49 protein-coding genes and 1 pseudogene (2 of these 50 cut by a window edge) are annotated in these 57,671 nt (G+C 58.9%); 30 read left to right on the forward strand and 20 right to left on the reverse strand.

Going from position 1 to position 57,671, the window contains the following annotated elements; translation table 11 throughout:
• A protein-coding gene (locus GNX18_RS09780) for a xanthine dehydrogenase family protein molybdopterin-binding subunit (protein WP_166217501.1) crosses the window boundary here: on the reverse strand, window positions 1-368 show its 5' portion. 2,446 nt of this gene lie to the left of the window's left edge; 368 of the gene's 2,814 nt are visible here — the first part of the coding sequence; its start codon is at window positions 366-368; the stop codon falls past the left edge of the window.
• 352 nt (window positions 369-720) lie between these two features.
• Between GNX18_RS09780 and GNX18_RS09785 the strand changes: the two genes are divergently transcribed.
• The 15 genes from GNX18_RS09785 to GNX18_RS09855 all read left to right on the forward strand — a co-directional run bounded on the left by GNX18_RS09785 (window position 721) and on the right by GNX18_RS09855 (window position 20,293).
• A complete protein-coding gene (locus tag GNX18_RS09785; RefSeq protein ID WP_166217504.1) occupies window positions 721-924 on the forward strand; it encodes a hypothetical protein in 204 nt (67 codons plus the stop codon).
• A 30-nt stretch (window positions 925-954) separates the two neighbouring features.
• Window positions 955-1,545 (forward strand): ANTAR domain-containing response regulator, encoded by a 591-nt coding sequence (locus GNX18_RS09790; protein WP_166217507.1) that lies wholly within the window; start codon window positions 955-957, stop codon window positions 1,543-1,545.
• A gap of 58 nt (window positions 1,546-1,603) precedes the next feature.
• On the forward strand, window positions 1,604-2,656 hold the full coding sequence (locus GNX18_RS09795; protein WP_166217510.1) for a CmpA/NrtA family ABC transporter substrate-binding protein: 1,053 nt from the start codon (window positions 1,604-1,606) through the stop codon (window positions 2,654-2,656).
• Between the two features lie 491 nt (window positions 2,657-3,147).
• Complete coding sequence (locus GNX18_RS09800; RefSeq protein ID WP_166217513.1) at window positions 3,148-4,626, forward strand: NarK family nitrate/nitrite MFS transporter; 1,479 nt, start codon at window positions 3,148-3,150, stop codon at window positions 4,624-4,626.
• A 169-nt stretch (window positions 4,627-4,795) separates the two neighbouring features.
• Entirely contained in the window at window positions 4,796-6,274 is a 1,479-nt protein-coding gene (locus tag GNX18_RS09805) for a NarK family nitrate/nitrite MFS transporter (RefSeq protein ID WP_166217516.1), read from the forward strand.
• 133 nt (window positions 6,275-6,407) lie between these two features.
• Window positions 6,408-8,156, forward strand: a complete 1,749-nt coding sequence (locus GNX18_RS09810) for a bifunctional protein-serine/threonine kinase/phosphatase (RefSeq protein WP_166217519.1) — start codon at window positions 6,408-6,410, stop codon at window positions 8,154-8,156.
• 448 nt (window positions 8,157-8,604) lie between these two features.
• On the forward strand, window positions 8,605-11,133 hold the full coding sequence (gene nirB / locus GNX18_RS09815) for a nitrite reductase large subunit NirB (protein WP_166217522.1): 2,529 nt from the start codon (window positions 8,605-8,607) through the stop codon (window positions 11,131-11,133).
• Between the two features lie 292 nt (window positions 11,134-11,425).
• Window positions 11,426-11,782 carry a nitrite reductase small subunit NirD gene (gene nirD / locus GNX18_RS09820; RefSeq protein WP_166217525.1) on the forward strand — a complete coding sequence of 119 codons (357 nt, stop codon included), beginning with the start codon at window positions 11,426-11,428 and terminating at the stop codon, window positions 11,780-11,782.
• A gap of 27 nt (window positions 11,783-11,809) precedes the next feature.
• Window positions 11,810-14,512, forward strand: a complete 2,703-nt coding sequence (locus GNX18_RS09825) for a nitrate reductase (RefSeq protein WP_166217528.1) — start codon at window positions 11,810-11,812, stop codon at window positions 14,510-14,512.
• A gap of 317 nt (window positions 14,513-14,829) precedes the next feature.
• The gene (gene glp, locus GNX18_RS09830; RefSeq protein WP_166217531.1) at window positions 14,830-16,083 is read left to right on the forward strand and encodes a gephyrin-like molybdotransferase Glp; all 1,254 of its coding nucleotides are present in this window, start codon (window positions 14,830-14,832) and stop codon (window positions 16,081-16,083) included.
• 203 nt (window positions 16,084-16,286) lie between these two features.
• Complete coding sequence (locus tag GNX18_RS09835; RefSeq protein WP_138233734.1) at window positions 16,287-16,580, forward strand: antibiotic biosynthesis monooxygenase; 294 nt, start codon at window positions 16,287-16,289, stop codon at window positions 16,578-16,580.
• 231 nt (window positions 16,581-16,811) lie between these two features.
• Window positions 16,812-17,498, forward strand: a complete 687-nt coding sequence (gene trmH / locus GNX18_RS09840; RefSeq protein WP_166217534.1) for a tRNA (guanosine(18)-2'-O)-methyltransferase TrmH — start codon at window positions 16,812-16,814, stop codon at window positions 17,496-17,498.
• A 232-nt stretch (window positions 17,499-17,730) separates the two neighbouring features.
• A complete protein-coding gene (locus GNX18_RS09845; protein WP_166217537.1) occupies window positions 17,731-18,459 on the forward strand; it encodes a dienelactone hydrolase family protein in 729 nt (242 codons plus the stop codon).
• Between the two features lie 105 nt (window positions 18,460-18,564).
• The gene (locus GNX18_RS09850) at window positions 18,565-19,512 is read left to right on the forward strand and encodes an ABC transporter ATP-binding protein (RefSeq protein WP_138233731.1); all 948 of its coding nucleotides are present in this window, start codon (window positions 18,565-18,567) and stop codon (window positions 19,510-19,512) included.
• 19 nt (window positions 19,513-19,531) lie between these two features.
• Window positions 19,532-20,293: an ABC transporter permease gene (locus GNX18_RS09855; RefSeq protein WP_138233908.1), complete on the forward strand. Its 762-nt coding sequence runs from the start codon at window positions 19,532-19,534 to the stop codon at window positions 20,291-20,293.
• Window positions 20,294-20,467: 174 nt separating this feature from the next.
• On the opposite strand, the gene GNX18_RS09860 is transcribed toward GNX18_RS09855, so the two are convergent.
• Complete coding sequence (locus tag GNX18_RS09860; RefSeq protein WP_138233730.1) at window positions 20,468-21,112, reverse strand: TetR/AcrR family transcriptional regulator; 645 nt, start codon at window positions 21,110-21,112, stop codon at window positions 20,468-20,470.
• Between the two features lie 230 nt (window positions 21,113-21,342).
• Here GNX18_RS09860 and GNX18_RS09865 point away from each other — a divergent pair, with 230 nt between their 5' ends.
• Window positions 21,343-22,500 (forward strand): efflux RND transporter periplasmic adaptor subunit, encoded by a 1,158-nt coding sequence (locus tag GNX18_RS09865; RefSeq protein WP_166217540.1) that lies wholly within the window; start codon window positions 21,343-21,345, stop codon window positions 22,498-22,500.
• Between the two features lie 73 nt (window positions 22,501-22,573).
• Window positions 22,574-25,615: an efflux RND transporter permease subunit gene (locus GNX18_RS09870; protein WP_166217543.1), complete on the forward strand. Its 3,042-nt coding sequence runs from the start codon at window positions 22,574-22,576 to the stop codon at window positions 25,613-25,615.
• Between the two features lie 100 nt (window positions 25,616-25,715).
• Here the strand turns inward: GNX18_RS09870 and GNX18_RS09875 are convergent, their stop codons facing one another.
• The 5 genes from GNX18_RS09875 to GNX18_RS09895 form a co-directional block, all read right to left on the reverse strand.
• Complete coding sequence (locus GNX18_RS09875; protein WP_166217546.1) at window positions 25,716-26,528, reverse strand: glycerophosphodiester phosphodiesterase; 813 nt, start codon at window positions 26,526-26,528, stop codon at window positions 25,716-25,718.
• A gap of 11 nt (window positions 26,529-26,539) precedes the next feature.
• Window positions 26,540-27,928: a hypothetical protein gene (locus GNX18_RS09880; protein WP_166217549.1), complete on the reverse strand. Its 1,389-nt coding sequence runs from the start codon at window positions 27,926-27,928 to the stop codon at window positions 26,540-26,542.
• 215 nt (window positions 27,929-28,143) lie between these two features.
• Complete coding sequence (locus tag GNX18_RS09885; protein WP_166217552.1) at window positions 28,144-29,268, reverse strand: ABC transporter permease; 1,125 nt, start codon at window positions 29,266-29,268, stop codon at window positions 28,144-28,146.
• A complete protein-coding gene (locus GNX18_RS09890; RefSeq protein WP_205828109.1) occupies window positions 29,265-30,236 on the reverse strand; it encodes an ABC transporter ATP-binding protein in 972 nt (323 codons plus the stop codon). The genes GNX18_RS09885 and GNX18_RS09890 overlap by 4 nt, the downstream gene beginning before the upstream one ends.
• Window positions 30,237-30,238: 2 nt before the next feature.
• On the reverse strand, window positions 30,239-31,369 hold the full coding sequence (locus tag GNX18_RS09895) for an HlyD family secretion protein (RefSeq protein WP_138233724.1): 1,131 nt from the start codon (window positions 31,367-31,369) through the stop codon (window positions 30,239-30,241).
• A 481-nt stretch (window positions 31,370-31,850) separates the two neighbouring features.
• Between GNX18_RS09895 and GNX18_RS09900 the strand changes: the two genes are divergently transcribed.
• The 7 genes from GNX18_RS09900 to GNX18_RS09930 all read left to right on the forward strand — a co-directional run bounded on the left by GNX18_RS09900 (window position 31,851) and on the right by GNX18_RS09930 (window position 37,219).
• Window positions 31,851-32,444 (forward strand): response regulator transcription factor, encoded by a 594-nt coding sequence (locus GNX18_RS09900; RefSeq protein ID WP_138233723.1) that lies wholly within the window; start codon window positions 31,851-31,853, stop codon window positions 32,442-32,444.
• A gap of 2 nt (window positions 32,445-32,446) precedes the next feature.
• Entirely contained in the window at window positions 32,447-32,893 is a 447-nt protein-coding gene (locus tag GNX18_RS09905; RefSeq protein ID WP_240914329.1) for a curli production assembly/transport protein CsgE, read from the forward strand.
• Entirely contained in the window at window positions 32,893-33,312 is a 420-nt protein-coding gene (locus GNX18_RS09910; protein ID WP_240914330.1) for a curli assembly protein CsgF, read from the forward strand. Before GNX18_RS09905 ends, GNX18_RS09910 begins: the two co-directional genes overlap by 1 nt.
• A gap of 124 nt (window positions 33,313-33,436) precedes the next feature.
• Window positions 33,437-34,300 (forward strand): CsgG/HfaB family protein, encoded by an 864-nt coding sequence (locus tag GNX18_RS09915; protein ID WP_138233722.1) that lies wholly within the window; start codon window positions 33,437-33,439, stop codon window positions 34,298-34,300.
• Window positions 34,301-34,322: 22 nt separating this feature from the next.
• Window positions 34,323-34,877, forward strand: coding sequence for a hypothetical protein (locus GNX18_RS09920; protein WP_166217555.1), 555 nt, complete (start codon window positions 34,323-34,325; stop codon window positions 34,875-34,877).
• A 40-nt stretch (window positions 34,878-34,917) separates the two neighbouring features.
• Window positions 34,918-35,811, forward strand: a complete 894-nt coding sequence (locus tag GNX18_RS09925) for a hypothetical protein (RefSeq protein WP_138233720.1) — start codon at window positions 34,918-34,920, stop codon at window positions 35,809-35,811.
• A 520-nt stretch (window positions 35,812-36,331) separates the two neighbouring features.
• Window positions 36,332-37,219 carry a hypothetical protein gene (locus tag GNX18_RS09930; protein ID WP_138233719.1) on the forward strand — a complete coding sequence of 296 codons (888 nt, stop codon included), beginning with the start codon at window positions 36,332-36,334 and terminating at the stop codon, window positions 37,217-37,219.
• 204 nt (window positions 37,220-37,423) lie between these two features.
• Here the strand turns inward: GNX18_RS09930 and greA are convergent, their stop codons facing one another.
• From greA to dapB, 7 genes and pseudogenes are all read right to left on the reverse strand, one after another.
• Window positions 37,424-37,900 carry a transcription elongation factor GreA gene (greA, locus tag GNX18_RS09935; RefSeq protein ID WP_138233718.1) on the reverse strand — a complete coding sequence of 159 codons (477 nt, stop codon included), beginning with the start codon at window positions 37,898-37,900 and terminating at the stop codon, window positions 37,424-37,426.
• A gap of 114 nt (window positions 37,901-38,014) precedes the next feature.
• Window positions 38,015-41,245, reverse strand: coding sequence for a carbamoyl-phosphate synthase large subunit (gene carB / locus GNX18_RS09940; RefSeq protein WP_138233717.1), 3,231 nt, complete (start codon window positions 41,243-41,245; stop codon window positions 38,015-38,017).
• Between the two features lie 121 nt (window positions 41,246-41,366).
• Complete coding sequence (gene carA / locus GNX18_RS09945) at window positions 41,367-42,503, reverse strand: glutamine-hydrolyzing carbamoyl-phosphate synthase small subunit (protein WP_166220532.1); 1,137 nt, start codon at window positions 42,501-42,503, stop codon at window positions 41,367-41,369.
• A gap of 583 nt (window positions 42,504-43,086) precedes the next feature.
• Complete coding sequence (locus GNX18_RS09950) at window positions 43,087-43,653, reverse strand: YfiR family protein (protein WP_240914331.1); 567 nt, start codon at window positions 43,651-43,653, stop codon at window positions 43,087-43,089.
• 221 nt (window positions 43,654-43,874) lie between these two features.
• Window positions 43,875-44,795: a 30S ribosomal protein S6--L-glutamate ligase gene (gene rimK, locus GNX18_RS09955; protein ID WP_240914358.1), complete on the reverse strand. Its 921-nt coding sequence runs from the start codon at window positions 44,793-44,795 to the stop codon at window positions 43,875-43,877.
• An 84-nt stretch (window positions 44,796-44,879) separates the two neighbouring features.
• Window positions 44,880-45,344: pseudogene (locus GNX18_RS19630) on the reverse strand (ATP-dependent zinc protease); the annotation flags it as partial.
• Window positions 45,301-46,110: a 4-hydroxy-tetrahydrodipicolinate reductase gene (gene dapB / locus GNX18_RS09960; RefSeq protein WP_138233715.1), complete on the reverse strand. Its 810-nt coding sequence runs from the start codon at window positions 46,108-46,110 to the stop codon at window positions 45,301-45,303. The gene dapB and the pseudogene GNX18_RS19630, both read right to left, overlap by 44 nt.
• Window positions 46,111-46,294: 184 nt before the next feature.
• On the opposite strand from dapB, the gene GNX18_RS09965 reads away from it, so the two are divergent.
• Window positions 46,295-46,738: a hypothetical protein gene (locus tag GNX18_RS09965; protein WP_166217557.1), complete on the forward strand. Its 444-nt coding sequence runs from the start codon at window positions 46,295-46,297 to the stop codon at window positions 46,736-46,738.
• Between the two features lie 83 nt (window positions 46,739-46,821).
• Here GNX18_RS09965 and dnaJ read toward each other — a convergent pair whose 3' ends face one another.
• The 3 genes from dnaJ to grpE form a co-directional block, all read right to left on the reverse strand.
• Window positions 46,822-47,940, reverse strand: coding sequence for a molecular chaperone DnaJ (gene dnaJ / locus GNX18_RS09970; protein ID WP_138233713.1), 1,119 nt, complete (start codon window positions 47,938-47,940; stop codon window positions 46,822-46,824).
• 167 nt (window positions 47,941-48,107) lie between these two features.
• On the reverse strand, window positions 48,108-50,051 hold the full coding sequence (dnaK, locus tag GNX18_RS09975; protein WP_166217560.1) for a molecular chaperone DnaK: 1,944 nt from the start codon (window positions 50,049-50,051) through the stop codon (window positions 48,108-48,110).
• A gap of 187 nt (window positions 50,052-50,238) precedes the next feature.
• Entirely contained in the window at window positions 50,239-50,844 is a 606-nt protein-coding gene (gene grpE, locus GNX18_RS09980) for a nucleotide exchange factor GrpE (protein ID WP_166217563.1), read from the reverse strand.
• Window positions 50,845-51,162: 318 nt separating this feature from the next.
• Here grpE and recN point away from each other — a divergent pair, with 318 nt between their 5' ends.
• A complete protein-coding gene (gene recN, locus GNX18_RS09985; RefSeq protein WP_166217566.1) occupies window positions 51,163-52,815 on the forward strand; it encodes a DNA repair protein RecN in 1,653 nt (550 codons plus the stop codon).
• Between the two features lie 173 nt (window positions 52,816-52,988).
• Window positions 52,989-53,582: a 1-acyl-sn-glycerol-3-phosphate acyltransferase gene (locus tag GNX18_RS09990; protein ID WP_166217569.1), complete on the forward strand. Its 594-nt coding sequence runs from the start codon at window positions 52,989-52,991 to the stop codon at window positions 53,580-53,582.
• Window positions 53,583-53,666: 84 nt separating this feature from the next.
• On the opposite strand, the gene fur is transcribed toward GNX18_RS09990, so the two are convergent.
• Window positions 53,667-54,077, reverse strand: coding sequence for a ferric iron uptake transcriptional regulator (fur, locus tag GNX18_RS09995; RefSeq protein ID WP_138233708.1), 411 nt, complete (start codon window positions 54,075-54,077; stop codon window positions 53,667-53,669).
• A 363-nt stretch (window positions 54,078-54,440) separates the two neighbouring features.
• On the opposite strand from fur, the gene GNX18_RS10000 reads away from it, so the two are divergent.
• Window positions 54,441-54,785, forward strand: coding sequence for an outer membrane protein assembly factor BamE (locus tag GNX18_RS10000; RefSeq protein WP_138233707.1), 345 nt, complete (start codon window positions 54,441-54,443; stop codon window positions 54,783-54,785).
• A 30-nt stretch (window positions 54,786-54,815) separates the two neighbouring features.
• Here GNX18_RS10000 and GNX18_RS10005 read toward each other — a convergent pair whose 3' ends face one another.
• Both GNX18_RS10005 and GNX18_RS10010 read right to left on the reverse strand, forming a co-directional pair.
• Window positions 54,816-55,142, reverse strand: a complete 327-nt coding sequence (locus tag GNX18_RS10005; protein ID WP_138233706.1) for an RnfH family protein — start codon at window positions 55,140-55,142, stop codon at window positions 54,816-54,818.
• Window positions 55,139-55,594, reverse strand: a complete 456-nt coding sequence (locus GNX18_RS10010; protein ID WP_166217572.1) for a type II toxin-antitoxin system RatA family toxin — start codon at window positions 55,592-55,594, stop codon at window positions 55,139-55,141. Before GNX18_RS10010 ends, GNX18_RS10005 begins: the two co-directional genes overlap by 4 nt.
• A gap of 255 nt (window positions 55,595-55,849) precedes the next feature.
• On the opposite strand from GNX18_RS10010, the gene GNX18_RS10015 reads away from it, so the two are divergent.
• Window positions 55,850-57,268 carry a sodium-dependent transporter gene (locus GNX18_RS10015; protein WP_166217574.1) on the forward strand — a complete coding sequence of 473 codons (1,419 nt, stop codon included), beginning with the start codon at window positions 55,850-55,852 and terminating at the stop codon, window positions 57,266-57,268.
• A gap of 46 nt (window positions 57,269-57,314) precedes the next feature.
• Window positions 57,315-57,671, forward strand: partial view of an SsrA-binding protein SmpB gene (gene smpB, locus GNX18_RS10020; protein ID WP_166217577.1) — the 5' portion only. Its footprint extends 123 nt past the window's final position; only the first 357 of its 480 coding nucleotides appear in the window; the start codon lies at window positions 57,315-57,317; its stop codon lies beyond the right edge, outside the window.

Genomic DNA, 57,671 nt, shown 5'->3' on the forward strand with positions numbered 1-57,671 from the left:
AGCGTCTCCGCGGTTACTTTCGCATAGGGTTGAGCCTCCGCGGGCAACTGGGTCCAGTCCACACCATCGAAGCGTCGTTCCACCCGGTTGCAACGCAGCACCAAAGCGTAGTGTTGCTGCGGTTTCCACCCTGGCATGTCCCGGGCGCGGAAGTCCCGGCCAAAAATTTTCTGACCGGTCACTTTGGCTACGCCGTCTGTGCGGAATGCGGGATCGGAGCCTGCTCCCCGCCAATTCAACACGTCTCTCGCTGTTTCAGGATTTTGAGCCTTCCCCTTCTGCCACAGCACCGGCGCAGCGAATACCGTAATACCCGCAACAGTGCACAGCTTAATGAAATTGCGCCGATTGGTGTTGAATCCTTCCATACTGCTCCTGGATTTATAGCGCGGCCATGGCGCGCAGATGCAAACGCTTACTCGCAAACGCCACATGTTGAGTTCATGCTGCTGGTTCCGGGCTCATGTCACGACTGCGCATTTCTACCCAGAGCCCACAAACTAATAGCCCTTTGTACTGAAAAGTGCCACACCATCGGCACAGGTTTCCCTCGGAATAAATCAAACAGCATTTCCAGCCACAACACTCATCGCGAGCACCAAAAGTGAGCACGCCAACAGCGCGCGCACCTTCCGCGAGCAAAAACGCAACCCCGGTTGGCGGAAAAGCCTGCAACTCGGGTGACAGGCAGGTTTCCGGTCGCACGACCGGACGGGGTTCATGACGTTAATATTGGCAGCGCAGTCGTCTCTGGCATCAAGATTGCAGAACCTGCATAAACTCTATAGGGATCGCGACAGCCTGGACTACGGCAGGGAGCTGGACGTGGCCGCGACCTATTACATAACTGAAAACATTGATCTGCGGGCCAGGCACACCAGGCGCGATGCTGACGAGTACAGCTGCGCTACTGACAGGTTCTGACTGCAGTTCGAACTGAAGTTCTGACAAGCGATGACGACGACCCCCATCAGTATCCTGTTGGTCGACGACCAGCCTGAACGTGCCGCCATGGTGGCCGGACAGCTGTCCGCCGCCGGCTACAATCTGCTGGCACAACTCACCAGTGCCGAGGGCCTGTTGTTCCAGGTGGAAAAACACCGCCCGGATATTGTCCTGATCGACATCGAATCCCCCGACCGCGACATTCTCGAAAGTCTCGCGGTAATCAATCAGCACAACCCGACCCCGGTGGCGATGTTCTCCGTGCGCGGCGGCGCCGAATTCATCAGCAGCGCGGTAGAAGCCGGGGTCAGCGCCTATATGGTGGACGGCCTCTCCGCCGAGCGGGTGGCACCGGCGATTGAAATTGCCATGGCACAATTCCGCAGCTACCAGCAACTGCGCCAATCCCTGGCGCGTACCCAGCAACAGTTGGATGAGCGCAAGATCATTGAGCGCGCCAAGGGCTTGCTGATGGCGCGCAAGAACATCAGCGAACAAGCCGCCCATCAGACCCTGCGCACCCTGGCGATGAACAGCAACTCCACCATGCGCAATGTGGCGGAGCAGATCGTCACGCATCTGCAGCGGCCTGTGAAATAGACAGTAAATACGCCGCTGAACCGCCGGCCCAACCCATAAAGAATTCGAGAGAACCACTGTGAGCAGTCTGCAAGTCGAAAAGCCCAACCTGAAACTTCTTTACCTGCGCCTGACCGATAGTGCCCCGCTGATCATTGCCAGTGAGCTGGGATTTTTTGCGCGCTACGGGCTCAAGGTCGAGCTGCAACGGGAAACTTCCTGGGCCACCCTGCGCGACAAACTGATTGGCGGTGCCGCCGATGCAGCCTCCATCCTCGCGCCCATGCCGCTGACCCTGAAACAGACCCTGCCCCAGTGCGATGAACAACTGTTGAGCGGCCTGATTCTGAGCTGCAACGGCAATGCCATCACTCTTTCGCAAAGCCTTTACGCGCAGCTCGAACAGACCTCCGGCGACGCCGGTGCCGCGCTCAAATCGCATATAGCCAACCGCGCCAGCGGTGAGAAGCCACTCACTTTTGCCAGTGTTTATCCATTTGCCAGCCATACCCTGCAACTGCGTCACTGGCTGTCTGCCGCCGGTATCGACCCCGACGGGGATGTGCGCATTGTGGTGTTGCCGCCGGAGCAGATGGTGGACCACCTGCGCCGCGGCGATATCGACGGCTACTGCGTAGGTGAACCCTGGAACACGCTGGCGGTGCAGGAGGGGATCGGCGTAATCGCCACGCCCGGTAACAGTCTGATGCCGGCGATGCCGGAAAAAGTGCTGGCCGTCACCCAAAGCTGGCACGAAGCCCATCCCGCCACGCACCTGGCGCTGCGCGCCGCGCTGCTGGAGGCGTGCAGCTGGCTCGGCGAGCACAGTCAACGCCGGGATGCGGTGGGCATTCTCGCGCGCCCTGAGTATCTCGACCTGCCGGAGTCTGCTATTGCCGCCTCTCTGAACGACGAGCTGCTCACACAGCGCGGGCGGGCACCGGGTAAAAACCCGGGCTGGCACCTGTTCGCGCACCCGCAGAGCGACCACGGCCGCCCTACGGAAAAGAAAGGCCGCGAACTGCTATCACTGTGCAACGACATTGCACCCGTCGACAGCGGTGCCGCGGAAGTGTTCTGCTCCGACCTGTATCAGCAAACCCTGGACTTTGTCCGCCACAGCCAACGGTAAAATAAGCCCCACCTTCCTGAAGCCGGCTGCCCGACAAAACTATCCAGCAAACCGAGGAGCGCCCGCCTCAGGTGCAAATTCTTGCACCCCGGTGCACAAAACAGCCCAAAACAGGGCGCTTCGCGCGCGCAGACACCTTCCCTTGCACCCGGAACTAGCGTCAGATTTCCCCTATTCGCCCCAAAAAATCACATTTTTCCGCCCCGGATTTTGACTTTGCCCTGAGCTGGCACAGAAATTGAATTCTTTTAATGCGAGAGTGACAGATTCCTGTGCAACAGTGATGACACCCGCTCTCCGCCGGCGCAGAAAGGGAGTGGCAGCAGACCACCTGAAATAAAAATTCCGGCGAAAAACTGAATACACGGACATCGAAGTCCACTGGCACGGCCCGTCTGTGCCTGTGGACTTTTTTTATGCCTGATCGCTTTTATGTAGAGCAGGCCGGTGTTCACAAATAGTGATGTGCGATAAGAGAGTCACGCGAAGTAATGTCCCATAGCAGTCCATCCGAACGCCTGAATCTGTTGTCCTTCAGTGGCAACGTCAAAGTACTGCACCTGTCCTGGCTGGCCTTTTTCCTGTGCTTCTTTGCCTGGTTCAGCCACGCACCGCTGCTGATGGCCATTGCCGACAGCCTGGCGCTGACTCCGGATCAGGTAAAAACCCTGCTGATCCTGAACGTGGCGCTGACCATTCCCGCGCGCATGATTATCGGCATGCTCACAGACAAGTACGGCCCGCGCCTCACCTTCTCCGCGCTGCTGGCCATCGGCAGTATTCCCTGTTTTGTATTTGCAGTAGCCGACAGCTTCGCCCAAGCGGCGATTGCCCGCTTTTTCATGGGCTTTATCGGTGCAGGTTTCGTGATCGGCATCCGTATGGTGTCCGAGTGGTTTCCCGCCCGTCACCTCGGCACGGCCGAAGGTGTGTACGGCGGCTGGGGCAACTTCGGCTCCGCCGCCGGCGCCATCTGCCTGCCGACAATTGCGCTGATGTTTGGCGGTGAAGACGGTTGGCGCTACGCCATCGGCCTCACCGGTGTCATCGCGCTGCTGTACAGCGCGATCTATTACAACAGCGTTACCGACACGCCCAAAGGCGCCACTTATTTCAAGCCGAAAAAAATCGGTGCGATGGAAGTGACCAGCAGTGGCGATTTTCTGCTGCTGATGTTGATGAAGTTGCCCATGTACGGCGCCCTGGCGCTGCTGACCTGGAAGCTGTCACCGGCGGAGGCCGGGCTGCTCAATCAATTCTGGACCTGGACGATTTACACATTCCTCGCCGCGCTGTATCTGCTCGAACTAAAAAAAACCTGGAGCATCAACCGCGAGGTATTCAGCGCACCGCCCGCGCCCATCCACCGGTACAAATTCAAACAGGTGGCAATCCTGAACCTGCTGTATTTCGCCACCTTCGGCTCCGAGCTCGCGGTCATTTCCATGCTGCCGCTGTTCTTCTTCGAAACCTTCTCCCTCGATCCGGTAAAGGCCGGACTGGTGGCCTCCGCCTACTCCTTTATGAACCTGGTCTCGCGTCCCACGGGCGGCATGCTGAGCGATAAATACGGGCGCAAGCTGGTGCTGATGATTCTTGTCGCCGGCCTCGCCGGCGGCTACCTGCTGATGGCGCAGATTGGCGAGAGCTGGCCACTGTATCTTGCGGTGGGTGCGGCCATGCTGTGCAGCTTTTTTGTGCAGGCTGGTGCCGGTGCCGTGTTTGCGGTGGTGCCACTGATCAAGCGCCGCCTGACCGGCCAGATTGCCGGCATGACCGGGGCCTACGGCAATGTGGGCGCGGTGTTTTTTCTAACGGTGCTGACGCTGGTGGATTACCACACCTTTTTCCTGGTGATCGCCGGTACCGCCGTTTTCAGTTTTCTGATTCTGTTGCTCATGGAAGAGCCGGAAGGCCATATGGTTGAAGTCATGCCCGACGGCAGCGTCTCCCTGATCGACGTGGCCTGACTTTTCCCCCGTCATTCCCGCGCAGAAACGTCATGCCGGACTTGATCCGCTACGGGAATCCAGCGCCGCAATTTCTGGATCCCCGCTTGCGCGGGGATGAGGAGGTAGTGTTTTGGAAGACGGCAGCAACAGAACAGATAAAAGTTTTATTTAAAAATGGGATACAACCATGTCTTCCGATTCTTTGAATCTGTTTTCCTTCACGGGAAAAATCCGGGTGCTGCACCTGACCTGGATTGCGTTCTTTATTACGTTCTTCGCCTGGTTCAACCACGCACCGCTGCTGATGGCGATTGCCGACAGTCTGTCGCTCACGTCCGAGCAGGTGAAAACGCTGCTGATCCTGAACGTAGCGCTGACGATTCCGGCGCGGGTGATCATCGGCATGCTGACCGACAAATACGGTCCGCGCCTGACCTATTCGCTGCTGCTGGCCATCGGCAGTGTACCTTGCTTTATTTTTGCGCTGGCCGACAGCTTTACTGCGGCGGCCATCGGCCGTTTTCTGCTGGGCTTTATCGGCGCCGGATTCGTGGTGGGTATCCGCATGGTGTCCGAGTGGTTCCCGGCCAAACAGCTGGGCACGGCCGAGGGCATCTATGGCGGCTGGGGCAACTTTGGTTCTGCCGCGGCGGCCATGACCCTGCCCACGATTGCACTGCTGGTCGGCGGTGACTCTCCAGGACAAGAGGGTTGGCGCTATGCCATCGGCATCACTGGCGTCATTGCGCTGGTATACAGCGTGATCTACTACCGCTCGGTGACCGATACCCCGAAGGGTGGTACCTATTTCAAACCGAAAAAAATCGGCGGCATGGAGGTTTCCAGCCCATCCGATTTCGTGCTGCTGCTGATCATGAAGGTGCCGATGTATGCGGCGCTGGCGCTGCTGACCTGGAAGCTCTCCCCCCAGGGCGTGAGTATGCTGTCGCAGCCGGTGGCGATCGCGATCTATGTGGCGCTGGCGGCGCTGTATGTGTTTGATGCGAAAAAGTGCTACGAAATCAACCGCGAAATTTTCGTGAAACTGCCGGAGCCGATCCATCGCTATCAGTTCAAACAGGTGGCGGTGCTGAACATTCTTTACTTTGCCACTTTCGGCTCGGAGCTGGCGGTGGTTTCGATGTTGCCGCTGTTTTTCTCGGAGACGTTTACGCTGGATCCGGTGAAGGCGGGTCTGCTGGCTTCGGCTTATGCGTTTATGAATCTGATGTCGCGCCCGGCGGGTGGACTGATCAGTGATCGCTTCGGGCGCAAGAGTACGCTGCTGATTCTGACGGCGGGGCTGGCGCTGGGTTATCTGACGATGAGCATGATCGACGCACAATGGCCGCTGTATCTGGCGGTGGCAGCGGCGATGGCGTGCTCTTTCTTTGTGCAGTCTGGTGAAGGTGCGGTGTTTGCGGTGGTGCCGCTGATCAAACGTCGCCTGACGGGTCAAATTGCGGGGATGACAGGGGCTTACGGGAATGTAGGCGCGGTGTTTTACCTGACTGTTTTGAGTATGGTTTCTTACCAGACGTTTTTCCTGGTGATTGCGGGCACAGCGGTACTGGGATTTGTTACGCTGCTGTTCCTGGAGGAACCGGAAGGCCAGATGGCAGAAGTCATGCCTGACGGCAGTGTTTCACTGATCGACGTGGCCTGATCCACTGGATTTGTTGTGATCCGGCTCAACTACGCGCTCTACAAAAGTCGTCATGCCGGACTTGATCCGGCATCCAGCTTCGTAGCTATGGATTCCGGGTCAGGCCCGGAATGACGAAAGAAGGCCAACCACTTTGAACACCACCTGCGAAACCATCACTGTGCCTGATTCCGATATTGCGGCATCCAATTCCGAAAAACTGGAATTTGCCACCGCCACCGAGTGCGGCCAGCGCGCGTACAACGACGATGCGGTAGCGGTGTATCGGGCGAGCGGGAGTGAGTTGCGGTATCGCGGTTCGCTGGCGGCGATTGCGGATGGGGTGGGGAGTGCGGAGGCCGGGGGGGCGGCGGCGCGGGCGGCGGTGAGTGGGTTTATTTCCGACTATTACAGTACGCCGGATTCCTGGTCGGTGAAGCAGGCGGCGGCGCGGGTGTTGCACGCATTGAATGGTTGGCTGTATCGCCAGAGTGGTGGTGCGGATGAGATTCAACGCGGGTGGCTGACGACGTTTTCGGCGGTGGTATTGAAAGGGTCGACGGCGCATCTGATCCATATCGGGGATTCGCGGATTTACCGTCTGCGCAACGGGAATCTGGAATGTTTGACGCGGGATCACAGTCGCACGCTGGGGCCGGACAAGACGTTTCTGAGTCGCGCGCTGGGGATGGATGCGCATATCGAGGTGGATTACCGGCAGGAGCCGCTGGAAGCGGGCGACTTGTTCTGTGTGACGACCGACGGCATCCACGATTTTTTGCCGCTGCCGCAGTTCGCGACGTTGCTGGAGCAACATCAGTTGGAGGCGGCGCAGCCGCTGATTGCGGCGGCGCTGGATAACGGCAGCAAGGACAATTTGAGCCTGGCGCTGTGCCGGGTGAATGTGCTGGAAGCACTGGAATCCGACGATCTGATGCTGACTGCCGGCCAGCTGCCCTTCCCACCTCCACTGCAGCCGGGCAACAGGATCGATGGCTATGAGGTGCTGCAGGAACTGCACGCGAGCAGTCGCAGTTATCTGTATCTGGTGCGGGATCTGGACAGCGGCATCCTGTGCGCACTGAAGGCGCCATCGGAAAATTTCATTGACGACCCGGCCTATATCGAGCGCTTTATCGCCGAGGAGTGGACCGGGCGCCGGCTGGATCACCCGGCCATCGTCAAGGTGTTTCCGCCGAAGAAGGAGCGCCGGTTTCTCTATCACGTGATGGAGTATGTGGATGGACAGAATTTGCGGCAGTGGATGCAGCTGCACCCGAAGCCGCCACTGGATCAGGTGCGCAATCTGGTAGAGCAGCTGGTCAGCGCGCTGCGCAGGCTGCAGAGGCTGGAGATCGTACATGGTGATCTGAAGCCGGAAAACATCATGGTGGACTCCTCTGGGCGCCTGAAGCTGATCGACCTGGGTGGTGCCAATGCAGAGGGACTGCAGGAACTTCTGCGCTATCAGGACAGCGCACCGCCCGGCAGCAAGAATTACTGCGCGCCGGAGTATTTTGTGGGCGACGGCGCCAGCCATCGCTCGGATATTTTCTCCCTCGGGGTCATCGCCTACGAAATGCTTACCGGCGAGTACCCGTATAAAGAGCGCTTCGGCAGTAACCACTACCAGCTGAAGAATTACGCGGGCATGCGCTACATCAGTGCGCGCCAGCACCGTGACGATATTCCCGACTGGATCGACGGCGCACTGCGCAAGGCCTGCTCACCAGACCCGAAAAGCCGCTACCCGGCACTGTCGGAATTTGTGCACGATCTCAGCACGCCCAATGTGCGCTTCGCCAGTGTGGAGAAACCGCCCTTGATAGAGCGCAATCCGCTGTTGTTCTGGCAGACGGTGGCGGTGCTGGCGATTCTCTCGCACCTGCTGTATTTCTTGTGATCCAAATTTCGGCGCGCGCAAATCCACTCTGAAACTAAAGAGTGACGAGGCGGCACCCTGTAAGAGCCAGCCTGCTGGCGAACAACCGCGCTGCCAATAAGCATCATCGCTTCGCCAGCAAGGCTGGCTCCTACAATAATCGCGACCCGTAGGTTGGGCAATCAACCCAAAGGCCCCGCATTGGTGCGCAACCGGCCGTCGCGCACCAAGTTGCACCACCCCGACATGCAAAATCGCCAATAACCCGCACAAACCCTGTGGTTTCCTCACCACCTGCGCCATCTCAACAAGTTGGCACAGAGATTGAATACCTTTAGTCACAATCCGAAACTTTTCAGCAAGGCAACGGCGCCTGACACTCTTCGACAGAAGAGGGGCAGCCGTGCGACCCGATCCCACCAAGCTCCCTCCCTCCTGCCGAAGCACTCAGGTTAAAACGGCAGAGATTATGGTTAAGCAAAAAATCGTCGTCATCGGCAACGGCATGGTGGGTCACCACTTCCTGGAACAACTGGCGAACCGCCCCGAGCGTGCAATGTTCGACGTGCTGGTGTTCTGCGCCGAACCCCGCCCCGCCTACGACCGGGTACACCTGTCCGAATACTTCGGCGGCCGCTCCGCGGATGACCTGGCCATGGGCAAGGTGGAACAGTACCGCGAATGGGGTTACGACCTGCGTCTGAACGACACCGCGGTGAGCATCGATCGCGAAAATAAAATCGTCACCTCCGCCAGCGGTGCGTCCGAAGCCTACGATCATCTGATACTGGCCACCGGCTCCTATCCCTTTGTCCCACCAATCCCAGGTCACGAGCACGAAAAATGCTTCGTTTACCGCACCCTGGAAGACCTCGACAAGATCCAGGCCGCCGCCAAAAACGGCAAGGTCGGCGTGGTGGTGGGCGGTGGCCTTTTGGGCCTCGAAGCCGCCAACGCCCTGAAGCAGCTGGGCCTGGAAGCCCACGTGGTGGAATTTGCCCCCGGCCTGATGTCCGTGCAGCTGGATGAAGGCGGTTCGAAACTGCTGCGGGAAAAAATCGAGGAGCTGGGCGTTACCGTACACACCAGCACCGCCACCGAACTGATTGAGGAAGTGGATGGCGGTCGCCTGCGCATGCAGTTCAAGGGTGATGAAGAACTCATCACCGACCTGATCGTGTTCTCCGCCGGTATCCGCCCGGAAGACAACCTGGCACGCTCCGCCGGTATTACACTCGGCGAGCGCGGCGGAATCGTGATCGACAACCACTGCCGCACCTCCGACAAGAATATTTTTGCCATCGGCGAGTGTGCCCTGTTCGACAACCGCATCTTCGGCCTGGTCGCACCGGGTTACTCCATGGCGCGCACCACGGTATCCCTGCTGTGCGGCGAGGCAGCCGAGTTCAACGGCGCCGACATGAGCACCAAGCTGAAGCTGCTGGGTGTGGAAGTGGGCTCTATCGGCGATGCCCACGGCCGCACCGAAGGTTCCGCCGCGATCACCTTTGTGGACGAGCAGACCGGTGTGTACAAACGCATGATCACCGACCGCGCGGGCAAGAAACTGCGCGGCGCAGTGCTGGTGGGCGACACCGGGGATTACGACACTCTGCTGCAATACCACCTGAACGATATGGATCTGCCGGAACACCCGGAGCAACTGATCCTGCCGGCGCTGGACGGGGCCAAACCGACCCTCGGCGCGGGCGCACTGCCGGACACCGCGACCATCTGTTCCTGCCACAACGTGAGCAAGGGCGACATCATCGGTGCAGTGCAGGGCGGCTGCTGCTCCGTGGGCGAAGTGAAAGACTGCACCAAGGCGGGCACCGGCTGTGGCGGCTGTTCCGCCCTGCTGAAAAATGTGGTGGACGCAGAGCTGGCTGCGCTGGGTGTGGAGGTCAACAACGACCTGTGCCCGCACTTCCCCTATACCCGCCAGCAGATTTTCCACATGGTGCAGGTGGAGGAGATCAAGACCTTCGACGAGCTGCTGCACAAGCACGGCCGCGGCAAGGGTTGTGAAATCTGCAAGCCCACCGCCGGCTCCATTTTCGCGTCGCTGTGGAATGAACATATCCACAAGAAACCGCATGTGGGCCTGCAGGATACCAACGATACCTTTATGGCGAATATGCAGAAGAACGGTACCTATTCCGTTGTTCCGCGTATTGCCGGCGGCGAGATCACGCCGGACAAGCTGATCGTGCTGGGCCAGGTAGCGAAGAAATACGACCTGTACACCAAGATTACCGGCGGCCAGCGTATCGATCTGTTCGGTGCGCGTCTGGAGGAGCTGCCGGAGATCTGGCGCGAGCTGACGGATGCGGGCTTTGAGACTGGCCACGCGTATGGCAAATCCCTGCGTACAGTGAAGTCCTGTGTGGGCAGTACCTGGTGTCGCTATGGCGTGCAGGACAGTGTGGGTATGGCACTGACTGTGGAGAACCGCTACAAGGGCCTGCGTTCGCCGCACAAGATCAAGATGGCGGTGTCCGGTTGTACCCGTGAGTGTGCGGAGGCGCAGAGCAAGGATATCGGGGTGATCGCCACCGAGAAGGGTTGGAACCTGTATGTGTGTGGCAACGGCGGTATGCGTCCGCGCCATGCGGATCTGTTTGCGACGGATCTGGATGATGTAACCCTGATCAAGTATATCGACCGGATTCTGATGTTCTATGTGCGCACGGCGGACAAGTTGCAGCGGACTTCGGTGTGGCTGGAGAACCTGGAGGGTGGCCTGGATTACCTGCGCGAGGTGGTGATCGAGGACAGCCTGGGGCTGGGTGAGGAGCTGGAACGTCAGATGGGCAATGTGGTGGGCACTTACCAGTGTGAGTGGAAGACCGCGATCAATGACCCTGAGATGGTGAAGCGTTTCCGCCAGTTTGTGAACACCGATGCGAAGGACGAGAAGATCGTATTCGTGGAAGAGCGCGAGCAGCGCCGCCCGGCGACCCGCGAGGAGATCGTCAAGATTTGTGAGCCGGCTTGATTTAGCCCGCTGCCACCGCCCGCTCTGAATGGGTTTGGTGGCGGTGGAGCACCGGGTGTGGGGTTTCAGGACCGCTGTGAACCCATCCATGGGCGCTGCGGCGCAAACTTCCTGTTTGCGACGCTCCTGAAACCCCACACCCGGCACTCCACCTTCGCGCCGTGCGAAAGTGTTTTTAATTCCTTTCGTCATTCCGGCGCAGGCCGGAATCCAGCCCCACAGAAGCTGGAACAGAACTTAGACTTTTAGAATTTCACCACCCTACTCTTTCATCAAGATGTGGAGAACCAGAATGAGCGAAGTTGCCATAACCCGCGCCGAGTGGCTGCAAGTCTGCAAGCGATCAGATCTTGTAGCCGATTCCGGAGTGTGCGCTCTTGTGGGCGGTCGTCAGATTGCCCTGTTTTTTTTACCCGATCAGGAACCCCAGCTGTACGCCATCGACAACTGGGACCCGATCGCCGATGCCGGTGTGATCGGCCGCGGTATTGTTGCGGAGATCGACGGTGAGCTGACGGTGGCGTCGCCGCTGTACAAGCAGCATTACCGCCTGAGCGACGGTCAGTGCCTGGAAAAGCCCGAGTATAAGCTCGAGGTTTTTCCGGTCGCGTTTGAAGGCGACGATGTGCTGATTCAGGTTGATCAATAACAACTTTAAAAAGATAAGCAGTAGACGATGGCTTTAACAGAACTGTTCAGCGCTCGCAGATCCTGCACTACCTGTCCTTACTGCGGCGTGGGCTGCGGTGTCGCGGCGACGCGGGAGATGACGTCGGCGGGTGGTGAGGAGGTGATTCGCATCCAGGGCGATGAGCAGCATCCGGCGAACAAGGGCAAGCTGTGTGTGAAGGGCTCTTCGCTGGCGGATACCCTGGGCAATCACGGACGCCTGTTGAAGCCACGCCTGCACGGTGTGGATTGCGACTGGGATACGGCGCTGGATTTTGCGGCGTCGAAGCTGCGTGAGACCATCGACGAGCACGGGCCGGATTCGGTGGCCTTTTATCTTTCCGGGCAGTTGCTGACGGAAGATTATTACGTGGCCAACAAGCTGATGAAGGGATTCATCGGCACGGCGAATGTGGATACTAATTCGCGCCTGTGCATGTCGTCCGCGGTGGCGGCGTACAAGCGTGCGCTGGGCGCGGATGCGGTGCCGTGTAATTACGAGGATCTGGATGAAGCGGAGTTGGTGGTACTGATCGGCTCCAACGCCGCCTGGACCCATCCGATCCTGTTTCAGCGTATGCAGGCGGCCAAGTCGAAACTCGTCGTCGTCGATCCCCGCGGCAGTGCCACCAGTGAGATGGCGGATCTGCATCTGGCGATTACACCGGGCAGTGATGCGGCTCTGTTCAACGGGCTATTGCACTACCTTGCCGAGTTCGGTGCGCTGGATCAGGGGTTTATTGAAAACCACACGGAAAACTTTACCGAAGCCCTGTATACGGCGGCCGAGTGGACGCCGGAGAAGGTGGCGGAGTATTGCAGCCTGGAGCTGGAGCAGTTGCTCGAATTCTACGAGCTGTTCCGCACCACGGAAAAAGCCATCAGTTTCTATTCCCAGGGTGTCAACCAGTCCAGCACCGGGACCGACAAGAACAACTCCATTATCAACTGCCATCTGGCCACCGGACGCATTGGCAAGCCCGGTTGCGGCCCCTTCTCCATTACCGGCCAGCCCAATGCCATGGGCGGGCGCGAGGTGGGGGGGCTGGCGAATATGCTCGCCGCGCATATGGATTTCACTGCAGACAATGTCGAGCGCGTGGGCCGATTCTGGAATGCGGCCAATATGGCGAAAGGACCAGGACTCAAGGCGGTAGACCTGTTCAATGCGGTGGAGAGCGGCCAGGTAAAAGCGGTGTGGATCATGGCCACCAATCCCGCGGTAAGCATGCCGGACGCGCGTCGCGTGGCTGCGGCGCTGAAAAATTGCCCCACGGTGATCGTATCCGACTGCGTGGCGGATACGGATACCGCGCGCTGCGCGGATCTGCTGCTGCCTGCAACCACTTGGGCGGAAAAGACCGGTACCGTCACCAACTCCGAGCGCCGCATTTCCCGTCAGAAAGGTTTCCTGCCGAAGCCAGGGGAAGCGCGCCACGACTGGGAAATAATCTGCGATGTGGCGAGCCGCCTCGGCTTTGCAGAGGCCTTCGACTACGCATCGGCTGCGGATATTTTCCGCGAACACGCGGCGCTTTCCGGATTTGAAAACAACCGCGAGCAGGCGCGACGCGCATTCGATATTTCCGCACTGGCGAATATCAGCGATGCGGAGTACGACAACTTTACCCCGGTGCAGTGGCCGGTCAACGCCGCCAATCCGCAAGGTACCGCGCGATTGTTCAGTGATGGCGACTTCTTTACACCCAATGGACGTGCGCGTTTTATTGCCGTTGATCCCCAGTGTCCAAAGCAGGAAACCCGCGACGAATATCCACTGGTGCTGAACAGCGGCCGCCTGCGCGACCAGTGGCACACCATGACCCGCACCGGCCGTGCGCGCAAGCTGCTGGATCACAGCGAGGCGCCGGAGCTGCATATACACCCCCAGGAAGCGCGGAAGTACGGCATCGAAGATGCACAGCTGGTGCGCGTGGAAAGCGAAAAAGGCCAGTTCTTCGGGCGCGCCCGCGTCACCGCCAGCCAGAAACCCGGCCAGCTGTTTGCACCCATTCACTGGAGCGACAGCCTTGCCCACAACGCTACTGTGAGTGCGCTGGCCATCCCCTTCACCGACCCCTTTTCCGGCCAGCCGGAACTGAAACAGGTGGCAGTCAAGATCGAACCGCTCAGTGCCCACAGCTATGCCTGCCTGCTGCTGCGCACCAAAGCTGCGGAGGAACTGCATACCCGCTTGCAGGCCGGTGATGCACAGTTGTTCGACACCATACTGCATTGGTACCGGGTGCCGGTGGACGGCGGCTACCGCTTCGAGCTGGCTCTGAAAACCCAGCCCGACTGGCAGGCCATGGCAGACAAGCTGTTCAACCTCAGTGGTCAGCAGCTCAACCGCAAACGCCTGCAGTTGCCGAGTGGTGAACGCTGGCTGTTACACAGTGAGCAGATGGAGTTGCTGGTGTTCACCAGTGCTGAATGGCAGTCCCTGCCCGACCGAAAAACGTTGGAAAACGCCCTGCAACAACCCCTGCCGGATGCGCCGGCCAAGCTGTTGCACGACGTGCCTGCCGGCGCGCAGATGGTGTGTACCTGCCTGCAGGTGTCCCGCAAGGAAATCGAAATCGCCATCGCCGAAGGTGCGGCATCGGTGGAGGAACTCGGTGAATTGCTGGGCTGCGGCACCAACTGCGGCTCCTGCAAGCCGGAAATCTCCGCACTGCTGACCACCAACTTGGCCGTCGCTGTCGGTTAAGTACCATACAAAACACCGTCATGCCGGACCTGATCCGGCATCCAGCTTCGTGGCACTGGATTCCGGGTCAAGCCCGGAATGACGAATCACGGTAGACGTGCGATGCTTTTGAACCGATTGGGAGATGCACTGCACCTGCCCACCTCACAGAATCAACGTCATGCCGGACTTGATCCGGCATCCAGCTTCGTAGCGCTGGATTCCGGGTCAAGCCCGGAATGACGGTGGTCGTGCGGGCCACCCCTCTCAAGACTTGGCAAATCCCACCCGTCCCGGCTATCTTCCCAGCCAAGCAGACAATAAACAGGGCCATAGCGATGTCAGACGCCTGTGCAGAAAACGGCCTGCGCTCCGTAGAAGCCGCCAAACAAATGCTGATCGACAGCATCAATCCAATTACCGAAACGGAAATTATTCCGTTGAGCCAAGCCTGCGGCCGCGTACTGGCCGCACCGGTACTCTCCGCCCTCAACCTGCCCCCCTGCGACAATTCCGCCATGGACGGCTACGCCCTGTGTGGTGAATCTGAGCGCTACACCCTCATGGGCAAGAGCCTTGCCGGCCACCCATTCGCCGGGACACTGGAACCGGGTCAGGCCACCCGCATCACCACCGGCGCCGCCGTACCCGCTGGCGCCGACCGTGTACAGATGCAGGAAAACTGCACATTAGAGGGCGATCAGCTCACCATGAGCCGCCCCGCCAAACCCGGCGAGAACATCCGCCGCCGCGGCGAGGACGTGCACACCGGCCAGAGCCTGATTCCCGTCGGCGCCAAAATAAAAGTCCCCCACATCGCCCTGCTCGCCGCCGCCGGCGTGGCCGAAGTCACGGTCCTGCGCAAACTCAAAGCCGCCCTGCTTTCCATCGGCGACGAACTGAAACCCATCGGCACGCCCGCGTCAGAATTGGGCGACGGCGATATCTATGACAGCAACCGCATCGCTCTTTACGCTGCACTGGAACAACTCGATGCGGATATCCTCGATCTCGGCTGCTATCCCGACCAGCCTGAGGAAATTCGCGAGGCGTTCATTCATGCACGTAACAATGCGGATTTCGTAATTACCAGTGGCGGTGTTTCCGTGGGCGAAGCGGACTACACCAAGACGGTGTTGCAGGAACTCGGCGAAATCGATTTCTGGAAACTCGCCATCAAACCCGGCAAACCTTTCGCCTTTGGTCGCCTGCCAAAAACGAACGGAGAAACCCTCTTTTTCGGCCTGCCCGGAAACCCCGTATCCGCCATCGTCACCCTGTACCAACTGGTCGTACCAGCACTGGAAAAGCTCCGCGGCACCTCAGAACAATATCGCCAACCCCCCGTGCAATTGCGCGCGCGATTGCTGAATGGCATTCGCAAGAAGCCCGGTCGCACAGATTACCAACGCGGGTTTACCTATCGCGATGGCGATGGGATTCAGGTGGTGGAGACTCGCGGTATTCAGGGGAGTCACATTCTCTCCGGCTTTGCCTCCGCAAATTGTTTTGTGGTTTTACCTCGGGAGGGGGGGGACTGTGAAACCGGGGACTGGGTTACCGTTGAACCGTTTACAGCGCCTCTGAAATAGATTGGTGGTCCTTGGTAAGGGAACTCGGTGGCGGCAAAGCACTGGGGATGGGGTTTCAGGACCGCTGTGAACCCATCCCTGGGCGCTTCGGCGCAAACATCCTGTTTGCGACGCTCCTGAAACCCCATCCCCAGCACTTTGCCTTCGCATGACGTTTTGAGCTTTTATTTGACGAATTTGAATTTTAGTTTTTGGGGAACAGCGTGATTCTTGAAGTAGCGATTCTGGATATCAAGCCCGGTCAGAATAAAGAGTTTGAAACTGCCTTTCGAAAAGCCCAGTCGATAATTTCGGCTATGCCTGGCTACATAAACCATCAATTTCAAAAATCCCTAGAGAAAGAAAATCGCTACATTCTCTTGGTTAACTGGGAAAAACTCTCAGACCACACAGAAGGCTTCCGAAAGTCACCCCAATATCAGGACTGGAAAGCCCTTCTCCATCACTTCTACGACCCGTTCCCCGAAGTGGAACACTACGCACTCGTCGAACTGTAAAGTCCCAGATGCGAAGGCGGAGTGCCGGGTGTGGGGTTTCAGGATCGTCGCAAACAGGATGTTTGCGCCGAAGCTCCCAGGGATGGGTTGAAGGGGGGCGCCTAGCTCGGTCCTGAAACCCCGCACCCGGCAATCCGCCGCCACACACCACCCAAGCAGGCACCACAAAACCCGCTCCAACTCACAATGCTATAATCCGCGGCCAGTTCTGAATCCGAAGAAAGAAGTACCATGAGCCGCAGCCGCTACGAGAAATTCAAGCAGGTGCTCCGCCTGCGCCAGCACGACATGACCCTGCTCACCGATCAGGTCCACAAAGGCCAGAACATCTCCGCCATGCTGCGTACTGCCGACGCTGTCGGCATTCCTGAAATCCACATGGTCCAGCCCTCCTACGGAACCCGAATCTACCGCAACACCGCCGGCGGCAGCGGCAAATTTACCGGCAATAGCGTCTACCCCGATATCCAGAGCGGCATGGCCGAGCTCAAAAGTCGCGGCATGCACCTGTATGCCGCCCACTGGTCCGACCGCGCCATCGACTTCCGCCAGGCCGACTACACCCAGCCCTTCGCCCTCATCATGGGCGCTGAAAAAGACGGCCTCAGCGACTATGCCGCCGAACACGCCGACGATCACGTTACCATTCCCATTATCGGCATGGTCGAAAGCTACAACGTCAGCGTCGCCGCCGCGATCATCCTGCAGGAAGCCATGCATCAGCGCATGAAAGCCGGCATGTACGACAACAAAACCCTCGACGAAGAAGACCCCGCGATCAAAGACATTCTGTTCCGTTGGATGCACCCGAAAATGGTGAAGTATTGCGAGAAGTACGATTTGCCATTTCCGGACTTGGATGAAGATGGCGATATTATTCCGCCGGCAGATCCAAAGTACCGCCAACCCAACCAGTAGGTAACTCCGAATTTCGATGCGAAGGCAAAGCGCTGGGTATAGGTTTTCAGGAGCGTCGCAAACAGGATGTTTGCGCCGCAGCGCCCATGGATGGGTTCACCGCGGTCCTGAAAACCTATACCCAGTGCTTTGCCGCCACCGGACTTTCCAACCATTTCATGCGTTGCGTTGCCCAACCTACGGGGCTAACCTCTCGGCTAACTTATTCAAACGGACATTTCAGGGAATAAAAATGCACACCGAAGAAATCGAATACACCGTAGACGGCGAATCCTTTACCGGCTACCTGGCCTACGACGACAGCATCGAAGGCAAGCGCCCGGCCATTCTCCTCGTGCACGAATGGTGGGGCATGAATGATTTCACCCGCGAAGAAACCGAACGCCTCGCCGCCGAAGGCTTCACCGCCTTCGCCCTCGACATGTACGGCACCAACGTCGGCGCCGACAACCCCAGCGACGCCGCCGCCCTAATGAACAAAACCCTCGAAACCGAAGGCGCCCCGCTCAAACGCTTCCAAGCCGCCCTCGACCTCATCAACGCCCACGAAACCGTTGAAGCTGGCCAGGTAGCCGCCCAGGGTTACTGCTTCGGCGGCGCCGTCGCCCTCACCATGGCCCGCCTCGGCCTGCCGCTGAAAGGCGTGGTCAGCTTCCACGGCGCCCTGCAGACCGACGTGAAAATCAAAAAAGGCGACGTCAAAGCTCAAATCCAGGTCTACACCGGCGGCGACGACGACATGATCCCCGCAGACGACGTCGCCAATTTCGTTGTGGAAATGCAGAACGCCGGCGTGCGGTTTGACGTCATCAGCTACCCCGGAGCCAAACACGGCTTCACCAACCCCGCCGCCACCGCCCGCGGAGAAAAGTTCGGTGTTCCACTGAGATACGACGAAGCCGCCGCCAATGACGCCTACGAAGGTGCTGTCACCTTCTACGACAAAATTTTCGGGCACTGATCTTCGCTATCCCTCCTTTTACCGACGGAAGGTGGCAGCGCCCATACCGTTCGGGGCACAATACCGGCCGCAATAAGCGCCGCCAGTTATTCCAAGGGGGGAAGCGTGCAAGCGATCATTTCAGTAAAGGGCGTCGGTAAAACCTATGCCGGTGGTTTTACCGCGCTCAAGTCCGTCGATCTCGATATTCAGCGCGGGGAAATTTTTGCCCTGCTCGGGCCCAATGGCGCCGGCAAAACCACCCTTATCAGTATCATCTGCGGTATCGTCAATCCATCCATCGGCAGGATCACCGCCGATGGCCACGATATTCAGCGCGACTTCCGCGCCGCACGCAGCAAAATCGGGCTGGTGCCGCAGGAGCTGTCCACCGACTCCTTCGAGAGTGTATGGGCCACAGTCAATTTCAGCCGCGGCCTGTTCGGCAAGGCACCGAATCCCGAATACATCGAAAAGATCCTGCGCCAGCTTTCTCTCTGGGACAAAAAAGACAGCAAGATCATGGCGCTCTCAGGCGGTATGAAACGCCGCGTGATGATCGCCAAAGCGCTGTCCCACGAGCCCTCCATCCTGTTTCTCGATGAGCCCACCGCGGGCGTGGATGTGGAGCTGCGTCGGGACATGTGGGAAATGGTACGCGGCCTGCGGAAAAGCGGCGTAACCGTGATTCTCACCACCCACTACATTGAGGAAGCCGAGGAAATGGCAGACCGCATTGGTGTGATCAACCACGGGGAGCTGGTCCTGGTGGAAGACAAGCACACGCTAATGCGCAAGCTGGGCAAAAAGCAGCTGGCAATTCAGCTGCAAAACCCGGTGTCGACACTGCCGGAATCCCTGCACGCGTTCACACTGGAAGTCGCTGACGAGGGCAACCAGCTGATATACACCTTCGACACCCAGCGCGAACACACCGGCATCGCCGAGCTGCTGCGGGCGTTGAACCAACAGGGTATTGAGTTCAAGGACCTGCACTCCAGCGAGAGTTCGCTGGAGGAGATTTTCGTGAATCTGGTGCACCAGAACCAGAATGAACGTCAGCTGGTCGGGTGAAAGAGAGGAAGTTATGAGTATGAACGTTTACGGCATCCGCGCCATCTACAAGTTTGAAATGGCCCGCACCGGGCGCACCCTGATGCAGAGTATCGCCTGGCCGGTAATTTCCACCTGTCTGTATTTCATCGTATTCGGCACCGCCATCGGCGGTCGCCTCGGCGAGATCGAAGGGGTGAGCTACGGGGCCTTCATCATTCCCGGTCTGATCATGCTATCGCTGCTGTCGGAAAGTATTTCCAATGCCTCGTTCGGTATTTTCTTCCCGAAATTTTCCGGCACGATATATGAGGTGCTTTCAGCACCGGTGTCGGCGTTTGAAGTCGTTGCCGGCTATGTGGGTGCCGCGGCAACCAAGTCCGTCATCATTGGTATTCTGATCCTGATTACCGCGCGCTTTTTCGTCGACTACGACATCGCTCATCCATTCTGGATGTTTGGCTTTCTGATTCTGACCGCGGTCACCTTCAGCATGTTCGGGTTCATCATTGGGGTGTGGGCGGACGACTTCCAAAAACTGCAGATCATCCCGTTGATGGTGATCACGCCACTCACCTTTCTCGGCGGCGCCTTCTATTCCATCAATATGCTGCCGGAATTCTGGCAGAAGGTGACGCTGTTCAACCCGGTGGTGTACCTGATCAGCGGGTTCCGCTGGGCGTTTTACGGTATCGCCGATGTAAATGTCGGCGTTAGCCTGGCAATGACGCTACTGTTCCTGTTTGCCTGTATGACGGCGGTGTGGTGGATTTTCCGCACCGGTTACAAGATCCGGACTTGAGTTAATTTCACCAGACCTTCCGCGAGAGGGCCCGAAGGCGCCGCGAATACATGGCGCGGCCGGGCCACCTCGCGGAAGGGCCCCCATGGATAGGTTGCTGAGCTGGGGTTAACTCGTATCTCGCAAGGCTGCCACCGGTAGCGTCACCGCCACCAGAGCCTTTCAATCACAAATTCACGCCCCGTAGGCGCGCATAAATACCCGCACTACTTCCTCTACGTGCGCAGCAATTTCTTTCGGCGACGGCGGCGTACTGCAGCCCAGTATGATCTGGATATGTGTGCAGCCGCCCAACAGCATGCCGAAAAACACCTCCGATGCCCGCTCAGGGTTCGGGACCCGCAACTGATTCAAATCACACGCCCGCTTCAGGAGCCGGACCATTTCGGTGCGCGTGCGCATGGGGCCCGCCTCGTAAAACAGATTGGCCATGGTCCGGTCCTGAGCGCCCACGGCACTGATAAGGCGGACCAGATTCAGTGAGTCCTCCTGGTAAATCATGTTCAAAAACGCTTCGCCGATTTTCTGCAGAATATCTGCCACCGGCATGCCTGGCTCCAAATTGAACATGATCACCGGCATCTGGCTGACGCACTTGGCCTCAATGGCGGCAGTGAACAGCGTTTCCTTATCGGAAAAGTGGTTGTACACCGTGAGCTTGGAGACGCCCGCCTCACTGGCCACGGCATCCATGCTGGTGCCGGTAAACCCGTGGGTCAGAAACAGATGCTTCGCCGCATCCAGGATCGCCTGCCGCTTGGCGAGATCTTTAGGGCGGCCGCGGCTGGCGGCCATCATCAGGGATAGGTCTTCATTCATGGGTCGTCATCGTCACTCTAACGCGCCCTTCCATCGTCCTGAAACTGGGCGTTGAAACACGCGCTCGCTGGCCAACTAATTAGTGGACTCACGAGTTTAATATACTTACTATACTCACCAGTATAGCAATGGGTGCCGGGTCGGCGGGTGGACAACTGTACCAGTTTCCGCCCGGCGCCCCACCCCCAAACCCAATCTGCACACTGTGAACCACAAGGATAGAGGCATTCATGTACCGTTTCCGTCCCCTCCGTTTCGCCACTACGAAGCGCGCCTTGCAGCTGACCACCGGCCTGATTGCGACGCTGGCGCTGAGCGCCTGTTCTCCGCCGGATACCAATGAGGCCAAGCCGCCGCGCCCCGCCATAGTGGTGCACCCGGTAGCCACCGGCGCGCAATTAGCAGTCTACCCGGGCGAAGTGCGCGCGCGGCACGAGCCGACACTGGCATTCCGGGTAGGCGGCGCAGTGACCCGCCGGCTGGTGGAAGCGGGAGACCGGGTAAAACAGGGTCAGCCGCTGGCGGAGCTCGATGCCGAAGACCTGCTGCTACAGAGGGATGCGGCGCGCGCGCAACTGGAGGCGGCGGAAACAGAAAACCGCAATGCTGGCAATGAGCTGACGCGCTACCGCGAACTGCTGGCACGCAAGCTGATTGGCGAGTCCCAGTTCGATGCGGTCAAAACCCGTCACGACAGCAGTATCGCGCAGCTGGAACGCGCCCGCGCCCAGTGGAAAGTGGCGAGTAATCAGGCGGAGTACGCGGTATTGAAGGCACCCCGCGACGGCGTGATTGCCCGCCGCATGATCGACGCCGGCCAGGTGGTAAGCGCCGGGCAGACGGCGTTTGTGCTCGCCGCTGACGGTGAACGGGAAGTACGCATCGACCTGCCAGAACAGGAAGTGGGTCGTTTTGCCGTGGGGCAACCGGTGAGCATCGAACTCTGGTCCAAGTCTGGCGAGCCATTTAGCGGTCAGGTGCGTGAGATATCTCCGGCAGCGGAAGCGGGCCTGCGTACCTTTGAAGCACGGGTCGCGTTCGACAATACAGAGGCCAATGCACAGCCCGGGCAGAGCGCGCGCGTGTTTGCCCCCAGCAAAGCCAGCGATGGCCCGCAGTCCCTGCAGTTACCCATGGCTGCCATTACGGCCGACGGCGACCGCGCTCACGTGTGGAAGCTCGACCCGGAGCATTTCACCCTGCATAAGACCAATGTCAGAGTCATCCGCTTCGGCGAGGAAACTGCCGAAGTCATTTCTGACCTGACTCCGCGAGACTGGATTGTTGCCGCCGGAACCCAGCTCGTTACCGAAGGACAGCGGGTGCGCCCGGTGGATCGCCATAACCGCGCGATTGAACAAGACACCAGCGTGGCACGGGGCTTTTAAGCAGCACCGGCACGCAGTCATTTATTCCTGAAGAACTCCTCCGCACCACCGCACACCGTCAGGACACTTCACCATGCGATTCAATCTCTCCGAGTGGGCACTGAATAATCGTCCACTGGTGCTCTACGCCATGCTCATGCTCGGCCTGATGGGCGCCCTCTCTTACACGCAATTGGGGCAGAGCGAAGACCCGCCGTTTACCTTCAAGGTGATGGTGGTGAACACCCTCTGGCCCGGCGCCAGCGCCGAAGAAGTCTCGCGCCAGATTACCGAGCGCATCGAAAAGAAACTGATGGAGACCGGCGAATACGACCGTATCACCTCGTTTTCCCGCCCCGGCCAGTCACAGGTCATGTTTGTAGCCCGCGACAGTATGCGCTCCGCGGAAATTCCCGATCTCTGGTATCAGGTGCGGAAGAAAGTCGGCGACATCCGCCACACTCTGCCGCCGGATATCCAGGGACCGTTTTTTAACGACGAGTTCGGCACCACATTCGGCAACATCTATGCGCTCACAGGTTCGGGGTTTGACTATGCACTGCTGAAAGACTATGCCGACCGCCTGCAACTGGCGCTGCAGCGGGTGGACGATGTGGGCAAGGTGGAACTGCTCGGCCTGCAGGACGAAAGAATCTGGGTGGAAATTTCCAATACCAAGCTCGCGTCCCTCGGTATACCCCTGGCCGCCGTGCAGTCCGCGCTGCAGGCCCAGAACCAGATGGCGGAAGCGGGTTTTGTGGAGGCGGTTTCCGATCGCGTCCGCATCCGCGTCAGCGGACAGTTCCAAAGCGTGGAGGAGATCCGCCAGTTTCCGATTCATGCCAACGGTCACACCATTGCACTGGGTGACTTTGCCCGCGTCGAGCGCGGCTTCAGCGATCCACCACAACCGCGCGTGCGCTTTATGGGTGAGGATGCCATCGGCATCGCCGTGTCGATGAAAGCCGGCGGCGACATTCTGCAGCTGGGTGAACGCCTGGACGCGGCGGTTGGCGAACTGCAGCAGGACCTGCCGCTCGGTCTCGAGTTGCGCAAAGTGTCCGACCAGCCGGCGGCGGTAAAAAGCGGCGTGGGGGAATTCGTCAAGGTGCTCGTGGAAGCGCTGATCATCGTGATGCTGGTGAGCTTTTTCTCCCTGGGCTTCCGCACGGGGTTAGTGGTGGCACTGTCGATTCCGCTGGTGCTGGCAATGACCTTTGCGCTGATGAATTACTACGACATCGGCCTGCACAAGATCTCCCTCGGCGCGCTGGTACTGGCGCTCGGCCTGATGGTGGACGATGCCATCATTGCGGTGGAGATGATGGCAATCAAAATGGAGCAGGGATTCTCCCGGCTGAAAGCCGCGGGTTTCGCCTGGACCAGCACCGCATTCCCCATGTTGACCGGCACTCTGATTACGGCGGCGGGGTTCCTGCCCATTGCCACCGCGCAGTCTGGCACCGGTGAATATACCCGTTCGATTTTTCAGGTGGTTACCCTGTCGCTGCTGGCGTCCTGGGTCGCCGCGGTGATTTTTGTTCCCTATCTCGGCAATCGTCTATTGCCGGAGCGCGGTGTGCATGCCAACCATACAGACCCCTACCAGAAACCATTTTACCTGCGCTTCCGCCGGGTCTTGCAGTGGTGCCTGCGCTACCGAAAAACCGTGCTGCTGCTGACCGCACTGGTGTTTGTCGGTGCGATTATGCTGTTCCGCTTTGTACCGCAGCAGTTTTTCCCCTCGTCCGCGCGCCTGGAGCTGATGGTAGATCTCAAGCTAAATGAGGGCGCCTCTCTGCGCGCCACGGAAGAGGAAGCCGGGCGGCTGGAAACGCTACTGGCTGAGCACCCACAGGTGGAAAACTATGTGGCCTATATAGGCACCGGTTCACCGCGCTTTTACCTGCCCCTCGACCAGCAGCTGCCGGCGGCGAGCTTCGCCCAGTTTGTGGTGCTGACCCGCAACATCGAGGATAGGGAAGCGGTGCGCCTGTGGCTCATCTCCACGCTGGCCGAGCAATTCCCCAGTGTGCGCTCGCGGGTATCGCGGCTGGAAAATGGCCCGCCCGTAGGTTACCCGGTGCAGTTCCGCGTTTCCGGAGAACATATTCCGGAAGTGCGCCGAATCGCCCGCGAAGTAGCAGACATCGTGCGAGGCAACCGCGACGTGGCCAACGTACACCTGGACTGGGAGGAGCCCAGCAAGGTGGTGAACCTCGAAGTGGACCAGGCGCGCGCGCGGGAAATGGGCGTGAGCAGCGCGGCATTGTCGCAGGCACTGCAGGGATCACTCTCCGGCGCAGCGGTGGGTCAGTACCGCGAAGACAACGAGCTGATTGCAGTGGCGGTGCGCGGTGAGGAGCGCGAGCGCCAGGCACTGGCGCAGCTGGGCAATCTCGCCGTGCAGACCGAGGGCGGCGAATCCCTGCCGCTAAACCAGGTGGCAACGCTCGACTATGCCTTTGAGGAGGGTGTTATCTGGCACCGCGACCGTTTGCCTACGGTAACCGTACGCGCGGATATTTACGGCAAGCAACAGCCGGCAACGGTAGTGGCGGAGATCTGGCCGCAGCTGCAGAGCCTGCGCGATGCCCTGCCTCCCGGCTACCTGTTGGAAATCGGCGGCAGCGTGGAAGAGTCCGCGCGCGGGCAGAAATCCGTCAACGCCGGCATGCCGCTGTTTCTGCTGGTGGTGTTCACACTGCTGATGTTGCAGCTGCGCAGTTTTTCCCTGTCCACCATGGTGTTTCTCACCGCGCCGCTGGGGATCATTGGTGTTACGCTGTTCCTGTTGCTGTTCAACCAGCCGTTCGGGTTTGTGGCAATGCTCGGCACCATTGCGCTGGCTGGCATGATCATGCGCAACTCGGTGATCCTGGTGGATCAGATCGAGCAGGATAAACAACAGGGGCTCTCCCCCTGGGACGCCATCGTGGAATCCACGGTGCGCCGCTTCCGGCCCATTGTACTGACCGCACTCACGGCCGTGCTGGCGATGATTCCGCTTTCGCGCAGTGACTTTTTCGGGCCCATGGCGGTAGCGATTATGGGTGGGTTGATTGTGGCTACGGCGCTGACGCTGCTGTTTTTACCGGCGTTGTATGCAGCTTGGTTCAGGATCAAAGAGCAGTAAGCACGTTCAAGTATCGCGGCCCCGCTAGCTGGTTCTGTGGCAGTACCGCTAGCGGGTCGGAGTTTTCAGTTCAACGGCCACAGAACTCTCGTTTTAGTAGTTATTCTTCCAGCAATTCGAGCAGCCTGTCCGGCCGGTTGGTAACGATGCCATCGAGACCGAGTGCGATATAGTGTTGCATCTGCTCGCGCTCATCCACGGTCCATACGGAGAGGTGCAGGCCGTGTTTGCGCGCCGCTCTTACAAAGCGCCGTGAATACACATTCAAGCCGAAATAGTGCATAGGCAGTTGCATGGCCCGGTAGCCGCACCGCAACCTGTCTGATACACCCAGCCATTGCGCCACATAGAACCGCAGCGCCTCCGGCATGGTTACACCGGTGTATATCTGTGGGCACAGGCGGCGGAATTCGCGGATAACGGCGCGGTGGTAAGAAGAGACGATGATCCGCTCGCCACAGTCGGCCTTTTCGATGGCGCGGCGTAGCGATTCTGCCGCAGCTGGTGAATCGTTTTTCAATTCGATGATCAGCGGAGTGTCGGGGATCTGTTCGAATACCTCGTCAATAGTGGCAATTCGCAACGGCTTGTCCCGATAGGGGAAGTACTCGCCGTCGCGGCTCCAGTTGTACGCGGCATTAAGTTCGCGCAACTGCGCCAGAGAATGCTCAATCACCGCGCCGCAGCCATTCGTGGTCCGCTCAAGTGTGGCGTCGTGCATCAGGATCAAGTGGCCGTCTGCGGTGAGATTGAGATCCATCTCCAGCGCGTCCACACCCAGCTCGACCATCCTGTGCAAATACAGCAGGGTATTGCCGGGAAACAGCCCGCAGCCGGATTCGTCGCCATGGGCGATTACCATCGGGCGTTTTTGCCCGGTTCTCCACAGAGACGCTCCGGAACCATTGCTCATTGCAGATTCGATTACGACGGACTCCCGGCTTCGGCATCGCTGCGTCGCGCCACCTGCTCCCGCCAGCGCAGAAAGCGCGCCTCCAGCCATAGCGGGAGAAAAATCACGATGTCATACAATCGCACCAGCAGGTCGCCGCTTTGCCAGATGCCACTGCCAACAAGGCGCAGACCGACGGCGAGGGTGCGCAGAGAAAATGCGCTCAGGATACCGATCATGGTGCGGCTGGAAGCGATAAAACTCTCCAGTGGAATGGCGGCAAAAATCAGTGCGAACGGCAGAACCACCCCCAGCCCCATCCGCGCGGCGATAGTGCCCCAGTGGACCTCACCGGCACTCTGGGGGAAAACCCCGCCAGTGGTGAACATGGATTCTGACATCAACGCGAGCCCCGCTTCCACGGCAACCAGAATAAACAGCAGTGCGCACGCGCCCCACAGCATGCGCAAACGCACCTTGTCATGGAGTGCGGCGATCACCGGGAACAGACGGGTAATGCGCAGACACTCCATCACAAACATGCCCACTGCGACCTCCAGCAAGAGGATCACCAGCGTGGAAATATCCGCGATTCTGAAGCCGCCGATCTCGGCGGAACCGCCCACAATTTCCGTCATGGGGCGCGCAATCAGGTAAAAGTTGATCAGCGCACCGCCCAGCACAATGGCAAGTACAAACGCGGAAATGAAAAACTGGCTGAGGGAAGAGGACGACAACATGCGCTGGGCGCGGTCACTGCTCTGCAGGATTTCCTCGTAGCGATCCATATGACGGTCGACCACTGTTGTCCGCTGCTGCACCGTGGTAACCGTTTTGTTGACCTTGCCCAGACTTTGAAGAATTGCGCGCCAGGCGGGCATCATGCGCTTCAGCAACTGGTGTCGTTCACGCGCGGATTCCCGGTACGCTTCCAGTGCCTTGGCTTCCGCCTTGCGCATGGAACCGTGAATGGTCTCCAGCACATCTCCCAGAACCGGATCCTGCTTGGTAGGGATTTCTGCCACTGCCTTGATGGCATTGACCCAGTTGGTGGGTTCCGGGGGGACCTCGGCGCTGCGCACATAGTCTTCGTCGACGGCTGTCAGTTGCTCGCACAGTTTGCGGTGCAGGGTTGGATACTGCGCCAACTCCTTCTTCATTGCGCCCTCGATACGATCGAACTCCCGTTCGATATGCCGCTCTGCGGCCTCGCGGCCGGCGGCCATCAACACTTCCCGGTTGCGCAATTGCAACCGGGCCTCTGCGGCGGCCACCGCATTGGCAGCAAGGCGAAGAGACTGGTAGAAAAACCGCGCCAGGGCGTAAATCCCCTGATGCATAGGTTTACGCGCCAAAAACAGCGCTACCAGCGCGATAACAAACCACAACCACGGTGGCAAACTCTGGAAAATCTCGGTCATGGTACAGCGCCCTCCCCTGCTGGTACCCAGCACAGTCCTAATGTGTACAGACCAGACATCAGTCTTGAAATAGAGCGGATGGCGGAAATTGCCACCTGCAGAAATGAAATGGTCGAGGCATGGTATCAAACACTAAGGCGGAGTTTCATTTATAGGGTCACAGCCCCGGTGCAAAACGCCTTGCACGGACCAAACTCCCCAAAACCATGCGGACGTCAATCGAGCCGCTTGCGGAAACGCCGTACGGCCAGGGTCATCATCAGGATGATAAATACAACCAGTGCCAGCAGATCCGGCCACAGTTCGAACACCCCGGCGCCCCGCAGCATCACACCGCGGATCAGGCGCAGGAAATGGGTGAGCGGCAATATCTCCGCCAGCCACTGCGCCGCTTTTGGCATGCCGTCAAAGGGAAACATAAAGCCGGACAGAAGTATGGAAGGCAGAAACACAAAAAACGTCATCTGCATGGCCTGGAACTGGGACTGGGCGCGCGTGGAGATCAGCAGCCCCATAGTCAAGTTCGCCAGAATCAGCAATAGCGAAGCAATATAGACATCCAGCAAACTGCCGCGAATGGGTACGCCAAACAGCCAGGTGCCAAGCAGCAGGATCAGGCTGGTCTGGATCAGTCCGACCAGGCCATATGGGAGTACCTTACCGAGCATCAACTCAATGCTGCTCACCGGGGTGGCAATCAGCAACTCCATATTGCCCCGTTCGCGCTCACGCACAATGGCCACCGCGGTGAACATTACCATGGTCATGGTGAGGATGATCCCAATCAGCCCCGGGACGATATTGATCGCCGACACCCGCTGCGGGTTGTAGAAGCTGACGATACTCACCGGGCCTCGCGGCAGCGGCACCGAGGATTGGCGATTGGGCAGGCTGATGTTGTTCTCCGGCGGCGGCTCACCCACGGGAACCTGCGCCAGCTGCGCCGCAGCGCTCTGCACCACCGTATCGCTACCATCCACCAGAATCTGGATCGCCTCCTGCCCGAGCGCCAGTCGGCGCTCGTAGTCGTAAGGAATGACGATGCCCACACTGATTTCGCCGCGGCGCAGCATGGTCATCACCTGCTGCGGCGTCTGCGCATCCGCCACCGGCTCGATCACCTCGGTGGCGAGCATGTCCATCACCTGCCGGCGCGAGGCGCTGGTTTCCGCCTGATCGGCGATGGCCGCAGGCAAATGACGCAGGTTCAGGTTGATGGCGTAGCCGAACAATACCAGCTGCATCATGGGGATCCCGATGATCATCGCCAGGGTCATGCGGTCCCGACGCATCTGCCGGAACTCCTTTTGCAATACCGCGAACAGGCGACGACCGTTCACGAGTTTTCCTCACGGGGCGACGCACGCTGTTCCGGCGTCGGATCAGAGTCGCGGTGCGTCACCGCAACGAACACGTCCTCCAGGCTCGGCTCCACCGGTGCAATCTCCGCCTGGATACCCTCGGCGCGCAGCGCGCCCCGTAGCTCTTCGGCGCTCACTGGATCTTCCGTCGTCAACAGTCGCAAGCTGTTGCCGATTTGTGCCGCACTGATCACACCAGGCTGACTCAGAAGTACATTGCGCGCGCTGCGCTGGCGCCCGGTTTCCACCAGCAGGGTGCGCCCGTCGAGTTTTCCGGTCAGTTCCGCGGGGCTGCCGTCAGCCACCAGCCGGCCGCGGTTCAGAATCGCAAGCCGATGGCAGCGCTCTGCTTCGTCCATGTAGTGTGTCGAAACCAAAATCGTGGTACCGGCATCGGCCAGTTCAAACAGTTTTTCCCAGAAGTCCCGGCGGGATTCCGGGTCCACCGCACTGGTAGGTTCATCCAGAAACAACAGCTCCGGTTTGTGGATCACCGCGCCGGCCAGGGCCAGGCGCTGCTTCTGTCCGCCACTCATGGTCCCGGCCAACTGATCCGCCCGGCCCTCAAACTGAAATTCCGCCAGTAACTCTTCGATACGCGCCCGCGCGTTCCTGACCGGCATATTCTGTACCGCCGAGAGAAACTCCAGGTTCTCGCGCACCGAGAGGTCCGTAAACAGGGAAAACTGCTGGGTCATATAGCCGATGCGCTGGCGCAGGACTTCCGCCTGCGCGGGAATTTGCAGGCCGAGGACCTCAATATCTCCGGATGTGGGGGTAAGCAGACCGCACAGCATGCGAATGCTGGTCGATTTACCAGACCCATTGGGGCCGAGAAAACCGTAAATCTGCCGCGCCGGAACCGTGAGATCCACATCATCCACCGCTTTGAGACTGCCGAAATGCTTGCTGAGTCCGCGCGCGCGAATGGCGATGTCACCTTCCATTTCTATTTGCCACCGTCAAAGGATGCCTCGTGGTCGGAAGCTCGCCGTTGCTCTGTCGGCGCACTCAGCGTGGAAGGATCTACCGTGTCCTCCGCGCCGTCGCCACCCGCTGCTTCATCGCCGGGTTCTATCTGCCCGCCCAATGGCGGGGGCGCGGGCGGCGCACTATCGACATCTGTCGATAAAAATGCCGCGCGCAACGGCAACCCTGCGGGCAACGGCGCGGCGTCCTCGCGCAATTGAATTTCGGCGATATAACTGAGCCGCGCCACGTCGTCCCCGGTCAGCGCATAGTAGGGCGTAAAGCTCGGATCATTGCGCACCATGCGCACACGCCCGACAAATGTACCCAGGCTATCGCCGCCGACACCCGTCAGCGTAACGCGGGCGACACTGCCCACATGGAGCTTGTGGCGGATAGGCTGCGGAACATAGACACGCGCATAGGGGGTGTTGCCAGTCAACATCACCACGAGCGATGCGCCAACCGGTGACTCGTCGCCGAGTTTGAAAGGGATACTGTCGACAATTCCGCCGCGTGGAGCGCGCAACGTCAGCTTTTCCAGCAGAACGCGTAGCGCTTGCGCCTCACCCTGCGCCTGGAGCAACGCGGCTTTACCTTGTTCTATATCTTCCGGGCGATTGCCGCGCTCCAGTTCAAGCAATTGCTCGCGCGCCGCGCGCACCTGAGCGCGGGCACTGTCTGCGGCCGCGAGCGCGGCGTCTATCTCGGATCTGGATACATAGTTTTTATCTCCAAGCGCACTCAGGCGACGGTAATCCGCCACCTTGTCTACGGCGTCCGCCTCCGCTGCCGCAAGCGCTGCGCGCGCACGTTCGATCTCTTCCTGGCGCGGTCCCACCTCAAGCTCCGCCAGTGCCGCCGCCTGACGAGCCACCGCCGCCTCGGCCGCATGCAGCCGCGCGCGCGTCTGCGCCGGATCCAGCTGCAGCAATATCTGCCCCTGCACCACGCGCTGCCCTTCCACCACATGGATCGCCACAATTTTTTCCGCCACAGGTGCAGGCAGAGCAATCCGATCCCACTCCAGAGTTCCCAACGCGACATCCTCTGTCTGGCTGCAACCAGAGAGTGAACTCAACGACAGCACCAGCCAGAGCGCGAACGCCATTCTTCGCGCTTCGATAAAATGCCGGCGAATAGGAGTCTTAGGTGGCTCTTTCGTCAAAAAATCACCATCGCCTTCAGCATGCAAAGAGGTTAACGATTATTGCGTCATTCATAAAAAATGTTCCTCAGAGGGGCTCAAATAAGGAACTAATTCCTTAAAACTATAAAAACCTCGAACTCAAAAAAAATCACTCTTAAAAAAGTAATTTTTAATTGGAAATATTATGGAACGACTGTCACAACATTTTTCAGTAACTAAGACAAAGCCGACTACACTCCATACAAACTTCTCAAGGCATGAGATTTTCCACTTAAACGGACTGGCGTCACTTCCTCTACACGGGCGGCCGTTAACGCCCTTAAAAGAAGTTAGAAGAGGAATTTACCGTGCGACGACCTGAATGCGACAGATTCGCGACATACAGGTTTCGCAGTGGCGTATCTCTGCCTTGCGGCAATAAGGGCTAATTTTGGGGTTTTCTATGCCGATTCTCTTTCTGAGCGATTCCGGCCTCCATGGGGATCTTCTGTATTCGCTTGTTTCAGAAGCAATCCCGCAAAATTGGGAAAAATCAGAATTCGGGAAACAGAAATTATGTCTCATTAATTACGACGCCATCGTCGTGGATTGCTTCAGCTTCTCATCAAAATCCGGACCCAGTGCGGAGTTCACTTACCTAAAAACCGTGAAACACCCCCGTGTGTTACTGGTCAACTACCCGCCAGATCTTCCTGCATCCATTCTCTACCCGTTGCAGGACCGGAAATTCAATTTCCTGTGCGACTGTCGCGCAAGCCAAAGGGAACTGGTCAGCAAGCTGACTCTCGCGATTCAGAATTCGAGGCCTGTCAGCGAAGTGGACTGCCGGTCCAGAATACTGCTGACAAAGCGGGAACAGGAAATTCTGTCGCAGCTCACGACCGGAGAGCCGAATAGCATCATTGCTTCAAAACTGCACCTTAGTGAACACACCGTCAAAAACCACATGTACAACATTTTTCGAAAAATCGGTGTGAAAAACCGCCTCCAGGCCAGCAACTGGGCAAAACTGCATCTGCAGGCGGAGAGGATTTAAGCGTGATTCCGCGGTATGTCATTTCCATTTTCCTGGCACTGCCACTTGCGACACTCGCGCAGGTGGACAACGGCGCTCTGGAGGAAAGCCCGCGCGCCAGCCCCGACAGCGGCGGTATTGAAGATGAAATCAGCGGCTTTAACGTTGACCAGACAATCACCCGCACCGGTCATGATTTCGCGCGTTTCATGAGCGAGTACCGCAACCTTCATTATCCCGACAGTACGTACAACCTGACCATTCTGGAGCGCCCTTCCGCGCGCTGGGGCAATCTGATCTGGATAACCTATAACAACAAAACGGTTTTTCGCCGTTTTATCAGCCCCAGTACCAATAACATACGGGCGGTGGCAGAAGAGGCATCGCAAATGATTCACGAAATGGTGCAACAGGAGAAAATCCGCGAAGCACTTACCGACCACTTTGACATCGGCAGGGATGAAATCTAATGAAAACAGGAAAGATGGCAGGAGTATCATTTATTCCATGCTTGGTATTTTTCGGTGCAAACGCTTTCGCGACTCAGTTGATTTATGAACCGGTCAATCCGAATTTTGGCGGGAACCCTCTCAACGGCACGTTTCTTCTGCAAAACGCACAGTCCCAGGACGACAATCAGGATCCCACCGACATTGACAACCTGTACAAGCAGCCGAGTGCACTGGACCGCTTTACCGATTCACTGGAAACACGCCTCTTGAACCAACTTTTGACAGATGTTGGCGACGGCAATAGTGGTGAACTCGTCACCGACGACTTTATCGTACAGATCGTCGATAACGACGGTGTGCTCACGGTGCTGATTACCGACCGTACCACCGGAGACAAAAGTGAGATCGTGGTGAGCGGTCTCAACCCGACAAACTGAAAGCTCTGCCAGCTAACGCACGACGTCATCCACAGGAAGCATAAAAATTTCTCTTCCTGATACGCCATAACATCTGGATTTCCTGAAATCCTGAATAATCGCGAAAAATTCTGGAGAAAGCGTGATGTATATAAGATGTCCGAAAATCGCTATTGCCCTCGCCTGTATCACGGCACTCAGCGGCTGTGGCGCGATCAAGGGAACCGGCGACGCACTTTTTGGCCCCGGTCGTGATGATGCGAAATTGACACCTCGCAACAATACCTTTCGCGACCTGCTGAATCTGCCCCAGCCAAAGGGAAAAATTCTCGCCGCCGTGTATAACTTCAGAGATCAGACCGGTCAGTATCGCCCGTCTCCAGCCAGTAGCTTTTCAACGGCTGTTACTCAAGGCGCAGCGTCGATGCTGATGAATGTACTGAATGAATCCGGCTGGTTTATCCCCTTGGAACGGGAGGGGCTCCAGAACCTGCTCACTGAGCGCAAGATTATTCGGGCAGCACTGGCAAAGCCGGACGCACCGGAAAACAACAGCATTCTGCCGTCACTGATAGCCGCCAATATTCTTCTCGAAGGTGGCATTGTCGCCTACGACACCAATCTAATGACCGGTGGCGCCGGCGCACGCTATTTTGGTATCGGCGCCGATGAACAGTATCGGGTCGACCAGATTACGGTGAATCTCCGCGCCGTTGACATACGCTCCGGCCGGGTTCTGCACTCGGTACTGACATCAAAAACCGTCTACTCCAAAGCCATCAGCATGGACGTGTTTCGCTACGTGAAATACAAACGCCTGCTGGAAATCGAAGCGGGCACCACGACCAATGAACCTGCACAGCTGGCTCTACTTTCTGCGATGGAGTCTGCCGTCATCCACTTGATTGGTCAGGGTATCGTCAACAACTCCTGGGCACTGCAGAATCCCGATGATATCAGCAGCCCGGTACTTCAGTATTACCTGAATGAAAGTGCAACCATCCTGTAAGCCATCCAAACCAGAGCAGTCTATGAAACGCCTCAATCCTGTTCCGATGCTACTGCGAATTTTCAGCCTGGTCCCGCTTCCACTCATGGCGTCCGTGCCTCATGTGTCCGCGCAGGAGATCGCCGGAATCCAGGATCTCGCAGCCTACAATGAACTCGACCTGGATGGCGGCAGCTCCACCGCAAATCTGGCGATCATCAATCAGTCGGGACTCTCGAATCACGTCTCCGCAACACAGTCCGGCACCATCAATTTTCTGTCTGTACAGCAGACTGGTTACAGGAATGTGCTGTTGACGACTCAGGTGGGTGAAGTAAACAGTTTGATTGCGGCGCAAACCGGTGAGAACAATGCGGCGGCACTGATTCAGGCGGGCTACGAAAACCTGATACTGCTCGAGCAGACAGGATTCGCGCATCAGGCGGGAATCACCCAATTCGGGGTGCAGAATTTTGTCAATGTTCAACAGGTTGGCCTGGCGCATCAGGTCACGGTCAATCAACGGGGCAACGGGCTCAGCACAAGCATTACCCAGGTTGGGGTATCCATGAAAACCACGGTAAACCAGCGCGACTGATAGATTTCACACAGCGCCTTCAGGGAAGTCAGGGATTAACATGCCACACAAGTATTCTCCGGTATCTGCCAGCCTGTTACTGCTATTCGGCAGCCTCGCCTCAGCCGAGGATAATACGGTTTATCAACACCAGATCGGTATTGAAAACATTGTCGCTTCAGACCAGGCAGCCGCCGTGACTTCGGACAACACGGTGAATCAGGAACAGGACGGTATCCACAACAGTGCCGAGGCCGCGCAGGCGGAAGTATCCCGCAGCAGTATCCGCCAGATTCAAGACGGCGTCGCCAATCAGGCGCACTCGCAACAACAATACGGTGAGTCCAACGACGTCACGATTTTACAGGCGGGTGCATTGAATTCCTCCCGTTCCCTGCAGTCTGTAACCCGTAACAGTTCGCTCACTACACGGCAGGGAGGTTTTGCCAACCGTGCCGAGATCGATCAGATGAACGGGAATTTCAACCAGGTCCAGGTAACCCAGATTGGCACTTCGAACCAAAGTGACATCACCCAGGTCATCAGTTTTCACAATCGGGGATTTATAGATCAACGGGGAACCGAACAGCAGGCGAATCTGAAGCAGACAGGGTACGGGCATTTCTCTGCGACGGTTCAGGATGGCATGTTCAATGATTCCGAGATCAGCCAGTCAGGCGCTTTCCAGGAAATAGAGCTTCTGCAGAGTGGGTTTTCCAATGACGCCGAACTCTCGCAGGGTGACAACTACAACGGCATCAGCATCACCCAGAGTGGCTCTTTCAATCACGCGAATGTCCGCCAGAGTGGTACATTCGGATTGGGAGGCAATCACCAATCCATCGTCAGTCAGGTCGGAGGTCTCAACAGCGTCGGAATTTCCCAGGCGGGGGTTTCTTCGACCGCCATCGTAAATCAACTCGGGAGCGGCAACTCGGTTTCGTTGTCCCAATAACCCCACCGACAGTCCATCCAGGCCCTCTGCGCGGCCAAACATTTGTTTGCGCCGCCTTCGCATTTATTGCGCCCCCTCTTTCACACCAAACCGCATGCGCCTGTTCTGTGCCCACGCGCGTCCACACGACCAAATGTGGCTTTATACGCCAAAAACCGCAGATTCGGTTATCAAACGACGTTTTCCAGAATAAACGCTGATTAAAAATTGTACTTTTTTCCTACGCTTTCATTACTTCCCTCCTATAGCGACCCCCTGTCTCACCAGCAACACTCAATAACAAGATCACTTTTCGATCAAATTGATCGCAAAACAACCTCAAACAAGGGTTTGCGCCACACTAAAACCAGGGCGCTGCGGTCAGGTTGAAAGAAGCGATTTTGCGATGGCGGCTAAGGCGACGGCACGACCAAGCCCCCTTTGTACCGCCACCCGACCGAATATGGTGCGACAACCGTGCCATTTTTAATCAGCACCCCCGAGGCTGGTTTTACCAACGTCCGAAGTAAAGGAGCAACTCATGAAGACGTTTTCCCCCATCGCTGCAGCTATCGCTCTGGTCGCCAGTGCCAGCGCTTTTGCAGACAACAACACCGCTGTTCAAACCCAGGTTGGTGTATTGAACGTTGCAACATCTACCCAACTGGAGTTGATCGGTGGTTATAACGAGGTCTATCAGACCCAATTTGGTGTGCTGAACCTTTCAACCGCACTGCAACTCGGTGTTATCAGTGCGTTTAACGACATCAACCATCTGCAAGTGGGCGCGCTGAACAACGCTTTCTCGCTGCAGGACGGTTTTATTACCATCGATAGTAATGCCAGCATCACTCAGGTCGGCGTGCTGAACCAGGCCTACACCTTCCAAAGCAACTCCTTCTTCAACGATGCCGACATCGATCAGGTAGGTGTTCTGAACGTGGGTGTTATCACTCAGAACGGCTCCGCGTTCAACGATGCCTACATCAATCAACTGGGTTGGTTGAACTTCGCGAATATCGATCAGTCTGGCGGCCTGGGTAACACCGCCGTTGCCAATCAGACCGGTATTCTCAACATCGCCGATCACGATCAGCCCGGAAATGGCAACACTTCCGTATCCAACCAGCTCGGAATCCTGAACATTGCCGACACCTATCAGTCCGGCGACGACAACGATTCCTACATCACCCAGACTGGCATTCTGAACCTGGCCGAACATGACCAGTTCGGAGATGACAACTTCGCCAGCAGCTGGCAGCTTGGCGTGCTCAACGCCTCCTATATCAGCCAGTTTGGCGATGACAACCTGGCGTTTACCACTCAGGTAGGCGCACTTAACCTGCACATCACCTCTCAGTTTGGTGACAACAACCTGGGTGTAGCCACTCAGGTGGGTGTAGCCAACTTCGGTGTGATCATCCAGTAATCCATTCCATGTGAATGGTAACGGGCGGCCCTTGTGGCCGCCCTCGCATTTATAGCCGGCAAATCCCCACAAGGGGCTCGCCGGTGAAATCCGGACTTCTGCGAGGGAAGGCTTCTCAGAGGAAAAGGAGGGAGTGTAGTGGTCAGCGGTATTTGATCACTACACTTTTACAGACAGGGCAGGCCCGGCAATACACTGGGCGTTTTACAGATGCTCCACCGCATCAATTTCATATTCCACCGAGCCCGATGGTGTATTTACCACCACGGTATCCCCCTCTTCCTTGCCGATCAGCGCTCGGGCTATCGGGGAATTTACGGAAATTTTCTTGTTCTTCACGTCCGCTTCATCGTCACCCACAATTTTATAGGTCACTTCAGAGTCATCTTCCGTGCGAATGATGGTAACCGTAGTGCCGAAAATGACTTTGCCGGACGGTTCGATGGCCTTCACATCGATCACATGCGCCATTGACAGCTTCGCTTCGATCTCCTGAATACGGCCTTCAATAAAGCCCTGCTTTTCTCGGGCGGCGTGGTACTCGGCGTTTTCTTTCAGATCGCCGTGCTCACGGGCTTCGGCAATCGCCTGCACAACCGCCGGGCGTTGTACTTTTTTCAGGTCATCCAGTTCGGTGCGCAGGGCTTCTGCGCCTTCTACGGTCATCGGTACTCGGTTCAACGGAAGCTCCAAACAATCTCTCAGTTATTCATTAACGAAAAAGCTCTGCCATTAGGCAGAGCTTTTCGGTTTGTTCGCTCTTATGGCCACCGCAGTGGCCGTGGAGCAGGCCGATCAGTCTTGCAGGCGCACAACGCGCTGATGCAGTTCCTGCAGGCTGCGCACCTGGTGCGGTTCGGCAATCTGCATGGCCATGGCCATGGCTTTTGCCGCCGCGAGGGTGGTGGTGTAGCAGACCTGGTGATTCTCGGCGCTGCGGCGGATATCCGCGGAATCGCGAATGGCCAGGCGACCTTCGGTGGTGTTGACCACCAGCGCAATCTCGTCGTTCTTGATCATGTCGACGATATGCGGCCGGCCCTCGTTCATCTTGTTCACCGTTGTAACCGCAATGTCCGCTTCTTGCAAGACCTTGGCGGTACCGCGGGTAGCCACCAGCTCGAAGCCGAGCTTGGACATCTCGCGGGCCACTTCCACCACACCGGCCTTGTCCACATCCCGCACGGAGATGAACACCTTGCCGGACTCCGGCAGGTTGTCGCCCGCACCCAGCAGGGACTTGTCGAAGGCTTCGGCGAAGGTTTCGCCCACCCCCATCACCTCACCGGTGGATTTCATTTCCGGGCCGAGGATCGGGTCCACTTTCGGGAACTTGTTGAACGGGAATACCGACTCCTTGACGGAGTAGTAGTCCGGTACGATTTCCTTGGTGAAGCCCTGCTCCGCCAGGCTCACACCGGCCTGACAGCGCGCGGCGATTTTCGCCAGCGAGGTGCCGATGCACTTGGACACGAACGGCACGGTACGGGACGCGCGCGGGTTTACCTCGATCACGTAGATCTCGCCGTCCTGGTAGGCCAGCTGGGTGTTCATCAGGCCCACCACACCCAGTTCGCGGGCCATGGCTTTCACTTGCTCGCGCATCAGGTCCTGCACGTCCGCCGGCAGGCTGTAGGGCGGCAGGGAGCAGGCAGAGTCACCGGAGTGCACACCGCACTGCTCGATATGCTGCATGATCGCGCCGATCACCACGTCCTTGCCGTCGGACACCGCGTCGATATCCACTTCGATGGCGGAGTGCAGGAAGTGGTCCAGCAGCACCGGCGCATCGTCGGAAACCTGCACGGCTTCCTTCATGTAGGTTTTGAGTTCGTCTTCCTTGTAGACGATCTCCATGGCGCGGCCGCCCAGCACGTAGGATGGGCGCACCACCAGCGGGTAGCCCACTTCCTTGGCTTTCTGGATGGCTTCGTACTCGGAGCGCACGATGGCGTTCTGCGGCTGCTTGAGACCGAGGCGCATGATCATCTGCTGGAAGCGCTCGCGGTCTTCCGCGCGGTCGATCTGCTCCGGGGTGGTACCGATGATCGGTACACCTTCGTTGGCCAGATAGCGCGCCAGGTTCAGCGGGGTCTGGCCGCCGAACTGCACGATCACACCTTCCGGCTTTTCCTTACGCACGATTTCCAGCACATCTTCCAGGGTTACCGGCTCGAAGTAGAGGCGGTCGGAGGTGTCGTAGTCGGTGGAAACCGTCTCCGGGTTACAGTTGACCATGATGGTCTCGTAACCGTCTTCGCGCATGGCGAGCGCCGCGTGCACACAGCAGTAATCGAACTCGATGCCCTGGCCGATGCGGTTGGGACCGCCGCCGAGCACCATGATTTTCTTCTTGTTGGACGGCTCCGCCTCGCACTCTTCATCGTAGGTGGAGTACATGTAGGCGGTGCCGGTGGCGAATTCCGCCGCACAGGTATCCACGCGCTTGTAGGACGGGAACACACCCAGCTTCTGGCGGAACTCGCGCACGGTTTTCTGGCTCACACCCAGCAGGTCGGCGAGGCGCTTGTCGGAGAAGCCTTTGCGCTTCAGGAAGCGCATGGTCTTGGCGTCGAGCGCGGAAGTCGGGATAGACTTCAGCGGCTCCTCGATATCCATCAGCTCCTTGATCTGCACCAGGAACCAGGGGTCGATACCGGACAGCTCGTACACTTCGTCGATGCTCATGCCCATGCGGAAGGCATCGCCCACGTACCAGATGCGGTTGGCGCCGGCCACAGACAGCTCGCGGCGCAGGTGCTCCATGGAGCCCACTTCCGCCGGGTCGAGCTTCGGCTCGAAACCGAAGGAGCCCACTTCCAGACCGCGCAGGGCTTTCTGCAGGGACTCTTGGAAGTTGCGGCCGATGGCCATGACCTCACCCACGGATTTCATCTGGGTAGTCAGGCGCGCATCCGCTTCACCGAATTTCTCGAAGGTGAAGCGCGGAATCTTGGTCACAACGTAGTCGATAGACGGCTCGAAAGACGCCGGGGTCGCACCACCGGTGATGTCGTTCTGCAGTTCGTCCAGGGTGTAACCCACCGCCAGCTTGGCCGCGACCTTGGCGATCGGGAAGCCGGTGGCCTTGGAGGCCAGCGCGGAGGAGCGGGACACCCGCGGGTTCATCTCGATCACCACCATGCGGCCGGTTTTCGGATCCATGCCGAACTGCACGTTGGAGCCGCCGGTTTCCACGCCGATCTCGCGCAATACCGCGATGGACGCGTTGCGCATCAGCTGGTATTCCTTGTCGGTCAGGGTCTGCGCCGGAGCTACGGTGATGGAGTCACCGGTGTGTACGCCCATCGGGTCGAAGTTCTCGATGGAACACACGATGATGCAGTTGTCGTTTTTGTCGCGCACCACCTCCATCTCGTACTCTTTCCAGCCGAGCAGGGATTCGTCGATCAGCAGTTCGTTGGTGGGGGACAGGTCGAGACCGCGCTTGCAGATCTCTTCGAATTCCGGCCAGTTGTAGGCCACACCGCCACCGGAGCCGCCCATGGTAAAGGACGGACGGATGATCACCGGGAATCCGAACTCCTCCGGAACCTTCTTCGCCTCTTCCAGGCTGTGGACGATCTTGGCGCGCGGGGTCTCGAGGCCGATGGCCTTCATCGCCTTGTCGAACAGATCGCGGTCTTCCGCTTTTTCAATGGCGTTCTTGTCCGCACCGATCAGCTCACAGCCGAACTTTTCCAGCACACCGTGCTTGTCCAGCGCCAGCGCACAGTTCAGCGCGGTCTGGCCGCCCATGGTGGGCAGGATCGCGTCCGGGCGCTCTTTTTCGATGATCTTGGCAACCGTCTTCCACTCCACCGGCTCGATGTAGGTGGCGTCCGCCATGGCCGGGTCGGTCATGATGGTGGCGGGGTTGGAGTTCACCAGGATCACCCGGTACCCCTCCTCGCGCAGGGCCTTACAGGCCTGGGCACCGGAGTAATCGAATTCACAGGCCTGACCGATGACGATGGGGCCTGCGCCGATGATCAGAATGCTTTGAATGTCTGTGCGTTTTGGCATCTTTCTTCCGTATCTAATCGGCCGTTATCCGGCGGATAAAATTCTGGTCTTGCTTGTAGGAGCCTGCCTGCAGGCGAACGGTTCGCTTGCAGGGCAAGCTCCTACAAAAGAGGAGCTTCGCTTAACGGCGCGCTTCCATCATCTCGATAAACTGGTCAAACAGCGGCGCCACATCGTGCGGGCCGGGGCTCGCTTCCGGGTGACCCTGGAAGCTGAACGCCGGTTTGTCCTTCAGGCGGATGCCTTGCAGGGTGCCGTCGAACAGGGACTTGTGGGTGATTTCCACATTCTCCGGCAGGGTGTTCGCATCCACTTCGAAGCCGTGGTTCTGCGCGGTGATCATCACCTTGGTGGAGTTCAGGTCCTGCACCGGGTGGTTGCCGCCGTGGTGGCCGAATTTCATCTTCGCGGTCTTCGCGCCCACGGCGAGGCCCAGCAGCTGATGGCCGAGGCAGATGCCGTAGGTGGGCAGGTCGGCGTCGATGAATTCCTTGATCGCCGCAATCGCGTAGTCGCAGGGCTCGGGGTCGCCGGGGCCATTGGAGAGGAACACGCCGTTCGGGTTCATCGCCAATACCTCAGATGCCGGAGTCTCGGCGGGCACCACGGTGATGCTGCAGCCGCGGTCCACCAGCATGCGCAGGATGTTGCGCTTCACGCCGAAATCGTAAGCCACGACCTTGTAGGGCTGCGCGGCCGGCGCCGGCTTGTGGCCCTGGCCCAGTTCCCAGGTACCTTCGTTGAAGTCGTATTTCTCCTTGGTGGAAACGACCTTGGCCAGGTCCATACCCTTGAGGCCGGCGAACGCCTGCGCCTGTTTCAGGGCATCGGCTTCGTCAATGTTGTCACCGGTGACAATGCAACCGCTCTGGGCGCCTTTGTCGCGCAGGATCCGGGTCAGGCGGCGGGTGTCGATATCGGCGATACCGACGATATTGCGCGCCTTGAGGTAGTCCTCCAGCGACTGCTCACTGCGGAAGCTGGATGCCAGCAGCGGCAGGTCGCGGATCACCAGGCCGGCGGCCCAGATTTCAGATGCTTCCTCATCTTCACTGTTGGTACCGGTGTTACCGATATGGGGGTAGGTCAGGGTAACGATCTGACGGGCGTAGGACGGGTCCGTCAGGATCTCCTGGTATCCGGTCATGGAGGTATTGAAAACTACCTCACCGACCGTTGTGCCTTCGGCGCCAATGGCGCGACCGCGAAAGACACTGCCATCGGCAAGCACCAGCAGGGCCGGGGTGGTGCTGGGCATCAGGGATTCCGGCGTGAGAACGGCGTTGTTCAAATCAATCTCCAATCGTCAGAACGGCTTCCGGGCGGGGTGAGAGGGCGCAGCCGGGACGGCGACGCCAGTGGCAGTTTCAGCTGCAACTTTTTACCGGAAGCCTTTTATAAAAAAGCGAGATGAAACGGCTGCTTCATCTCGCTTTTTTATAAAGTTATTCACGGGCGCTCGCTGTGGCTTTCACCTGGGCTCTCACTGTGTGGCCGGCATCCAGGGAATGCGTGTCTGGAGGGCGAAATTCCGCCACAGCCGGCACTTTATCTGGCAGGAAAGCCACGGGCTCAGCGTCCTTATCCGCTAAAAGCAGAACCTGTTTCTGGCGCGAGCGACTGCTGTGGGGCCTTTCCAAGCCGGGCGCAGATTCTACGGGAAAACACCTTTTACCGCCAGTACAAATTTACGCCATAGACGCCGGAACCACGGGCGCCGATGCAGCCTAATTCGAGCCGGAATACGGGGAGGAAATCGGCGGGCCCGAGGGGTAATGCTGTTCACTTAGCAAAATATCGGGCGAAGGTGGCGATGCCGGCGTGGCTAGGGGAATGCCTGGTCAGTTTATCTCGCGGCTCAGACGGAACAGGCTGTTGCCCATTTTCAGTTCCGCGCGGTCGAGCCGGGTCTTATTCAGCTGCAGGGCCAGGTTGGCACCGCTGCCTGCAAACTCCACCATGCCCCCGAGGTTGGCAAAGCGGCGGACGTCGCTGACGGTCAGCACCGGGAAAAACTCCAGCGCGCCCACTGCCTGGGCCAGACGCTCGGCGCCCATGTCCCCCATCACAACGATCTGGCAGCGGCGCGCGCGCAGCATTTCGCCATCGTTGACCCGCTCCAGCGAGGCCATACGCCCCTGGATGCGGTGGTGATGAAGCCTGGCAGTGAGCGGCGCGACCAGCTCGTTTTCCCCCATCACGCAGATACGGAAGGGAGCGCTGGCGCCGTTGAATACATCGATGGGCCACTGCAGGTGGTGAGCGAAATGGACAATGTAGTCCACCATCACCTTGCGCCCGAGATCAGTGTCGGAGAGCTGCTCGGCGTGGGCCCCGGCCGGCAGTTGTGGCAGCAGGAAAAGAAACAGCATCAACCCCGCGCTAAGCCGGGCAAATGGCCATGCCACCCTCCGGGCTTCCGATGCGTCAGCGTGTGGCTTGCGGGGAGAGGCGGCTTTGTACATCTTCTGGGTCACCGGGGCACTGGATTCGCCCCGGCGAAACAAAAGTCCACATGCGGGGCACCCCCAAATGGCACGGGGGCACTCCAAAGATTAGTACCGACAGCGTCTGCCCACCAATGAAGAGCAGCAGCCGCGCGCCAGAATTCCCGCGGACTGGAGGCGCCTTATTCGTCCTCGAAAGTGGTGGCGCCAGCGATGGTCGGGCGCCATTTGAGTGCGCGCTCGATCGCCATGATCATATTGCCGGCCACATCCTTGCGGGTGGCGCTCTCAATCCCTTCGAGACCCGGCGATGAATTCACTTCCAGCAACAGGGGGCCCTTTTTGGAGCGAATGATATCCACACCGGCCACCTTCAATCCCAGCACTTTGGCGGCCTTGATGGCCAGCTTGCGCTCTTCCGCACTGATTTTGACCACCGACGCGGTGCCGCCCTGATGAATATTGGCGCGGAACTCCCCCGGTGCCGCCTCCCGCTGGATCGCCGCCACCACCTTGCCGTCGATAACAAACAGACGCAGGTCCTTGCCCTGCGCCTCGCGGATAAACTCCTGCACCAGCAGGTTCACCTTCAGGGACTTGAACGCGTTGATCACCGACTCCCCCGCCTTGCGGGTTTCCGCCAAGACCACACCGCGGCCCTGGGTGCCCTCGAGCAGCTTTACGATCAGCGGCGCGCCACCGACCATTTCGATCAATTCGTTGGTGTCCATGGGTGAATTGGCGAAACCGGAAATCGGAATACTCAATCCACCCTCCTGCAGCAACTGCAGGGAAAACAGCTTGTCGCGGGACTGACTGATAGCCGCGGAGCCGTTCAGAGCGAACACCCCGATGCTCTCGAAGTGGCGTGTTAGCGCGCAGCCATAGAAGGTCTGGCTCGGGCGGATGCGTGGAATCACCGCATCCAGATTGTTGAGGATACGGCCGTCGCGGTAGTGCACTTCCGGCTCAGTGGAATCGAGCTTCATGTAGCACTGGCGGATATTCAGGAAGGTCATGCGGTGGCCGCGCTCGGCGCCCGCTTCCATGATCCGCTGGTTGCTGTAGAGGTCCGGATTGGACGCCAGCAGGCCGATGCGCAGGCCGGTGCCCGCCATGTGGTGCTCGTCGTGGTAGTACTCTTCCAGCTGGCTGGGCGGCATTTCGCCGAGGCAAAAACTTTCCGACGGGTCCACCAGCATGCGCCCCATCATCGCCTCGCGGCCGAGCAGCATGCGGTAACCCATGGAGTCGCGATTGGTCAGCGTCAGCTCGATATCCCACACGCTGCCGCCAATGCTGATCGCGGTCTTGATCACCAGGCGCTTTTCCGCATCGCCGGAAGAGCTGCGCACCGTGCGCTTGTCCAGTACCCGCGCCTCGCAGCGCACCCGCGGACGGCGCAGGTTCTGCAGCGGGTGCGCCTCAAAGCTCACCCAGGGCTCGCCACCGCGGTTGAACGGCTGGATATTGTAGGCGTGCAGGCACGAGGTCTTGGCGCCAGAGTCCACCCGCGCCTTGATCGCGGGAATGCCCAACCCCGGAAAGGCGCACCATTCCTCGCTGCCGACGATGATTTTCTTTTCCAAACAAACGACTCCAAAAAAATTATTTGAGCGCGAGCACGTCGCGCATGTCGTAGCGACCGGCATCTCGATCCGTCAACCAGATCGCTGCGCGCACCGCACCACGGGCAAAAGCCAGCCGGCTGCTGGCCTTGTGGGTAATTTCAATACGCTCGCCGTCGGCAAAGAAGGACACGGTGTGCTCACCGACCACATCGCCGCCGCGCACGGTGGCAAAGCCGATGGTTTCCCGGTCGCGCGCGCCGGTCTGACCCTCGCGGCCGTACACCGCCACCTTGGCAAGATCGCGGCCAAGGGTGTCCGCAATCACCTCCCCCATGCTGAGCGCAGTACCGGACGGCGCGTCCACCTTGTGGCGGTGATGGGCTTCGACGATTTCGATATCCACGTCGTCGCCCAGCACCCGGGCCGCAGTTTCCAGTAAGTTAAAGCACAGATTCACGCCGGTGGAAAAATTGGTGGCGAAACACAGTGGGGTTTTGTCGCCGGCACTCAGCATCTGCGCCTTCTGCGCGGGGTCGAAGCCGGTGGTCCCGATGACGATGGCCTTGCCGTGCTGCGCGCAGTAAGCCGCGTTGTCGAGGGTGGCGAGAGGCGACGTGAAGTCGATCAGCACATCAAATGTCGCCTGCTCCAGACTGTCGACGATTGCCAGACCGCTGCGCCCGAGACCGGCCACCTCGCCGGCATCCGCACCCACCAGGCTCGATCCCGGGCGCACTACTGCGCCGCTGAGCCTGGCTTTGCCCGCCAGTTCCGCCAGCGCCACGGCTTCCGCCAGCACACGCCCCATGCGGCCACCAAATCCTGTGATCGCTATGTTCACTGCCATGTTCAATCTCCTTCCCGCCGGCCTTGAAAGGCGCGGATTCTACCCCGGTTTCTGTTGCGGGCAATACCGCAGCGCACACCCCTGCTGACCATTGAACATATCAGAGTACTGACCGGGCAGTACGTCTTGCGGCGCGCCATTCCTCTACTAGGCTTTAAATAGTCCGTCGATTGGAGTGCCAGTCATGTCCCCCGAATCCCGCGATCCATTCTGGTCGTCCCTGTCCGCCGCCCTCTTCGCCCTGCTGTTGTTCACTGTGGTGTCCACCGGCAAGGCCGTGGATACCTCCGGCCTGGGTGCCGACTTCTGGGAAAAATACGACGACATCACGGATTGGGCCACCCTGCGCCTGCAACTCACGCCGGAGCAGGAGGAAAAGGCTCTGCCCCTGCTGCAGGAAAGTTTCGAGAAGAAACTCGCCATTCTCAAGGAATACGGATTCGACAAAAGCGTAATGCCTGAACTCACGGCCGATCAAAAGAAGGAGCTGGTCGCAAAGATTCTCGCCGCTCGCGCTGCCACCCGCGCAGGGATGGCCAGCATTCTGAATCCCGAACAGCTGGAAGAGTTGAAAAAAATCCAGCAGGAATTCCATGAAGAGTTCCAGCGCCGTCTGGCGGAGCACTGATGCCCGGCGCCGGCTGTCGCAAAGCAAAAAAGCCCGGGCATTTCGGCCCGGGCTTTTTCTGGTGCGAGTCAGATGAATGAAGATCAGAGCTTCATATCACCAAAGAAGTTCTTCACCCCTTCAAACCAACCGGTCTGACGCGGGGAGTTTTTCTTTTCGCTCAGAGTGCCGGCAAATTCCTCCAGCAGCTCTTTCTGTTTGGTGGAGAGGTTGATCGGGGTCTCCACCACTACGCGGCACAGCAGGTCGCCGGGGGCGCCGCCGCGCACAGGAGTCACACCCTTGCCGCGCAGGCGGAACAGTTTGCCGGTCTGGCTCTCCGCCGGGATTTTCAGTTTGACTTTGCCATCCAGCGTCGGCACTTCCATCTCGCCGCCGAGTGCGGCGGTCACGAAGCTGATGGGCACTTCGCAGTAGAGGTTCTTGCCGTCGCGCTGGAACAGCTCGTGCTCCTTCACCATCACCTGTACGTAGAGGTCGCCCGCGGGTCCACCGTCCGGCCCGGCTTCGCCCTCGCCGGCAAGACGGATACGGTCGCCGGTATCCACACCCGGTGGCACCTTGACCGACAGGGTCTTGGTTTCCTCAACGCGACCGCGACCGTGACAGCTGGTGCAGGGGTCGGTGATCACGGTGCCGCGACCGCGACAGTTGGGGCAGGTCTGCTGCACCGAGAAGAAGCCCTGCTGCATGCGCACCTGGCCGGCGCCGCCACAGGTGCCACAGGTCTGGGGCTTGGAGCCGGCCTTGGCGCCGGAGCCGTGGCAGGTGCCACAGTTGGCCAGCGTCGGCACACGGATCTTGACGGTGGTGCCGCGCACCGCGTCCTCCAGATCCAGCTCCAGGTCATAGCGCAGGTCGGAACCGCGCTGGGGTCCGCGACGGCCGCCACCGGCGCCGCCAAAGATATCGCCGAACACGTCACCGAAAATATCGGAGAATCCACCGAAACCACCGCCACCGTGGCCCGCCTGGCCGTCAACACCGGCATGACCAAACTGGTCGTAGGCCGCCTTCTTCTGCGGGTCAGACAGAATCTCGTAGGCCTCGTTGGCCTCTTTGAATTTGTTCTCCGCCTCTTTGTCGTCGGGGTTGCGGTCCGGGTGATATTTCATCGCCACCCGGCGGTAAGCCTTTTTCAGCTCCTTTTCATCCGCCCCTTTGCTGACGCCGAGGACTTCGTAGTAATCGCGTTTGGACATAGCTCTGTGTGTTCTTTTTAAAACTGCATAAGGCGCGGGAGTTCAGGTAAACCCCCGCGCCTTCTATATTCCCCTGTAGGAGCCTGCTTGCAGGCGAAGGAAGCTCGCCTTTGGCGAGATTCGCCTGCAAGCAGGCTCCTACATCTAGGGTTAAAGCGGTAAGTTAATTACTTGCCGTCTTTCTTGTCGTCTTTGACTTCTTCGAACTCAGCGTCCACTGCATCGTCGCCACCGGACTTACCACCGGAGCTCGCTTGCTCCGCCTGCTGTGCAGCGGCGTCCTGAGCCTGGGCCTGTTCGGCGTAGAGTTTCTGCGTCAGGGAGCCGGAGGCTTCGGTCAGTTTGGTGGTAGCGGCTTCGATCGCGGCCTTGTCGTTGCCTTTCACCGCTTCCTCGGCATCCGCCAGGGCGGCGTCGATCGCGGCTCTCTCTTCACCGGTCGCCTTGTCACCGGCTTCGTCCACGGTCTTGCGGGTGGCGGAGATCAGGCCGTCGAGCGTGTTGCGGGCCTGCACCAGCTCCTCGAACTGCTTGTCCGCTTCGGCGTTGGCCTCGGCGTCGCGCACCATTTTTTCGATTTCCTCGTCAGACAGACCGGAAGAGGCCTTAATGACGATGGACTGCTCCTTGCCGGTGGCCTTGTCTTTGGCGTGCACGTGCAGGATACCGTTGGCATCGATATCGAAGGTCACTTCGATCTGCGGCATGCCGCGCGGCGCCGGCGGGATGTCGGCCAGGTCGAAACGGCCCAGGGATTTGTTCTGTGCCGCCTGCTTGCGCTCACCCTGCACCACGTGAATGGTCACGGCAGTCTGGTTGTCATCGGCGGTGGAGAACACCTGAGACTTCTTGGTCGGGATGGTGGTGTTCTTCTCGATCAGCGGGGTAGCCACACCGCCCATGGTTTCGATACCCAGGGTCAGCGGGGTCACGTCCAGCAGCAGTACGTCTTTCACGTCTCCGCCCAGAACCGCGCCCTGGATCGCTGCACCCACGGCCACGGCTTCGTCCGGGTTCACGTCCTTGCGCGGCTCTTTGCCGAAGAACTCGGTCACCTTTTGCTGCACCAGCGGCATACGGGTCTGGCCGCCCACCAGGATCACTTCGTCGATCTTGCCGGTGGTCATGTCCGCGTCCTGCAGTGCGATTTTTACCGGCTCCAGGGAGCGCGCCACCAGGTCTTCCACCAGGCTCTCGAGCTTGGCGCGGGTCAGTTTCACCACAAGGTGCTTCGGACCGGTGGCGTCTGCGGTGATGTACGGCAGGTTCACTTCGGTCTGCTGGCTGGAGGACAGCTCGATCTTGGCTTTCTCGGCCGCTTCTTTCAGGCGCTGCATGGCCAGGGGATCACCCTTCAGGTCGATGCCCTGCTCTTTCTTGAACTGCTCTGCCAGGTAGTCGATCAGGCGCAGATCGAAGTCTTCACCACCGAGGAAGGTGTCTCCGTTGGTGGACAGCACTTCAAACTGCATTTCGCCGTCGACGTCGGCAATTTCAATGATGGAGATATCGAAGGTACCGCCACCCAGGTCGTATACCGCGATGGTGCGGTCGCCGCCCTTCTTATCCAGGCCGTAGGCCAGCGCAGCCGCGGTGGGCTCGTTGATGATGCGCTTGACGTCGAGACCGGCGATACGGCCGGCGTCTTTGGTGGCCTGGCGCTGGGAGTCGTTGAAGTAGGCCGGCACGGTGATTACCGCAGCGTCCACTTTCTCACCGAGGAAGTCTTCCGCGGTTTTCTTCATCTTTTTCAGCACTTCGGCAGAGATCTGCGGCGGGGCTTTCTTGTCGCCCTTCACTTGCACCCAGGCGTCGCCGTTGTCGGCTTCAACGATGGAGTAAGGCACCATCTTGATGTCTTTCTGGACGACGTCGTCCTTGAACTTGCGGCCGATCAGACGCTTCACCGCGAACAGGGTGTTGGTCGGGTTGGTCACCGCCTGACGCTTGGCGGACTGGCCTACCAGCACCTCGTTGTCGTCGGTAAACGCAACGATGGATGGGGTGGTGCGATCGCCTTCAGCGTTTTCGATAACACGTGCCTTGTCGCCATCCAGTACCGCTACACAGCTGTTGGTGGTACCCAGGTCGATGCCGATGATTTTTCCCATTGATCTGTATCCTCACTTTGCTGCGCGCGCCGTTTTCTGTTCAGCGCCGCGCTTTTGTATTCGGTTGCCTGCTTATATTGGTGCCGCCGTTTCGTTTTCAAGGGCGGTTCCCGCAATTCCGCGGCACAGGGATGTGCCGCCGCGGACGTCTTTTCTGCAATTCACGGATGAATTGCAGAAAACTTAACTAAGGCGCTTTGGAAACCACAACCATGGCCGGGCGCAGCAGGCGGCCGTGCAGGCGATAGCCCTTCTGGAACACGTCGAGCACGGTGTTCGGCTCCACATCCCCATTCGGTACCTGGGTCATGGCCTGGTGCAGTGCCGGGTCGAAGGGCTCACCCGCGGGGTCCACCACTTCCACCCCGTGCTTGCCGAGGGTGTCGAGGAAGGACTTGCGGGTCAGTTCGATCCCTTCGATCACCGCCTTATTGGCCTCCTGCTCGCCGTCGATGGTGGACAAAGCGCGGTCCAGATTGTCGACCACCGGCAGCAGCTCCTTGAGCAACCTCTCGACGCCGAACTTGTGCGCCTTTTCCACATCCTGCTCGGCGCGGCGGCGGGCATTCTGCACCTCGGCCTGGGCGCGCAGCACCATATCCTTGTGTTCGGCCAGTTGCTGGTGCAGGGAGGCGATCTCAATCTCCTGTGCACTCTCTACCGCCAGCTCTTCCTGCAGAACCTCCTCCGCCGCATGCTGCTGATCCGCGGTGGGAGTTTCTACTTCAGCGGCGTGCTCGCCGGTGTCGATATTCTGTTCGTCCTGTTGGTCTTCGCTGCGCTCTTTGGCCACTGCTGTCTCCGTCTGTACTCGTCGGCTTGCTGCCAGTTGGGTCAAAATCGGTAAAACGCCGGCGAACGCCGGCAATGCAGGCGTATATGGGGACGTTCCCACGCACTTCAAGCGCTGCCGCACACCTTCTCACCGACATCCCATGACCTTTTCCTTGGCATCCATCGGAAAGGCAGCTGCCAGATTAGGGTGGCACGGCGCTCACCGCGAAAATAAGACGAAAAATAATTGCCTCGCAATCCGCGCCCGGGGTGATTGAAAGTTTGTCGAAAAATACTGTATAAACAACCACTACTAACAACCACCAAGCGCGATCCCATGTTGCTGCATCTGTCCATCAGTCAGTTCACCCTGGTCGACCAGCTGGAGCTGGAGTTCGGCCCCGGCACAAGCACCCTGACGGGCGAAACCGGCGCCGGTAAGTCCATTACGCTCGACGCCCTCGGCCTCGCCCTCGGCGACCGCGGCAATGCCGAGCTGGTGCGCGCCGGCGCCAGCCGTGCCGACATCCACGCCACCTTCGATATCAGCAACCACCAGGACGCCCGCGACTGGCTGGAGGAGCAGGAACTGGATGCCGGGCGCGAGGTGATCCTGCGCCGCACCATCGGTGCCGACGGCCGCTCCCGCGCCTATATCAACGGCCAGCCGGTAACCCTGCTGCAGCTGCGCGCCCTCGGCGAGCAGCTGATCGACATCCACAGCCAGCACGAGCACCAGTCGCTGCTGAAGAAGGAAACCCATCGCCGCCTGCTGGACGAATACGCCCACGCCGAGGCGCAGAGCGCCGAAGTGCGCATTCACTTCAAAACCTGGCAGGACCAGTACCGCCGCTACCGCAAACTTGCCGACAGCGCCGAGGAGACCCAGGCGCGCCGCGACCTGCTGGAATACCAGTTGCAGGAACTGGAGCAGCTGGACCTCAAACAGTACGAACTGGACGAACTGGAAAGCGAGCAGCGCCAGCTGGCCAATGCGGGCGATATCCTGAACGGCAGCTATCAGCTGGCCGCGCTGCTGAACGGCGGCGAGGGCGATATCGCCGAGCAGCTGCACCGCGCCCTGCATCTGGTCAGCGCCATGCCGGAACAGACCCAGGCGCTGATGGACGTGGCGCAGATGCTCGACAGCGCGCGCATCCAAGTGGACGAGGCCGCCAGCACCCTGTCGCGGCATATCGACCGCTTTGAAATGGACCCCGAGCGGCTGGCGGAAGTGGAAGAGCGCCTCTCCGCCATCTACTCTCTCGCGCGCAAGCACCGGGTGCAGCCAGACCAGCTGCCGGAAGTGCAGCAACAGTGGCAACAGGAACTGGACGAGATCGGCGCACCGGATGCGCTGGACAAGCTGGCCGCAGACTGTGAGCGGCTGGAAAAAGCCTTCCGCACCAGCGCCGGCAAGCTCAGCAAACTGCGCGCGGCCGCGGCGAAGAAGCTTGCCGATGCGATCAATACCCAACTGGCGGATCTGGCCATGCCTCACGCGCGCGTGGAGCTGGCACTGGTTGAACTGGAGAAGCCTACCGCCACCGGTCTCGAGGAAGTGGAAATCCTGATCGCCACCAACCCCGGCCAACCGGCGCGTGCACTGGGCAAAATTGCCTCCGGAGGCGAACTGTCGCGGGTCAGCCTGGCAATCCAGGTGGTCACCGCGCAGACCTCCCGCACCCCCACGCTGGTGTTCGACGAAGTGGACGTGGGTATCGGCGGCGCCACCGGCGATGTGGTGGGCAAGCTGCTGCGTCAGTTGGGTGAACGCGGCCAGGTGATCTGCGTGACGCATCTGGCGCAGGTGGCCGCCCGCGCCCACCGCCAGTACCTGGTGGAAAAGCACAGCGATGGCGCCGCTGCATTTGTCGCCCTGCGGGAGCTGCAGGACGGGGAGCGCAGCGCCGAGATCGCGCGCATGCTCGGCGGCGAGGCCACGCCGCAGTCATTGGCCCACGCGGAAGAAATGCTGAGCCGGGCCTGAGCAAAGATCATCACCCACACTTCATTTGCAGACCCGATCAGTCACAGAAAGTCGGCCCGGATTTCCCGCCCGGGCCGAAATTGACCGAAAGCGGCGCTTAATTCACTTTATACTGCCGCGCCCTTTGCACAGGGTTCCAAACTAAACTGTCGGGCAAAGAACTCGGTCACATCATGCAGACAACCATTTTCAACACCCCCATTCTTACCCCCTGCCTGCGCCTGCTTGCGCGCGGACTTTTGAAACTGCACGGCTGGAAAGTCGTGGCCGACGCGCGCGCACTCAAGCTGAAGAAGTACGTGCTGCTGGCGGCACCGCACACTTCCAACTGGGATGGCTACTTTTTTATTCTTGCGGCACTGAAGCTGAAGGTGAATCCGCAGTGGATGGGTAAGGACAAGTTATTCAAATTCCCCCTCGGCCCGACCATGCGCTGGTTCGGCGGCATTGCCGTGGATCGCAGCAAGGCCAACAACCTGGTGGAGGCCACCGTCAATCAGTACAAAGCGCGGCAGGAACTGGTGATCGCGATACCGCCGGAAGGCACCCGCGGCAAGGCCGAGCGCTGGAAGACCGGCTTCTACCACATTGCCCGCGGTGCAGCGGTACCCGTGGTGTGCGGGTTTATCGACTTTGCAAAGAAAGAAGCAGGTCTTGGGCCGGTGATGGAAATGGGCGAGAACCTGGCAAAAGAGCTGGCGCGCTTTGGCAGCTTCTACGCCACCAAGGTGGGCAGATATCCGGAACACTATACGGCGCCGGTGTGACCGACGCCTCTATCCGAAAGCCCGACGCTGCCGGCGTCGAAACAAAAAAAGGGAGCCAACTGGCTCCCTTTCTCATGCTCGGGCTCAGCTGCCCTTTTTCTTTACATACAGCACCAGGCTGTGGCCGGTGAGCTCGTAACCGTGCTCCTCGGCAATCTGATGCTGCAACTCTTCAATCTTCTCGTTGTGGAACTCGATCACCTCGCCGGTATCGGTGCACACCATGTGGTCGTGGTGGTCGCCGCGGTCCAGCTCAAATACCGAGTGGCCGCCGTCGAAATTGTGGCGCATGACCAGGCCCGCGCTCTCGAATTGCGTCAGCACCCGGTAAACCGTGGCCAGGCCGACGTCTTCGCCGGCATCCAGCAACATTTTGTACACATCCTCAGCACTCAGATGCTGGTCACTGGCACCCTCCAGCAGCTGCAGAATTTTGACGCGCGGCAGTGTGACCTTGAGGCCAGCCTTACGCAGTTCCTGATTTTCGTTCAACATGAGTAATACTTTCCGGATGTGTGCTCGTAATCGCTATGTCGTAATCATGCGCACGCCTGTCAGCAGGCGCGCAGTTCGGGTATTATCCACACCCAGTGCGCCCAGCGGAACCCCAAACCGGGTTTCGGTCCGGCGTTGCCCAAAATGACTGAATCCTGCGCGCTCCGGAATAAGTAAATACCCACTTACGGCCAGCGATGCGCGCGCAGATTGCGGGAAAGTGGTGCTATTGCCAGCTTTCTGATCGCCCCGGGGGAACTTTGCCGGCACGCTGGCGACTATTCTCATGTCCCGTGGCCGGACCGGCAACCGTTCGCGCCAGTGACAATTCGGAACCCAATAAAAATCCAGATGGAGCAATCAATGCCATCCGTTGTACGAATCCTGCTGATCGCTGGCGTCTGTAGCCTCGCTACCGCCTGCAGCCTGTTCAAGTTTCCCGGTGTGCACCGTATTCAGGTCCAGCAGGGCAATATCGTCACCCAGGAAATGGTGGATCAACTCAAACCAGGCATGACCCGCCGCCAGGTGCGCTTCGTGCTGGGAACCCCTCTGGTGGAAGACACCTTCAATCCCAATCGCTGGGATTACATCAATCGCGTCCGCGACCCCGATGGCGACGAGTCCCAGAAGCGCTTTACGGTCTATTTCAATGGCGACCAGTTGATTGAGACCAGCGGCGACTGGCAGCCCGCCGGCTGGCCCTGATCAGAACCCCCACCGCCAGGCAAGCGGAGCTCAATCGCCCGCGGCCTGACGCTTGGCCTTCTCCGCCCGCTGCTTGCGCGCCTCTTTGGGGTCCGCAATCAGCGGGCGATACACCTCCACCCGGTCTCCCGGCTGCAGCACGTACTCGGAAGCCACCGCCAGCCCCTTGGTACCGAGCGCCTGGCCAAAGATCCCGAGCTTGGCAGTTGCCGGGTCCACCTCAGGATACTCCCGCGGGATTCCCGAAAGCTCCAGCGCTTTCAATGCCGTGGTTCCCGGCTCCACCAGCAGACTGATCAATCGCTGTTCGTGCGGGAGCGCATACACCACTTCAACCGCGATGGTTTTCTGGCTCATGGCTTCTCTCCAAAAGCGTTCTCGCTATAAATCTTGCCGGCGCGTTCGCACATGGCATCCACCATCTGGTTGGCGATTCCCCCAAACAGTTTTCCCACGGCAGCGCCCAACAACCGATTGCTGACCTCAAATTCCAGTGTGAAGGCCACTTTGCAGGCATTTTCCGCCAGCGGCGTGAAAGTCCAGCAGCCATTGAAGCTGCTGAACGGGCCATCTACCAGCGTCAACGTCATGCGCTCCGGGCGGTGCAGCTCATTGCGGGTCACAAAGCTCTGAGTGATCCCTGCGCGGGCGAGGTCCAGCCGCGCCTCCAGGGTATGTTCGTCCTGGTGGAGCACTTCCGCGCCCCGGCAGCCGGGTAAGAACTGTGGATAACTGGCCACATCATTTACCAGATCAAACATCTGCCCGGCACTGAACATGACCAGTGCACTGCGTTCTATTTTCGTCATTGATCAATACTTACTCATTGCTCAAATATTGTCCCTAGAGGCGTTTCTTTGCCTATTCTCTGCTGAGTAGGGCGTTTTTCGCTCGCGACGCTACTCAAGGCGGATAAATCCTGCAACAATCGGCTCCCATCCGCGCAGCTGAAATCTCGAAGCAAATGCGTGCTTGGGCTTTCGCTGCGGAAGAGTGCGCGCCATAAGACCGGTAACCGGCGGCAATCAAACAGACGACAAGAATAACAGGCAAGCGAGAAATCTATGTCCGCAGCACGAGAGCATTTTGGATCCCGTATTGGTTTCATCCTGGCCGCCGCAGGCTCCGCGGTCGGGATCGGTAATCTGGTGGCGTTCCCGGTAGCGGCAACTAAAAGCGGCGGTGGCGCCTTCCTGCTGGTGTACGCGCTGTTTGTATTTCTGATCTGTCTGCCGGTGATGATGGCGGAACTGGCGCTGGGTCGCAAAACAGAAAAAGACCCGGTGGGCGCCTATCGGCAGCTTTCGGGCAGCGCAAGACTGTGGCGCATCCCGGGATGGCTGGCCCTGATTACCCCGTTCATGATTGCGGTTTTCTATATGGTGGTCACCGTATGGGTGCTCGGCTATATGGTGGAGATTTTCAAGGGCAACCTTACCAGGCTTGCCACCGAGGCCTATTTCGGTGAGTTCATCAACTCCAAAGCGGTGTTCATCTACCTGATCGTATTGATGGCGATTATCAATGGGGTGCTGTCCCTGGGCGTAAAGGATGGTATCGAGCGCGCCGCCAAGACCCTGATGCCAATTTTGTTCGTCATGCTGGTAGCGCTCGTGCTGTTCGTGCTCACCCAGGAAAATGCCTTTGTGGGCGTGAAGTACTATCTGATTCCCGACTTCGCCAAGATCAATGCGGAAGTGGTCAGCAAAGCCATGGCCCAGGCGTTTTTCTCCCTGTCGCTGGGGATGGGCATCATGATCACCTACGGTTCCTATATGAAGAAGCGGGACTCCATTCCCGGCTCCGCCAAGGCCGTCGCCCTCACCGATACACTGGTGGCCTTTACCGCCGGCCTGCTGATTCTGCCGAGCATTTTCCACTTCAACCCGCAGATCGACCCGGCGACCCTGAGCGACTCCTCCGCCGGCATGATTTTCCTGTTCCTGCCGAAGATTTTCCTGTCGTTGCAGAGCACCATCGGTTACTTTGGCGCCAGCGCCGTCGCTGCGGCGTTTTTCTTCCTGGTGTTCGTCGCCGCCCTGACCTCTCTGGTTTCCATCATCGAGGTCCCCATTGCCACCTTGCGCGATGAGCGCGGCATGAGCCGCAAAAAGGCCATTACCACTCTGGCGGTTGTGCAGTTCATCCTTGCCGTACTTTGCGCCATGTCGTTCGGTATGGCGGACTGGTTGACCCACTTCGTGCAGATCGCCGGGAGCGATAAATCCTTCTTCGATCTGGTAGAAATCCTGTTTTACGATACCATTCTGCCCCTCAACGGCCTGCTGGTATGTATCTTCGTAATCTACAAGTGGAAGCGGGCCAATTTCGACCAGGAACTGACCGTGGGTGACAGCGGCTTTGCCGGCACCCTATCGCAGAAGTACGTGAACTTTGCGCTCGGTACCTTCATTCCTGTAATTCTGCTGCTGATCTTCATCAACACCGTTGCCCTGAAGTTCTTCGGCACCAGCTTTATTTAAAGCCGGTTGTTTAAAGACAAAGCCCGACAAGGCGCAAGTTGTATCCATGGCAAAAAAGAAGAAAGCCCCGACTTCCAACTCCATCGCACTGAACAAGAAGGCCAAGCACGACTATTTCATCGAGGAAAAGTTTGAGGCGGGCCTGGAGTTGCAGGGTTGGGAAGTCAAAGCCTGCCGCGAAGGCAAGGCCCAGCTCACCGACAGTTACGTCCTGTTCAAAGATGGCCAGGCGTGGCTCCTGGGCGCCCGCATCCAGCCGCTGATCAGCGCCTCCACCCACTATGTGACCGAGCCGGACCGCACCCGCCGGCTACTGTTGAACCGCAAGGAAATCGCCAAGCTGATGGCGTCCGTGGAGCAGAAGGGTTACACCTGCGTGTGCACGGCACTCTACTGGAAAAAG

This window comes from Microbulbifer sp. SH-1, from assembly GCF_011326135.1.
In the GTDB taxonomy this organism is placed as follows: domain Bacteria; phylum Pseudomonadota; class Gammaproteobacteria; order Pseudomonadales; family Cellvibrionaceae; genus Microbulbifer; species Microbulbifer harenosus.

What these genes read in the sequence shown, in the direction of transcription:
- dnaJ (WP_138233713.1), bottom strand. Translation starts at nt 47,940, where the DNA reads ATGTCCAAACGCGATTACTACGAAGTCCTCGGCGTCAGCAAAGGGGCG.
- GNX18_RS09825 (WP_166217528.1), top strand. Translation starts at nt 11,810, where the DNA reads ATGGCTTTAACAGAACTGTTCAGCGCTCGCAGATCCTGCACTACCTGT.
- GNX18_RS09855 (WP_138233908.1), top strand. Translation starts at nt 19,532, where the DNA reads ATGAACGTTTACGGCATCCGCGCCATCTACAAGTTTGAAATGGCCCGC.
- GNX18_RS09890 (WP_205828109.1), bottom strand. Translation starts at nt 30,236, where the DNA reads ATGGAAGGTGACATCGCCATTCGCGCGCGCGGACTCAGCAAGCATTTC.
- GNX18_RS09880 (WP_166217549.1), bottom strand. Translation starts at nt 27,928, where the DNA reads ATGACCGAGATTTTCCAGAGTTTGCCACCGTGGTTGTGGTTTGTTATC.
- GNX18_RS09790 (WP_166217507.1), top strand. Translation starts at nt 955, where the DNA reads ATGACGACGACCCCCATCAGTATCCTGTTGGTCGACGACCAGCCTGAA.
- GNX18_RS09930 (WP_138233719.1), top strand. Translation starts at nt 36,332, where the DNA reads ATGAAGACGTTTTCCCCCATCGCTGCAGCTATCGCTCTGGTCGCCAGT.
- recN (WP_166217566.1), top strand. Translation starts at nt 51,163, where the DNA reads ATGTTGCTGCATCTGTCCATCAGTCAGTTCACCCTGGTCGACCAGCTG.
- GNX18_RS09865 (WP_166217540.1), top strand. Translation starts at nt 21,343, where the DNA reads ATGTACCGTTTCCGTCCCCTCCGTTTCGCCACTACGAAGCGCGCCTTG.
- GNX18_RS09925 (WP_138233720.1), top strand. Translation starts at nt 34,918, where the DNA reads ATGCCACACAAGTATTCTCCGGTATCTGCCAGCCTGTTACTGCTATTC.
- GNX18_RS09920 (WP_166217555.1), top strand. Translation starts at nt 34,323, where the DNA reads ATGAAACGCCTCAATCCTGTTCCGATGCTACTGCGAATTTTCAGCCTG.
- GNX18_RS09785 (WP_166217504.1), top strand. Translation starts at nt 721, where the DNA reads ATGACGTTAATATTGGCAGCGCAGTCGTCTCTGGCATCAAGATTGCAG.
- GNX18_RS09845 (WP_166217537.1), top strand. Translation starts at nt 17,731, where the DNA reads ATGCACACCGAAGAAATCGAATACACCGTAGACGGCGAATCCTTTACC.
- GNX18_RS09910 (WP_240914330.1), top strand. Translation starts at nt 32,893, where the DNA reads ATGAAAACAGGAAAGATGGCAGGAGTATCATTTATTCCATGCTTGGTA.
- GNX18_RS10000 (WP_138233707.1), top strand. Translation starts at nt 54,441, where the DNA reads ATGCCATCCGTTGTACGAATCCTGCTGATCGCTGGCGTCTGTAGCCTC.
- GNX18_RS09990 (WP_166217569.1), top strand. Translation starts at nt 52,989, where the DNA reads ATGCAGACAACCATTTTCAACACCCCCATTCTTACCCCCTGCCTGCGC.
- dnaK (WP_166217560.1), bottom strand. Translation starts at nt 50,051, where the DNA reads ATGGGAAAAATCATCGGCATCGACCTGGGTACCACCAACAGCTGTGTA.
- GNX18_RS09800 (WP_166217513.1), top strand. Translation starts at nt 3,148, where the DNA reads ATGTCCCATAGCAGTCCATCCGAACGCCTGAATCTGTTGTCCTTCAGT.
- GNX18_RS09965 (WP_166217557.1), top strand. Translation starts at nt 46,295, where the DNA reads ATGTCCCCCGAATCCCGCGATCCATTCTGGTCGTCCCTGTCCGCCGCC.
- GNX18_RS09900 (WP_138233723.1), top strand. Translation starts at nt 31,851, where the DNA reads ATGCCGATTCTCTTTCTGAGCGATTCCGGCCTCCATGGGGATCTTCTG.
- carB (WP_138233717.1), bottom strand. Translation starts at nt 41,245, where the DNA reads ATGCCAAAACGCACAGACATTCAAAGCATTCTGATCATCGGCGCAGGC.
- trmH (WP_166217534.1), top strand. Translation starts at nt 16,812, where the DNA reads ATGAGCCGCAGCCGCTACGAGAAATTCAAGCAGGTGCTCCGCCTGCGC.
- GNX18_RS09875 (WP_166217546.1), bottom strand. Translation starts at nt 26,528, where the DNA reads ATGAGCAATGGTTCCGGAGCGTCTCTGTGGAGAACCGGGCAAAAACGC.
- nirD (WP_166217525.1), top strand. Translation starts at nt 11,426, where the DNA reads ATGAGCGAAGTTGCCATAACCCGCGCCGAGTGGCTGCAAGTCTGCAAG.
- GNX18_RS09895 (WP_138233724.1), bottom strand. Translation starts at nt 31,369, where the DNA reads ATGGCGTTCGCGCTCTGGCTGGTGCTGTCGTTGAGTTCACTCTCTGGT.
- GNX18_RS10010 (WP_166217572.1), bottom strand. Translation starts at nt 55,594, where the DNA reads ATGACGAAAATAGAACGCAGTGCACTGGTCATGTTCAGTGCCGGGCAG.
- GNX18_RS10015 (WP_166217574.1), top strand. Translation starts at nt 55,850, where the DNA reads ATGTCCGCAGCACGAGAGCATTTTGGATCCCGTATTGGTTTCATCCTG.
- GNX18_RS09870 (WP_166217543.1), top strand. Translation starts at nt 22,574, where the DNA reads ATGCGATTCAATCTCTCCGAGTGGGCACTGAATAATCGTCCACTGGTG.
- GNX18_RS09915 (WP_138233722.1), top strand. Translation starts at nt 33,437, where the DNA reads ATGTATATAAGATGTCCGAAAATCGCTATTGCCCTCGCCTGTATCACG.
- glp (WP_166217531.1), top strand. Translation starts at nt 14,830, where the DNA reads ATGTCAGACGCCTGTGCAGAAAACGGCCTGCGCTCCGTAGAAGCCGCC.
- GNX18_RS09805 (WP_166217516.1), top strand. Translation starts at nt 4,796, where the DNA reads ATGTCTTCCGATTCTTTGAATCTGTTTTCCTTCACGGGAAAAATCCGG.
- GNX18_RS10005 (WP_138233706.1), bottom strand. Translation starts at nt 55,142, where the DNA reads ATGAGCCAGAAAACCATCGCGGTTGAAGTGGTGTATGCGCTCCCGCAC.
- carA (WP_166220532.1), bottom strand. Translation starts at nt 42,503, where the DNA reads ATGCCCAGCACCACCCCGGCCCTGCTGGTGCTTGCCGATGGCAGTGTC.
- fur (WP_138233708.1), bottom strand. Translation starts at nt 54,077, where the DNA reads ATGTTGAACGAAAATCAGGAACTGCGTAAGGCTGGCCTCAAGGTCACA.
- GNX18_RS09860 (WP_138233730.1), bottom strand. Translation starts at nt 21,112, where the DNA reads ATGAATGAAGACCTATCCCTGATGATGGCCGCCAGCCGCGGCCGCCCT.
- nirB (WP_166217522.1), top strand. Translation starts at nt 8,605, where the DNA reads ATGGTTAAGCAAAAAATCGTCGTCATCGGCAACGGCATGGTGGGTCAC.
- dapB (WP_138233715.1), bottom strand. Translation starts at nt 46,110, where the DNA reads ATGGCAGTGAACATAGCGATCACAGGATTTGGTGGCCGCATGGGGCGT.